Raw genomic sequence first — 47,069 nt, forward strand, 5'->3', positions numbered from 1 at the left:
GCCTCGCGCACGGCCCGGCGGTAGGCCAGGGCCAGGGAGTCGTCGATGCAGCGCACGTACTCGCCCGGGGACCGGGGGGCTGGCTGCCCGGTGGCTCGGGCGACGTCGTCGATGCGGGCCACCATGTCCCCAGGGGCGAAGAAGACTGTGTCGTTGACGTCGACCACCGTGCGCAGCGGGGCGGCCGCTGCTGCCGCCGCGTCCAGGTCCTGGTAGGAGGTCTCCAGGCCCTGTGCCCTCCACGTGCGCACCGCCTCGTTAAGGACCCACAGCCCCATAATGTTCTTGAGGTAGCGCACCGTGGCGTCCACGCCGAGCTCGTTGGTGAAGTTGGCCTGCCGGGAGGCCTCGGAGAGGACCGGGGCGTCCAGCTCCAGGCCGACCAGCGACCAGGTGCCGCAGGACACGTAGGCGAAGCTGCCTGGATCCCCCTCCCGGGCTCCTGCGCTGTCCACGGTCCTCCCGCTGCCTGGTGAGGTCGAGGCCGGTACGGCCACCACCGCGCTGGCCGTGTCGTGGGAGCCCACAGCGATGACGGGTACGGGAGAGCCTCCCGGTCCGAGCACGTCCAGGACCCCCCGGTCGATCGTGCCCACCACGGTGCCCGGCTCCACCAGGGCAGGCAGGACACCGGCCAGGTCCAGGCCCAGACTGGTGCGCAGGCGGTCTAGGAGGGGAGCAGACCAGGTGCGTGAGGAGACGTCGACCAGCCCCGTGGTGGAGGCGTTGGTGACCTCGGCGACCTTCTGGCCGGTAAGCCAGTAGGCCAGCAGGTCAGGCAGGAGCAGCAGGGTGCGGGCGTCAGGCAGTCCGCCGTCACGGGCCTGGGCCACCAGCTGGAAGACGGTGTTGAAGTCCTGGACCTGCAGGCCGTTGACCGCGTAGAGCTCATCGGCCGGGATCGTCTGGAAGAGGCGTTCCGGTGCTCCCCGCGTGCGCGGGCAGCGGTAGGAGGAGACCTGGCCGGTCAGGGCGCCGCGGTGGTCAAGGAGCCCGTAGTCCACCGCCCAGGTGTCGATCCCGACGGCGCAGAGCGGTCCCACCTCATGTGCTGCGGCCAGCAGGCCCTCGCGGACCTCGCTCCACAGGTGGAGCACGTCCCAGTAGAGCCTCTGCCCGTCGGCCGTGGGCAAGGGCACCGGGCCGTTGAGGAAGCGGCGGGTCTCGGTCAGGTGGACACGCCCGTCCTCAAGGGTGCCCACGATGACACGTCCGGAGGAGGCGCCCAGGTCAACGGCTGCGACGTGGACGGGCTGGGCGCTGGTCATGGCTGGCATGGTCGGCTCCCTCCTCAGGCGCCCCAGCCGGCGGCGGTGCCACCCACGCGCTCGGCGCGAATCTTCTCCAGGTAGCCAGAGCCCAGGAAGGCCTCCATGGGGTCGGGCGCCAGACCCTGGGACTCGCGCAGCTCGGCCAGCAGCGGGCGCACGTCGGTGCTGTAGGCGTCCATGAGCACCGCGTTGGCGCTCAGGACGTCACCGCTGGCCTGCGCGGCTGCCAGCGCCTCCCGGTCCACCAGGAGGGCCTTGGCGGTGGCCTCCTGGACGTTGAGGGCCGAGCGGATCTCCCCGGGGATCTTCTCTTCCAGGTTGTGGCACTGGTCCAGCATGAAGCCCACACCGGAGTCGGGGGCCAGTGCCCCGGCGGAGACGATCTCGTGCATGATGCGGAACAGCTGGAAGGGGTCGGCCGCGCCTACGATGAGGTCGTCGTCGGCGTAGAAGCGGGAGTTGAAGTCGAAGGCGCCCAGGCGGCCCAGTCGCAGCAGCTGGGCGACGATGAACTCGATGTTGGTGCCCGGGGCGTGGTGGCCGGTGTCCAGGACCACCTTGGCGCGCTCACCCAGCGCCAGGCAGTGCACGAGGCTCGTCCCCCAGTCCGGTACGTCGGTGTGGTAGAAGGACGGCTCGAAGAGCTTGTACTCCAGGACCAGCTGCTGGTCCTCGTCCAGGGCGGCGTAGATCTCTGACAGGGCCTCGGCCAGGCGGTCCTGGCGGGCGCGGATGGAGTCCTGACCGGGGTAGTTGGTGCCGTCGGCCAGCCAGATCTTGAGGGTGGGGGAGCCGGTGGCGCGCATGACGTCGATGCACTCCAGGTGGTGGGCCACCGCCTTGCGGCGGATCCTCTCGTCCGGGTTGGCCAGGGAGCCGAGCTTGTAGTCCTCGTCCTGGAAGACGTTGGAGTTGATGGTGCCGATGGTCACGCCCTGGTTCTCGGCATGGGCGCGCAGCGCCTCGTAGTCCTCGACCCTGTCCCAGGGGATGTGCAGGGACACGCGAGGGGTGACGCCGGTGAGGCGGTGGACCTGGGCGACGTCGTCGATCTTCTCGTAGGGGTCGCGCGGAACCCCGGCGGTAGTGAAGACCCGGAACCGGGTGCCTGAGTTGCCGAAGGCCCAGCTGGGCAGCTCGATGGTCTGGGTCTGAAGCAGGCTGAGGGCCTCTGCGCTGAGGTCGCTCAGTGAGGGGGTGGTGGACGGCATGGGTCTCTCCTGATCTCTGTGTCTTCTCTGTGTCTTCTCTGGGTCTCTGACGGTGCGGGTTGTCGGGGGTGGGGGCGGTGATGTGGAGGGCGGTTGCCCGGGAGGGCTGTGGACCTGTCGGTCTGACCGCTCCTGGGCGGGTCATCCCGGAGACAGGCCTGCTCGCGTGCCGGGGCTGGAGCTCCCGGACGACTGGGCTGGGGATGACGAGGAGGGCCTGATCGCGTGCCGGGGCTGGAGGGTCATGGTGGGTCGGGAGGGGCCTGTCAGGCGTTCTCGTTGGTGACGTGCTCCCCGTAGCGCTCCAGCTCGATGTCCTCCAGCGAGCGTCCCTGGGTCCGGGGCGCGCCGACGGTGCCTACGACCGTGGCCACCACGAGGAATCCGATGAGAATGAGGCCGTCGATCACCAGCCCGTTCTCCCGGGCCAGGATGACGGGGAAGATGAGGGAGATGAGGCCGGAGGCCAGGCGGACGACGAAGAAGACGATGCCCTGGGCGCCCGAGCGGTAGGGGGTGGCGAAGAGCTCGGGTGACCACACCGAGTAGAACGCCTGCGCCGACGGACCGGCTGACAGCCCCCAGATGATCGTGTAGCCGAAGGCGGTCCACGCGGCGTCGGAGGGGCCGAAGACCAGGACCACCCAGGACACGAGTGCCAGGGCGCCCCCGGCCAGGTAGTGCCACCGGTAGGGCACGCGGTCCACCAGCTGCATGAAGACCAGGGTGGAGACGATGACGAAGCCCCAGGACAGCATGGAGAACAGGTCGGTCTGGAGGGTCTCGTAGCCCATGGAGTCCAGGATGGTGGGCAGGAAGATGCCGTTCTGGCTGGCGGCCTGGTTCCAGCAGGTGTAGATGACGGCCAGGAAGACCAGGGCGGTGATGTTGACCCGCCGGGAGAAGAGCTTGCGGAAGGCCTGCCACATGGACGGCGGCCTGGCCTGGGCCCCGCCCTTGGCGGTCTGCCAGGTCCCGGACTCCTCCAGGCCACGGCGGATCCACCAGGTAGCCAGGGCGATGACCACCAGGTGGGCAAACACCAGGCGGGAGCCGAGCAGCCCCAAGGGGGTGAGCGCAGCAGCCAGGCCGAACCCCAGGAAGGGACCGAAGGACCAGGCCAGTTGGGTGGCGCCGATGTGCTTGCCTCGCTGGTTGGTGGGCGCGAGCTCGGCGATGTAGGTCCAGCCCGCGGGGACGGAGGCCCCCACTGCCAGGCCGATGATGACGAACCCGGTAAACAGCATGGGCAGGTTCGCCGTGAGGGCCACAATGATCCCGCCCAGGGCGTAGAGCAGCAGGTCATAGGTGTAGATGAACTTGCGCCCGTACTTGTCGCACAGCGGCCCGCCGATGAGGGCGCCGATGGCGGCGCCGAAGGCGTTGGCGCTGAAGGCGGCCAGGAGCCCGGCGACGGTGCCGTCGTCGTCGGGGAAGTAGGCCTGCCTCCAGAAGGTCAACGAGGTGGCGATGGCAATGATGGAGCCGGAGTCGATGTAGTTCGACATGGAGACGGCGGCGGTGGCCTTCCAGCCGGTCAGCGGTCTGCGCGCCATGGCCGGGGCCTCCTTGCTGGCGGCAGGTACGAGTAGCGGGGGACAAGCGTGGTGGAGCCGGTCATGGAACGTCCTTGTTCGTCGTCGGCGGGTCGCCAGCCCGCAGGCCGCTAGCCGGGCAGCGGGACGCCCGGTTGGTAGCCCGGGGGAGGCAGATAGGTGTGAATCGTTTCAACCAACGTTAGCACTCTCCTTTCGTCGTGGCAAGGTCGCTTCCGCCCACCTTGAGACGAGACACCCTGGGCGGGGAACGGGGGAGACTGCTGGGAGGAGTTGTTCAGGTGGTGGACACCTCCGGCAGGCTGCATATCTGACGGCGTCGACGGGCGGGCAGGCGCGGGCAGGCGGGGTGCCGGTCAGGGTGGGCTGACGGGGTCGGCGCCAGGCAGGCCAGGTGGGCGGGACGACATGCTCGGCGGCATCGCGGTCCTGCCGGGACGTTGTTGCCGCGCGCGACCCGGCCCGGTTGGCACTGGCTGCTTTTGTCAGGCAGACTCTGCCCGGTAGCGCCCCACAGACCGCAACTGACCCAGAGAGTGCCGATGCCTGCCTCCCGCCCCTCTGTCCGAGATGTCGCCAGGCTCGCCGACGTCTCCGTGGGGACCGTCTCCCACGTCCTCAACCACCCCGAGCGTGTGGCGACTGCAACGCGTGAGCGGGTGGAGTCCGCCATCGTGGAGCTGGGCTTCGTGCGCTCACAGACGGCACGGGGGCTACGGGCGGGATCCTCCTTCGCCGTGGGGGTTATTGTCCACGACGTCTCCAACCCCTTCTACACCGAGGCGGCCCGGGGGATCGAGGACCGCCTGCGTGAGGACGGCTGCGTTCCCATGCTGTGCTCCTCCGACGCCGACCCCGGGCGTGAACTTGACGTCATGCGCCTGCTGGCTGGGATGGACGTGCGCGGCGTCATCATCACCCCTGCGGCCTCGACCGTGGACAACCTGGGGATTCTCAGCGCGCGGCGGATACGGGTCGTCCTCCTGGACCATCCGCCGGTGGAGGGGGTCTCTACCGTCAGCGGGGACGACGTCGCTGGCGCTCGGTCGGCGGTCACCCACCTGCTTGACCGGGGTCACCGGCGTATCGGCTTCGTCAACGGCCCGTCCGTCATGAGGCAGTCGGCCGAGCGTCGCCAGGGGGTGCTGGCCGCGCTCGGTGCCGCAGGGCTGGATCAGGACGACGTGCTGGTGGAGGTGGAGCCTGTGGTGGACGGGAAGAGCTTCACCGCTGACGCCGGCGCCGTGGGCGCCGCGCGGCTCCTGGACTCCCGTCCGGCCCCGTCCGCCCTCTTTTGTGCCAACGACCAGATGGCCATTGGGGCGATGCGGGAGATCCGCCGCCGCGGGCTGGGCATCCCCGGCGACGTTGCTGTCGTGGGCTATGACGACATCCCTGTGGCCTCCCAGCTGATCACCCCTCTGACCAGCGTGAACCAGCAGATGCGCCAGATGGGCGCGGCGGCAGCGCAGATGCTGCTGTCCCAGGAGGGGGACAGGCACGAGGTCTTTGCCCCGGCCCTCGTGGTCCGTGCCTCGACCGCTGCCTGAGGGGCCTGCCGCCGCCCGCAGGGGTGGTTGCCGTTCCCAGCGGGGCGGGCAGCAGGGGGCAGATGCTACCGGACCGGCTGGTCAGCGGGGTGCGGAGAAGCGCACGGCGGTGCCCGAGGCCGTCACCATGAGCATGCCGTTGTCGCTGCCCAGCGTCTCGTAGTCGATGTCCACCCCGACGACGCCCTCGGCACCGAGCTCCTGGGCGCGCTGCACCATCTCGGCCAGCGCGGTCTCACGGGCCTGGAGGAGCTCGTTCTCGTAGGACTGAGAGCGGCCTCCCACCATGTTGCGGATTCCCGCAGCAAAGTCCTTGAACATGTTGACTCCCGCGATGGTCTCCCCGCACACCACGCGCAGGTACTGGGTGACAGGGTAGCCCTCGACCGTAGGGGTGGTAGTGACAATCATGGAGGCTCCTTCTGCCGCAGCCGGGTGGGTTCCCGGCGGGCGGCTCGTCGTGGTCTGGGAACATGGCCCGAGGGCATGACTCAAGGACATGGCCCGGGCTCGCCTCCCGGGACCCTGCCCGGGAAGCGACCCGAGTCAGTGTAGAGGCTGCGCCCGCGCACGTCAGGGCGGGGTCAGTGCCTACCTGCCGGGCTGCCCGCTGGAGCGGTGGGCTGGTGGCGGGCCTGGGCCAGGAGCCGGGCGTAGCGCTCGCCGATCTCCTCGTGTGCTACCGGCGCCCCGTCTACGGTCCAGGTCAGCAGGTGCCTCAGGCTGAAGTGGCGCGAGCACTGTGAGCACGACAGCGGTGTGCTCGGGCGCCGCATCCGGTCCACCTCGTGGCCTGCGGGACACGTCCCCACCCAGGAGCCGCGCAGCCGTGGTGCCTGTGGAGCGACGAGCCGCTTCCCGGAGGCGCCTATCCTGCGGGCCTGGGCCTGCCAGACGGCGTCGTGGCCGTGGTGGGCGCCCACGATGGCGTGGGCGATCTCGTGCAGGACGGTCTCGCGGACCTCCGCCTCCGAGTAGAGGGTCATGAGGTGGCGGCTCAGGGTGATACGACGGCGGGAGTGGTCGGTCTGACCGGCGCGACGCCTGGCGCGGTCCAGGCCTAGCTCCCAGTCGCCCACCCCGTAGGTCTCCATCAGGCGTCGTGCCAGTGTCAGGGCGTCGGGGGCGTGCACGGACCAAAGTCTAGCCGGTGGGCTGGCCCGGGGCCGACGGGGTCCCCGCCCCGGTGGCTATCGCTGCTTGTTCCAAGCGCCTGAGAGGCCAGGCCCTGGTCATGCCACCTCGACCTGCCGTCCTGTTACGTCCCGCCCTTCCCCTTGTTCTGCCCGGCTGCACCCTGTTCCTCGGCGCACTTGGTGTGACAGCATACTGCCGATGTCCCACTCCTCCACAAGCTCGCGCCCGCGGGCCCGCCGCACGGCCCGCGGCGCGGGCTCCTCACGCCAGCCGCGACGGCTGCGCGCCTCACGCCAGGGCGCGGTGCACCGCCGACGGCCCTCCCGGCGCGGCCCGTCCCGGGGGGCTCGCGGGTCCGGTGGGCTCGTGCACAGCCCGCTGGGGATCGTGGTCGGTGCCTTTCTTGTCACGGTCCTCGTGGCGCTGCTCGTGCTGCGGCTGGCGGGGCGTGAGGAGGTGGGTCTGGGCCAGGAGCCGGCGGGCGGGCCCGCTCCGGTTGTCCCGGACACAGAGGGCTTTGACGCCACTCGACTTATTGACGACGAGGTCTTCTACGACTCCGAGGCGATGTCCCTGGCCCAGGTCGAGGCCTTCGTCTCGGAGGTCAACAGCGGCTGCGTGCCGGGTCTGGACGGGACACCGTGCCTGGCGCAGGCTACCTTCGAGATCGAGCACCGGGAGCCGTCGTCCTGGTGTCCTCGCCCAGTATCGGCCTCCTCAGGCGGCAGCGCGGCCCTGGTGGTGTGGGAGGTGGCCCGGGCCTGTGACGTCAACCCGCAGGTCCTGCTGGTTCTTGTCCATAAGGAGCAGGGGCTGTTGACGGCCTCCGGTGCCTCTCTCAGCGCACGTGACTACGAGGCCGCTGCGGGCTACGGCTGTCCCGACGGCGCCGACTGCGACGGACAGTGGTCCGGCTTCTTCCTTCAGCTCTACGGGGCCGCTTCCCAGTTCCAGCGCTACCGTCTGGACCCCGGGGGATACGACGTGGTAGCGGGTGTGCCCGCCGAGGTCTCGTACTCCCCGCAGGCTGAATGCGGTTCCGCGCGGTTGACAGTCGCCAACCAGGCGACGGCCGGTCTGTACAACTACACTCCCTTCCAGCCGAACGAGGCGGTGTCTGTCGGCGGTGACGGCTGTACCTCCTGGGGAAACTGGAACTTCTACGGGTACTTTCGTACGTTCTTTGGTGACCCGACACCGTCCAGGTCCTCCTGAACCGCTGCGGGCGGCGCGTCGGCGTCCCTGAGGCGGGGCCTGGTGAGGCGGGTCTGTGACCTGTGGCTGGTCTGTCACCCGGCCCGGTAGACGCTGCGGTGGCGCGCCGGGACAGCCGGCAGTGGTGGGGTTCGGGTCTCTTGGTGCGAGCGCACATAGTGAGGGCGCTTATAAGAGCGTCATTCTTGTCGCCGATATTGATGGATATCGTTTTGTTGCAGGGCGTCACCGTTTTGATGCCCCTTTTTCAGGCTATATTCAGTGTTCCTTTAAGTATTCTTTCAGGGAATGTCGGCAGAGTTTTACTCACCGCTGGACGGGGGCTGCCGCGAGGTACTGGGGAGTACTGCTGACCGGTTGTCACCGAGTCCGGGCCACAGCCAAGGGAATGTGCCTGGGCGTCCCAGCGAAGGAGGACCCGCTGCCGAATGGGAACCGGTAAGCGACCTCGATGCGAAGGGCCCGTCCCCGGTTGGTCCATACCGGGAACGGGCCCTCGCCGTGTCCTGGACAGTGTGTCCTGGACAGTATCTGCGGTGCCTGTGCTGCCGGTTCCTGCAGGCGGGGAGCCGGGAGGGATAGCAGGGCGGTCAGGCCGTACCGGAGCACGCGTGCACGCGGCGGGAGCGTCCCGTACGCACCGGTGCTTCGTGCCTCGCCGACCTCGTGAGACTATGCGGCCATGACACTGCCGCTGCTCTCGCAGGCTACCTGGGCCGCCACGTCCTGGGTGGTCGTGGAGTACCTCATTAAGGTGGTCGCGCTGGGGGTGGTGCCAGAGAACCGGCGTCCGTCGTCCTCGACAGCGTGGCTGCTGCTGATCTTTCTGCTTCCTGTCGTGGGTTTTCCTCTGTACCTGCTTATCGGCAGCCCGTGGGTGCGCGGCAAGCGGCTGGAGCAGCAGAACGCTGTCAATGAGGTCGCCCTGAGGTATACCCGCTCCGTCCCGGACGTGCCAGCCGACGCGCTTCCCAGCAGCGCCGTGGCGGGAGTGCTGCGTATGAACCGCGAGCTGACAGGGCTGCCGTGCGTGACCGGTGAGGTAGTCGCTGTCCACACTGACGCGGTCAGCACCTACGAGCAGATGGCGCGTGCCGTCGATGCCGCCACCTCCTACGTCCACGTCGAGTTCTACATCATGAGCTGGGACGAGGTCACGGATGGCTTCTTCGCAGCGCTGGAGCGGGCAGCCTCGCGCGGGGTGACGGTGCGGCTCCTCCTGGACCACCTGGGCAGCCGCAAGTACCCGGGGTGGAGGAGCCTGGGCCAGCGTCTGAGCGACGCGGGTATCCACTGGCACCTCATGATGCCGCTGCTGCCGCTGCGGGGCAGATGGCGTCGTCCGGATCTGCGTAACCATCGCAAGATCCTGGTTGTCGACGGCGAGCGCGCCTTCGTGGGCTCGCACAACGTCATCGACCCGACCTACCGGCTGCGGCGCAACCGGTGGTCAGGGCGCACCTGGGCCGACCTGTCGGTCGAGGTCACCGGTGAGATCGTCCAGGAGGCCCAGGCTGTCTTCGCGATGGACTGGTACTTTGAGGCCGACGAGCAGCTGGCAGAGCTGGAGATGGCCTTTAGCGACCAGGCCCCGAGCTCCGCGTCACGCGGGGGGGCGGGCCCGCTGGTTGGTGCACCGGCATCTCGTCCGGGGCGGCCAGGTGCGGTCGTCAATGCCATGCAGCTGGTCCCCTCGGGGCCCGGGTACCCCACCCAGCCTAACCTGCGGATGTTCCTCGGACTCATCCACGGGGCACGGCACCGGGTGTCCATCACCAGCCCCTACTTCATACCTGACGAGGCCCTGCTGGCGGCCATGACTTCTGCGGCTTACCGGGGAGTCGAGGTGGAGCTGTTCGTGGGCAAGGAGTCTGACCAGTTCGTCGTCAACCACGCCCAGCGCTCCTACTACGGGATGCTGCTGGCCGCAGGGGTGAGGATCTACAGGTACCCGGCTCCCACGGTGCTGCACGCCAAGTACATGACGGTGGACGACGAGGTGGGGGTGATCGGTTCCTCCAACATGGACTACCGCTCCTTCGCGCTGAACTACGAGGTGATGCTCCTTGCCTTCGGCGGGGACATGGACGACCTGCTGCGGGCCAACGACGAGCGCTACCGCCGCGTCTCCTCCGAGCTGACGGCCCAGGAGTGGGCGCGTGAGCCCTGGTACCGTCGCTACGTGGACAACGTCTGCCGCTTGCTGTCGGCCGTGCTGTAGCCCCTCCCTCGTGCTGGGCTGTGCTCGGTGAAGGAGGATGGAGTCATGAGCTGTCTTGCACGTGTCGTGTCCGGTCCGGCCGATGGCCCGGTCCTCCTTCTCCTGCACGGTGTCACCGGATCGGCTGTCTCGCTGGCTGACGCGATTGAGCACTGGGCGGGGCTGGGCTACCGGGTGGTGGCTGTCGATGCCCGCGGCCATGGGCTGTCACCCCGGTGGACGCAGGGGGACCTGGCCCGGGCGGGGGAGGTCCTCGTCGAGGACGTCGTCGGCGTCCTCGACGAGCTGCGAGACTCCTGCGGACCTGGGACGCAGGCCGCTCTTGTCGGCGGGGGCGTACCCGAGGACGGGCAGGGGGCTGCTGGCTTCCGGGGCGGCGCGCCGGTGCTGGTCGGGCACTCCATGGGTGCGGCTACGGCGATGGCGGTGGCGGTGCGCTGTCCTGGGAAGGTAGCGGGGGTGGTCCTGGAGGACCCTGCCCTCTACGGCACGCGCACCCCCGAGGAGCTGGCCGTCCGGGGGGCCGCCCGGGAGCGTGCGCGTGCTGCCGAGGCTGCGGACCCGGCGGCGGGGGTGGCTCGCGGTGCCCAGGTGCTGCCCGACGCAGAGGTCCTGCCCTCGGTCTGGGCGTCCCAGCGATGTGACCCGGCGTTTCTTCTCAGCGGGGTGGTGGCCCCGGCGCTGCCGTGGCGGGAGGCGGTTGCGGCGCTGAGGGTGCCGACCCTGCTGGTGACAGGAGACCGCCCGGGAAGCGCCCGTGTGGGGCGGGAGGGGCTGGCGGTGGTGGAGGCCATAGCCAGTCCGTGGGTGGAGACCGTCCTTGTCCCCGGGGCGGGGCACCAGGTACGGCGTTCCTGCCCCAGCGCCTTCTACGACGCCGTGGACCGCTGGCTGGCGCGGCAGGCAGCGGCAGGGCGTCGAGGTGCCGGTCAGCATCCTGTCGGGGGGCCTGTCTGAGAAGCCCGGTGTCGTTCCTGCCGCAGGAGCTGCTTCCTCGCGGTGTCGCGGGGCGTCCCGGGAACCACAGGTGCGTGCGTGCGGGCAGCCTCCACAGGGCCGACGGCGGCGCAGGGACGACGTCCTTCGATGCGCTCAGCCTGGAGAAGCGGGCACGGTGCCCGCGGGGCGCCCCGACCGCGCCCCAAGCACCTAAGGAGGACTGTATGCGCAGGACGCTGGGCACGTTATGGGCGTGCCTCATTCTGACTCGGCCCGGGCTGAGCCAGTCAGCCCCTCGGGCTCTTGTCATGAGGGGGAGCAGGCATGGCGAGGAAGGCATGGCGACTGCCGAGTACGCCGTCGGCACCTTGGCGGCTGCCGCCTTCGCAGGCCTGCTCCTGGCCCTGATCCGCTCCGGTAGCCTCACCGGGGCGCTGCAGGCCCTGATCGAGTCGGCCCTGTCCGTGGGCTGATGCGATGTGTGGCTTCATCCCCAGGGAGACCGGCCCCGGGGTCCTCCGGCCCCGGGAGCAGGCAGGGAGGCAGGTCCCGAGGTGGCGGGAAGAGCGGGGCATGGTGACTGCCGAGCTGGCAGTGTCCCTGCCTGCTGTCCTTCTTGTGCTGCTCCTGACCCTGTCCGCGGTGAGCGCCGGCCTGGCCCAGATGCGGGTGGCCGACGCCGCCCGGACCGCGGCCCGCCAGGCCGCCGTGGGTGCCCAGGACGTGGAGGGCCCGGCCCAGGCCGTAGCGGACAGGGTGAGCCTGCGTGTCGAGACCGGTGAGCTGACGTGTGTCACCGCCTCCCGGCCCGTGTCCGGGCCGTTCTCGGTCCTGGGGCTGACAGTCACCTCCCGGGCCTGCGCCTACACGGAACCGGGTGTTCCGTGAGGGCAGCCGTAGGAGTCCTCGGAAGGCAGGAGCCCGGGAGGCACAGGCAGCCTCCTCCAGTGCCCCGGCCGGGACCGCAGCGGGAGTGCCGGTGGAGGTACTGGTGGAGGCGCTGGCAGGAACCTCTGCGGTCCGTGGCGTCGCGCCGGGTCTACGAGGACGACCGCGGGGCGGGGACCGTGACGGCGCTGGGGGTGGTGGGGGTGCTTCTGGTCCTGGCTCTTGGCGTCATCGGTCTCGCCCAGGCCCAGGCGGCCTCGGGCCGGGCGCGGACGGCTGCCGACCTCTCGGCGCTCGCAGGTGCCACGGTCGTCTCCTCGGTGACTGCGCCGGGAGATCCCTGCGACGCGGCCCAGCGGGTGGCGGGGGCCAACGGTGCCCGGTTGGGTGAGTGCACTGTCAAGGGGGAGGACGTGACCGTGAGTGTCACGGTACCGGTGGAGGTCCTGGGAGTTCCTCGTCACGCCCAGGCCCAGGCCCGGGCCGGCCCCCTCAACGCGCTCCCCGGCCTTTGAGCGCTCCTCTGGCTGCTGTCACTGCCACCATAGTGGCGACGGCCTGGTGGGCGCCCTCCTTCTGGTAGGCCGCCTCTGGAAGCGGGCGGCCTACCAGAAGGACGCCCGTCACTCCTGGCTCGTGTACTGGTGAGGCTGCTGCGGCTGAGCAGGCGGCTGCTGGTCCTGGTTGGCAGCAGGCTGTTGGAGAGGTGGCGGGCCAGGCTGTGCGGAGGGTGCCGTCCCCGTTGCGGGCGGCTCCGGGCTGGCTGGCGCTGCCCGATGCCTCCTTCTACGGCGTAGGAGGATGGTGGTGGTCACGGCCCCGACCACGGCCAGGAGCGCTACCCCGCCCAGAGCCACCCACGGCAGTGGCGAGAACGAGGAGTCCTCGGCCTGGGCGCGCAGCGTGCCCTCCTCCTCAAGGACGTCCGACCAGGTGACTGAGCTCCCGTCGATCTCAGCGTTCCCGGAGGCCTCAGTCACCTCTCCCGGGAAGGTAATGGTGAGGCTGACGTCCATAGGTCCGTAGAACGACTCGATGGTCTCCCGAGAGGTTGTCCCGCGGTCGAGCTCGACGACGTAGCTGCCCTCCTCGTGAGACACCGTCGTGCTGGCGTCCATCTCATCCAGGGGGACGTCAGCGCTGGTGATCTGGCAGGCGGGCTGGCCCTGGTGGTCGGTCCAGGTGAAGGCCGTCTCCTCGGCAGTGTCAGGGAGGGGGGCGGTGGCGCCCAGCATGTCGGACATTCCTTCCGCCGAGCAGTCCGTCTCCGACAGCGCGCTGTCCCACACCACGACCGAGGAGCGAACTGTGTCCTTGTCCCCGTCGATCGTCATGGTGATGTGAGCGTCGCAGGAGGTGAGAAGCAGCGCCGCAGAGGCAAGGAGTAAGGCCGCGGTGCAGCGCAGGCGCATGGGAGAACGTCTTGTCATGCCCGAATTCTTATAGGGATGAGGTGTGTCCAGGCAAGCTCGTTGTCTGCTTCCGGATACCTGGATGACAGGGCACTACAGGGATACAGAACCCTGAGACCTCATTGACGCATGCTTGTTGCAGACTCTTTTCTCCGTACGTGCCCCGGCTGTCGCGGAGCGCCTCCGGTCGGAGGGTGTCCGAAGACCAGGTGACGCTGAGCCAGGTAGCTGGTGACGTAGACAGTGCTGTCCGTAAGGACCTTGGCCAGGCCCAGAGGTATCCCGATCCCGGTCAGGGCGAGCAGCAGCAGGTAGCTGGCGGCGACAAGGCTGCAGGCCAGGACGGCGTAGCGCGCCACGGTGCTTCTCGTCGTTGCCTGCCCGGCCCCGAAGACCCGACGGTTCATGAGGTAGTTCGCGGTAGCGCTGATCAGGCGCGCCGCTACCACCGGTCCCAGGAGGCGGCCGGTCAGCGCGTGAAGCACCACGACCACTAGCCAGTCGATACAAAACCCCGCCAGGGACGTGGCCGTGAAGGCCAGAAGCGGTGCGTAGACCCTGAACGAGTCACGCAGCGGCCTGAAGTGGCTGGAGGTGTTTCCCGGCTCGTAGACGGTGGCGATCTCCACCTGCTCCACGTCCAGGCCTAGCCTGTGCGCTCGCAGTAGCAAGGCCAGCTCGTACTCGTACCTGTTGCCGCCGACCTGCTGAAGCCAGGCCAGCTGTCCTGCCGGGTAGCCGCGTAGGCCGGTCTGGGTGTCGTGCAGCCTCCACCCGGTAACGGCACGAAGCAGCAGGGAGGTCACGGTGTTGCCGACCCGGCTGCGCAGGGGGACCGGCCCACGGAACCGGCGTACCCCCAGGGTCATGTGCCTGCTGTGGCGTACACGCGAGGCCACGTCGGCAATGTCCTCTGGCTTGTGCTGGCCGTCGGCGTCGGCGCACACGACGTCCGCCTGGGGCCACAGGTCGCAGGCTCGTGCCAGTCCGCTGCGCAGGGCCTCGCCCTTGCCCCGGTTACGCGCCAGGGTGACGACGTGGGCGCCATGGGACCGGACGGTGGCAAAGACCTCGGCGTAGTCGGGGCCGGACCCGTCGTCCACGACGAGGACCGCGCAGCCGGAGCACCTGTGGAGCACCTGACGCACCAGGTCGGGGAGGCGGCGGTCCGGACGGTAGGCGGGGATCAGGACTACCAGAGTGGCTACCGGGGTCTGCTCTCCCTCCGGGCGCGGGTCCCGCTGTGGGTCCTGGAGGCGGGGGTGTTGGCCCGGCTGGGGGGAGGCCGCAGGCAGACCTGCCGCCGCCTGCTGGGGGCTGGTACGTGGGGTGGTACACGGGGACGTGGGGACCAGGGCCGGCGTGGTTGTCGTCATGGTTGTCGCAGCCATGTCATGAGCCGTTGGCGATGTAGAGGATGTCCGAGGTGGCTCTCTCCCCTCCGTTGGAGGGCCGGTTGAGGACCGAGCCGTTGAGGTACAGGGTGGACGAGCCTCCTCCGTCGAGGTTGTAGGCGGCCTGGCACCCCAGGTCCACCATGATCTGGGCGAGTTCGGTCATGGTGACTCCGCGGGAGTAGCCTCGGTCCCTGCCGTCCACCACGACGAGCACGAGGTGGTTGGTCCCTACCCACCCCACTGCCGTGCGGGGCTGCTCGCCCTGGATGGAGTGGTTGCCGACGTTGGTGTCCACCTCGACGGAGTCGATACCCGGCAGGACCGCGGCGTCCTTGACCAGGGCGGGACCGAAGGACAGCGTGTTCCACGCCCCCGCGGCCAGGAGCGTCTGGGCGTCGGTACTGGTCTCGTCATAGACCTCGGCGCGGCCGTCGGTGTAGAAGACCATGCCGTCACGCGCGCCGCTGTCACGGTAGACGGTGCCGTTGCGGATGAGGATCCCGTCGGTGCGGAAGCCGTAGTAGTCTCCGTTGACCGCCAGGACGGCGTTGTGCTGAGCAGCGATCTCGCTGGGCCTGGCGGTGATGTTGGTGCCGTAGGAGTTCTTGGCGAAGGCGCTGCGCAGGGTAGTGGCGTGGGACAGGCTGACGTCGGCGACGTAGTAGGTGACCGCCTGCGCCCCGGACCCGGTGGTGACCTGGTGGGTCTCAATGCTGGTGGCGGAGGAGGAGTAGCCGGTCTCGGTCACGCTGACGGACTCGGCGTTCACAGAGGCTCCGGAGGAGGTGACCGAGCTGTTGCGCGCCTCGTAGGCGGCGACGTCGTCCACTTCGACGTGATCGATGACAAAGCGGTTGAGAGCCCAGGTGCTGGCCCCTGTGGCGACCAGGCCCAGGGCGGCGGCACCTCCCAGCAGGAAACGGCGACGTGCGTGCCTCCGGGGTGCCCGGATGATGGTCCGAGCTGCCTGCGGCGTGTCTTCTGGCGGGGTGGCTGGAGCGCTGTCGGGCGTGTCCGGGTCGGGGCCGTGCGGGCTGTTGTGCATGGCGCAACCCTGACGCTCAGGTGTGTGCCGCCCGTAGGTTCACCGTGTGCGTCTGCTGTGAGGGGAGGAGGCCGTAGCAGATCCTGACGGAGCCGGGGAGGCCGGGGAGGTTGGGGAGGACGGGGAAGGAGGTCGCGAGCGAGGCGATGGGGAGAACCAGGTGCGGGGGTTGCGGGAGTGAGAGGCGTCATGCTCTGCGAGGCGGAATAGAACACCCGGCCCTAGAGTTGAGTCGGGCAGACTCAGAGATGATGTTGACAAGACCATGCTCAACAACAATCATGAGCGCATGAGGCTCAACCTGCTGACGCTCTGCGTCAGACATGGTGGCCCGTGCTGACAACTTCACCCGACCTCAGCGCCCCGCGCACCAGCTGCACGGTCCTGCGAAGCCACTGGGCTCCACGGGCCGTGTACCGGCCAGGGCGCGACAAGAACAGTAAGGAGAGCCCGTATGGCACGCGCCGTCGGTATCGACCTGGGAACCACAAACTCTGCGATTGCCATCCTGGAGGGTGGCGAGCCCACCATCATCCCTAACGCTGAGGGCGGCCGCACCACTCCGTCGGTCGTCGCCTTCTCCAAGTCTGGCGAGGTGCTGGTCGGTGAGGTCGCCAAGCGTCAGGCCGTCACCAACGTGGACCGGACCATCTCCTCGGTCAAGCGTCACATGGGCACGGACTGGTCCGTCACCATCGACGACAAGAAGTACACCGCCCAGGAGATCAGCGCCCGTATCCTGGCCAAGCTCAAGGCTGACGCGGAGTCCTACCTGGGGGAGTCCGTAACCAACGCCGTCATCACTGTTCCGGCCTACTTCAACGACGCCGAGCGCCAGGCCACCAAGGAGGCCGGGACCATCGCCGGGCTGACTGTGGACCGTATCGTCAACGAGCCGACTGCCGCTGCCCTGGCCTACGGGCTGGACAAGGGCAAGGAGGACGAGCTCATCCTCGTCTTCGACCTGGGTGGGGGAACCTTCGACGTCTCCCTGCTGGAGGTCGGCAAGGACGAGGACGGCTTCTCCACCATCCAGGTGCGTGCCACCAACGGCGACAACCGCCTGGGCGGTGACGACTGGGACGCCCGCATTGTCGACTGGCTGGTCAGCCAGGTGAAGTCCAAGAGCGGTGTGGACCTGTCCAAGGACAAGATCGCCATGCAGCGCCTGCGTGACGCGGCCGAGCAGGCCAAGAAGGAGCTGTCCTCGGCGACCTCCACGGACATCAACCTGCAGTACCTGTCCATGAGCGAGGCTGGTCCTGTCCACCTGGACGAGAGGCTCTCCCGCTCCCGCTTCGAGGAGATGACTGCGGACCTCATCGAGCGCACCAAGGTTCCTTTCCACAACGTCATCAAGGACGCCGGGGTCTCCCTGTCCGAGATCGACCACGTGGTCCTGGTCGGAGGCTCGACCCGTATGCCCGCGGTCACCGAGGTGGTGCGCGAGCTGACCGGCGGCAAGGAGCCCAACAAGGGCGTCAACCCTGACGAGGTCGTCGCCGTGGGCGCCTCCCTGCAGGCCGGTGTCATCCAGGGCGACCGCAAGGACGTGCTCCTGATCGACGTCACGCCGCTCAGCCTGGGCATCGAGACCAAGGGCGGGGTCATGACCAAGCTCATCGAGCGCAACACGGCCATCCCCACCAAGCGCAGCGAGGTGTTCTCCACCGCCGAGGACAACCAGCCCTCCGTCCTCATCCAGGTCTACCAGGGTGAGCGTGAGTTTGCCCGTGACAACAAGCCGCTGGGCACCTTCGAGCTGACCGGCATCGCCCCGGCGCCCCGGGGCATCCCCCAGATCGAGGTCTCCTTCGACATCGACGCCAACGGTATTGTCCACGTCTCCGCCAAGGACCGTGGTACCGGCAAGGAGCAGTCGATGACCATCTCCGGAGGCTCGGCCCTGCCCAAGGAGGACATCGACCGTATGGTCAAGGAGGCTGAGGCCCACGCCGAGGAGGACAAGAAGCGGCGCGAGGACGCCGAGACCCGCAACGCCGCTGAGCAGCAGGCCTACTCCATCGACAAGCTCCTCAAGGACAACAAGGACAAGCTGCCCGACGACGTCAGCTCCGAGGTCTCCGGTGCTGTCGAGGACCTGAAGAAGGCCCTGGAGGGTGAGGACATCGAGCCCGTCAAGGCGGCTCAGGAGAAGCTGAACACTGTCGCCCAGAAGGTCGGGGAGGCGCTCTACGCGGCTGACGCCGCTGCCCAGGCCGCCGGCAGCGAGGGCGAGGCCGCCTCTGCGGGAGCCTCCGCAGGCACCTCCGGAGACGACGAGGACATCGTGGACGCGGAGATCGTGGACGACGAGGACTCCAAGTGAGTGCCGCCGGTCCTGTGCCTGAGGGCGAGGGGGTCGACCCCGAGCTGGAGGCGGCGGTGGAGTCCGCTTTCGAGGAGGTCCCCGAGGAGGTCCGTGACCGTCTCCAGGACGGGGCTGCTCCCGGGGAGGCGCCTGCGGCGCCAGGTGCCGGGGAGGGGGACGTGCCGCAGGGGGAGGAGAACCCCGACCCCCTGAGCCAGGCTCGGGCCGAGGCTGCTCAGGCGGCCGAGGACCTGGCCCGGGCGCGTGCGGACCTCTACAACCTCCAGCAGGAGTACCAGGGCTTTGTGCGGCGCTCCCGCGAGGCCGCGGCCGGGCACCGCCAGGCGGGTGCGGCCGGGGTCGTGGAGGCGCTGATCCCGGTCCTGGACGAGGTCGAGTTGGCTCGCCAGCACGGAGACCTGACTGGGACCTTCGAGACCACGGCCACCAAGCTGGAGGCGGTCCTGAGGGACAAGTTCTCCCTGGAGCGGTTCGGGGCCGAGGGCGAGCCCTTTGACCCCACCATCCACGAGGCGCTCATGGCCACGGAGTCCGAGGAGGTCACCGAGCCCACGATCGTCCTGGTGCTCCAGCCCGGCTACCGCCTTGGGGAGCGCGTGGTACGGGCGGCACGTGTGCAGGTCGCCAACCCGGCCTGACCTGGGTGCCACCCCGGTGGTTGCACGTCACCGGCCTGGGGGCTGCCGCCTCAGCGCGCGCAGCCCCCAGGCCGAGCGGGGCGGGCCTGCCCCCAGACACTTATACCAGCTACTCACCTGGACGAGGAGGCGGTGAGACGATGGCCAGCCAGGACTGGATGACCAAGGACTTCTACGCGGTCCTCGGCGTGAGCAAGGACGCCGACTCCGCCCAGATCAAGAAGGCATACCGGACCCTTGCCAAGAAGTACCACCCGGACCGCAACCCGGATGACGCCGTCGCTGCAGAGAAGTTCAAGGAGGTCGGAGAGGCCTACGCGGTGCTGTCCGATCCCAAGGAGCGCCAGCAGTACGACGCGATCCGCTCGATGGCGGGAGGTGGCGCTCGCTTCACCTCCGGCGCGGGCGGGGCCAGCGCGGGGGGCTTTGAGGACATCCTATCCTCCATGTTCGGTGCCCAGGGCGGCAACGTCCGGTTTGAGACCGGTGGTGCGGGCCAGCCTGACCTGGACGACCTGCTGCGCATGTTCGGCGGTGCTCCCAGCCCCACGCGCTCGGGCGGGCGCCCCGGCTCCTTTGGCTTTGGGGGCTTCGGCTCCCGGCCATCGCCGACCAAGGGGCCTGACGTCCTGACCTCTGCCACCTTGAGCCTGCGTGACGCGGTGGCGGGTACCACCGTGGAGCTAACCGCTGACGGACGCACCATGACCGTCCGTATCCCTGCCGGAGTCCGGACAGGCAAGAAGATCCGGCTGCGGGGCAAGGGGCGTCCCGGTCCGGGCGGCGGGGAGAATGGCGACATGGTGGTGACCATCACGGTGGAGCGCCACCCTGTCTATTCCATCGACCCGACTGACAGCGCCAACCTCCGGATGGACTTGCCAGTGACCCTGTCGGAGGCGGCGCTGGGGGCCACCGTGGAGGTCCCGCTCCTGGAGGGGGGAACCTCCAAGGTCCGGATCAAGCCGGGTACCTCCTCGGGCACCGTGCTGCGCCTGAGAGGTAAGGGAGTGGTCACGGAGCGCAGGACCGGGGACCTGCTGGTGACTGTCCAGGTGGCGGTCCCCAAGAAGCTGTCACGGGCGGCACGCAAGGCGCTGGAGGCCTTTGACGAGGCAATGGGAGACACGGACCCACGGGCCACGCTCATGGAGGAGGCCTCTCGGTGACGGCCCGGCGCCGTGCTGGTCAGGGGCTCGGCTTCCTCGCCCGCGACGCGCAGGAGCGGGCCGTCTACGTGGTCTCGGTGGCTGCGGACCTGGCGGGGATGCACCCCCAGACGCTGCGCCAGTACGACCGCCTCGGACTGGTCAGCCCGGCGCGTACCCGGGGCAGGGGACGACGCTACTCCCACCGTGACGTCGAGCGGCTGCGACGTATCCAGGCGCTCAGCCAGGAGGGGGTCAACCTGGAGGGGATCCGGCGCATCCTGGAGCTGGAGGCCCGTGTCGAGGCGCTGGAAGCGGACAACGCCCAGTACCGGGCGCGGGAGGCCGCCGTGCAGCGGATCTTTGCCGCCGCGGCTGACGGAGAGGTCCAGGTCGTGCCTCGTGGCCCCCGGGACCGCAGAGGCTCGACTCCCCGAGGCGGCGGCGCCGAGGGCCGTCAACCCCTGTGAGCAGTATTGAGCTAAGGCTCTGAGCGGAATGCTTCATGACCACAGTGACGTGTAAGGTGGAGGTCCCTGTCGTTAAGGACATTTCGAAGAACCCCGCCAAGAACGTCACTAGGAACATCGCCAGGAACAAGGAGACCTCTGGTCATGACTCAGCCGACGAACCCGGACCAGCCCCACGACAACCAGCCTGACAGCAACCCGTCTCACGACCAGCAACCGGACGTCGGTGCCCAGGGCGTGCCGGGTGCGAGCAGCGCCCCGCAGGCCCCCGGCTCTCAGCCCCCGCAGCAGCCGGAGCCTGGTGTCCAGGGGGCGGGCACCTACGGTGCCCCGCAGGCTTCTGGCCCTTCCGCCCCTTACGCCACGCCTGCCGCTGCTCCCGGGCAGCAGCCAGGTCAGTCCGGCCAGGCCTACCCCGGCTACGGTGCCCCGGTTGCGCGGTCGGGAGGCTTCTTCGCCTCACTGTTTGACATGAGCTTCACCAGGTACGTCACCCTTACCTGGGCCAGGGTGGTCTACATCCTGTGGATCGTCATGGTGGTCGCCACGTGGCTCATCTGCGCGGTCGCCATCGGCTCCTCTGGCGGAGGCTCTCACGGCGGCTACCACGGCTACGGCTCCTACGCGGCCTCGCACGCGGCCTTCAACCCGGGGGCCTTCCTCCTGGCGCTGGTCCTGGGGCTCATCCCCGCCTTCCTGCACATCCTCGGCGCGCGCATGGTCCTGGAGTTCATCGTCGCCGTGATCCGTACGGAAAACAACACTCGCTGGCTGCGCGGGCCTCAGTCCTAGGGAGGACCACGCCGGGCACCTCATCCTTCTGCAGGAGGACCTGTGTCCGGTGAGGTCGCACTAGGGTGATGAGCATGAGAGTAACGACATCCTTCACGCCTGGTGTGCGCTATCCGGCGCCCGACGTGGCTCGCGGGGTTATGCTGCTGCTTATCGCGGTCGCCAATGTCCCCATCTGGGCGGAGGCTGTCTTTGGTCAGCCGGACCCCAGTACCCAGGGCCTCCAGGGCGGGCAGATGTCCTCGGCGGACTCCGTGTGGGTCCTTGTCCGGGCACTGGTGGTCGACCACCGCTCCTACCCGCTGTTTGCCATGCTCTTCGGGTTTGGCCTGGTCACCATGGTCAACCGTCGGGTCACCTCCGGTACTCGTACCTATCTGGACTCCGTCACTGGGGGCCAGCCTGACCTGGCCACGCCTGCACAGGCTGTGTGGGCCCAGGAGCAGGCAAGGGTTGACGCGCGTCGTCTTGTGCGCCGCCGCGGGTGGTGGATGATCCTGTTCGGTGCCGTCCACGGGATCTTCTTCTTTGGTGACATCATTGCCACCTACGGGCTCATCGCCGTCATCTTCGCCGACTGGCTGGCCCGCAAGCGCTGGAGGGGCGCGCTCGTGGTTGGTCTGGTTGTCACGGTTCTGTGCTCGTTGATTATGCTCTACTCGGGCTGGATCATGACGGGTGGGCTCGAGCAGCTGGGCGTGGACATGGACAGCGCCGAGGCCCAGGCCGGCACCGACGTCCTGGCGAGCATCCCCTGGTTTATCACCAATATCCTGGTGTGGGCTGGCAGCACCGTGTCTGCCGTCTTCTTCTCCATGGCGGTCCCGGCGGCCTTTATCGGTGCCCGTCTGGCTGACACCGACCTGCTCTCCCACCCGGAGCGCCACCGCAGCAGGCTCGCGGCCGTGGCCGCTGGCGGTATGGGGATCGGCATCCTGGGCGCACTGCACTCAGGGCTGGTTGCTGCGGGGTGGGCGCAGCCCTTCCTCCTGGACGAGGCCGCGACCTACGTGAGCGGCCTGGCCGGTGCCGCGGGCTGGCTGGCCCTCTTGGCGCTCTACGCGGGCGGTCCCACTCCTGACGGGAGCCTGCACGGTTTGCGGCGCATGGCCTCGGCCGTGGGGCGACGCTCTATGACGGCCTACCTGAGCCAGACGATCCTCTTCCTTCTCGTCTTCGTGGTGGTGCCCGCGGTGCTGGGCACCAGCCTTGAGGTGGGCGCCGCTGCCGCAGGTCTGATCGCTGTCGCCGTGTGGCTGGTCACCGTGGTGATCTGCATGCTGCTGGAGCGCGCGGGACGTCCTGGCCCCTTCGAGGTCGCCCTGCGCACCGCCGTGGCTCGCAGCGAGCGGCCCCGGGCCGCTGTCCCGGCACCCGGGCAGGAGGAGTGGCCTCCTCGGGCTGTGGGGGCGTGAGTGCTGCCCCGCACTGCCGGGCGGCGGTGCGGGGCAGCAGCCGTCAGACAGACCCCGGGGCAGCCAGACAGACCCCGGGGCAGCGGGGGTGCAGACAGCGGGTACAGCAGTTGGGGGTGGGGCACGGTGCACCGTGCCCCACCCCCAACTGCGTGTCTCAAACTCAGCTGGTGCTGCATGCCTCCCCGGTGGCCGCCGACGTCGAGATGGTGCCGAGCCGGGGCGTCAGCTGAGAGCCAGGGCAGGCGTCAGCCGATGCTGCCAGCGATGTCCTGGACCAGCTCCTCGGTGCGCTCAGCGCTTGAGGTAGTGACGGTGATGACGGCGTAGCCGCCGTCGCTGGTCGGGGCGATAAGGACCTCGCCCTGGGCGGGGTTGTCCGGGATCGAGTAGGCGCCGGTGGCGGCCTCCCCGTTAGGTGTCTCCACGGTCCCGTACTGGGCCAGCTCGGCGCCCTGCTGTGCGAGGAAGCTGGTGACCTCCTCCTCGGTGGGGGTCTCAGTGTTGGAGTACACCCCTGACTCGACGTTGACGTTCTCCACGAAGCCGTTCTCGTCCGGCTCAGCGGCCCGGTAGGCAAGATCCAACTCGGCGAGCATCTGCTGGTAGGTGTCGAGGTCGCTGCCCTGGGCCTCTGCGATGGCCTGAAGCTGCTCGTCAGAGTAGGCCTTGGCGTCCTCCCAGCCCTCTGGCACGGCCAGGGAGATTCCCGCCGTGGGCGCCTCCACCTCCTGGTAGCCCTCGGGGATGACTGCCTCGGGGCTCTCGGCGTCCTCTGTGGAGTCCGCGCTCGCCGCAGAGTCCTCGGAGCCCTCAGCGGTCTCCTCGGTGCCCGTGCTCTCCTCGGTCTGCGCCGCAGTCGTCTCCTCGTCGGCTGCGGTGGTCTCCTCGTCGGAGCTGTTGCCGGCGCAGCCTGCCAGGGCCAGGGCGGTGCTGACGGCGCCGACCGCCAATGCCGTACGGATACGTGCTCGCATGGGAATTCCTCCTGTGTGTCGGGTTTCGTTAACACTACGTGATCTTGCGAGGGACCGCTTCGCGGCTGAGGCGGACGCGTCCCACATCGAAATCAAGGGTTGAGCGGAATAGACTCAACTCTGATTGGGTTGGGGTGGTCAGAGCTCTCCCGGTCGCGAGGCCGGGACCAACACATCCTCACCACACGTCCTCAAGGAGGTCCCCATGGACACCAGCTACACCACCAAGTCCCAGGAGGCGATCGCGGGCGCCATGCAGGCTGCCGCGGCGGCGGGTAACCCCCAGATCGAGCCCGCCCACCTGCTCATCGAGCTCCTCACCCAGGAGGGCGGCGTCGCGGCGGCGCTCCTGGAGGCTGTCGTCACGGACCCGGCCGTGCGACAGGGCGTGGGTGCCACCACCCGGCGCATCCTCAGCCAGCTGCCCGCCTCCTCCGGCAGCTCGGTGGCCCAGCCCCATCCCTCCCGCGCCCTGCTGGCAGCCCTTGACGCCGCCAGCACCGAGGCGCGCGACCTCGGGGACGACTACGTCTCTACCGAGCACCTTCTTATCGGCATCGCCGCAGGCACGGTGACACCCGGCACCTCGGGGACCACCGCCAAGGTGCTTCGTGACGCCGGGGCCACCCCGCAGGCGCTGCGCGAGGCACTGCCCCAGGTGCGCGGGGACTCACGAGTCACCTCAGCCAACCCGGAGGGCACCTACAAGACCCTGGAGAAGTACGGGACTGACCTGACTGAGGCGGCCCGGGAAGGCCGCCTGGACCCCGTCATCGGCCGTGACACCGAGATCCGCCGCGTGGTCCAGGTCCTGAGCCGACGCACCAAGAACAACCCCGTCCTCATCGGCGAGCCCGGCGTGGGTAAGACCGCCGTCGTCGAGGGGCTGGCCCAGCGCATCGTCGCCGGGGACGTGCCCGAGTCGCTTACCGGTAAGCGACTCATCGCCCTGGACCTGTCCGGGATGGTGGCCGGGGCCAGGTACCGCGGCGAGTTCGAGGAGCGCCTCAAGGCGGTGCTCAAGGAGATCAAGGACTCTGACGGCGAGGTCATCACCTTCATCGACGAGCTGCACACCGTGGTGGGCGCGGGGGCAGGCTCCGAGAGTGCCATGGACGCGGGCAACATGCTTAAGCCCATGCTGGCCCGCGGCGAGCTGCGGATGGTGGGTGCCACCACCCTGGACGAGTACCGTGAGCGCATCGAGAAGGACCCCGCCCTGGAGCGTCGCTTCCAGCAGGTCTTTGTCGGTGAGCCCAGCGTGGAGGACACCGTCGCCATCCTGCGCGGTATCGCCCCCAAGTACGAGGCCCATCACCAGGTAACCGTCTCCGACGGGGCGCTCGTGGCCGCAGCCACCTTGTCCGACCGCTACATCACCGGTCGCCAGCTGCCCGACAAGGCCATTGACCTGGTAGACGAGGCCGCCTCGCGCCTGCGCATGGAGCTGGACTCCAGCCCCGTCGAGCTTGACGAGCTGCGCCGCCGGGTAGACCGGATGCGGATGGAGGAGTCCTACCTGGACGAGTCCGTGGGCCAGGACGACGCGGACCCGGCTGCTGTGGAGCGCCTGGAGCGCCTGCGCGCCGAGCTGGCCGACGCCACCGAGCAGCTCACTGCCCTCAACGCACGCTGGGAGGCAGAGAAGGCCGGGCACAACAAGGTCGGTGAGCTCCGTGCTGCCCTGGACGAGATGCGCACCAGGGCGGACCTGGCCGAGCGCGAGGGCCGCTTTGAAGAGGCGGGTCGTCTGCGCTACGGCGAGATGCCAGGGCTGGAGCGCCAGATCCGGGAGGCCGAGGCCGACGACGCCCAGCAGCAGGCGGGCTCCAGCGAGCCGATGATCGCCGAGAAGGTGGGGGCCGGCGAGATCGCCGAGGTCGTGGCCTCCTGGACCGGCATCCCCGTGGGGCGTCTCCTTCAAGGGGAGACGGAGAAGCTCCTCACCATGGAGGAGGTCATCGGGCGGCGCCTCATCGGTCAGCACGCCGCCGTGTCCGCGGTGGCCGACGCCGTGCGGCGTTCGAGGGCAGGCGTGTCCGACCCCGACCGCCCCACCGGCTCCTTCCTCTTCCTGGGGCCCACGGGTGTGGGCAAGACCGAGCTGGCCAAGGCCTTGGCGGAGTTCCTCTTCGACGACGAGCGCGCCGTCGTGCGTATCGACATGTCGGAGTACTCTGAGAAGCACTCCGTGGCACGTCTGGTGGGTGCTCCCCCCGGGTACGTGGGCTATGAGGAGGGCGGCCAGCTCACCGAGGCCGTGCGCCGTCGCCCCTACTCGGTGGTCCTGCTTGACGAGGTGGAGAAGGCCCACTCGGAGGTCTTCGACATTCTCCTGCAGGTCCTTGACGACGGGCGGCTGACGGATGGCCAGGGGCGCACGGTGGACTTCCGCAACGTCATCCTGGTGCTCACCTCGAACCTGGGGTCGCAGTTCCTCATCGACCCGATCCTGTCTCCCCAGGAGAAGCGCAACGAGGTCATGAGCGTGGTGCAGGCCTCTTTCAAGCCGGAGTTCCTCAACCGGCTGGACGACACGATCGTCTTTGACTCTCTGACCCGGGAGGAGCTGGCGGGCATCGTCGACATCCAGCTGGAGCGCATGAGCGAGCGCCTGGCTAGCCGACGCCTGTCGCTGCGGGTGACCGAGGCCGCCCGGGCGTGGCTGGCGGATGAAGGCTACGACCCGGCCTACGGGGCGCGGCCGCTACGCCGTCTGGTCCAGCGTGAGATCGGGGACCGCCTGGCCCGTATGATCCTCGCCGGTGAGGTCCTTGACGGCCAGGACGTGGTGGTGGACCGGCTCCCGGGGGAGACGGGACTGAGCCTGCGGGCTGAGGGGGAGGCCGCGCGCTCGGCCCCCTCAGCGCCTTCCGCCGGCTCGGCGCTGTGAGCCGGGGGCGACGTGGGTGGATGCCGGTGGCGGGATGGCGCAGGCCCGTGCGGCGCTGGCGACGTCCTCCAGCCGCACGGACGCCTTTGGCCGGGCGGCGCCGCCCAGCCCCGTGGTCCCCGTGTCCAGGAGCTGCTTGACGGCGGCTGACGAGTCGTCACCTGAGGCCACGTCGTCACAGGCCGCCAGCAGCTGCGGCAGTGAGATGAGGTGTGGGACGCGTGAGGGCCTGCCGAGAAAGTCCTTGTGGCCGGGATAGCGAAAGCAGAGCGCGCCGTGGCGCGTGTCGTCACTGACCCCCAGGAGAAAGTCGAGGTCGTCGAGTCTCCTGGGGGTCCTTCCCTACCTCGCGGGCGTGAGTACGCTCTGCCTTCTCAATGAGGTTGCGGCCCCACCGGTCCGGGGCGCTGTCAGCGAAGGCTGGTACGAGCCCGTTGTGGTACTGGGAGCCCGCTACCAGCGGAAGCGACGGGTCGATAGCGTGCCGCCGTCGGCGAGGTAGGTGGGGTGGTAGAGAAACGTCGTGGAGACCCGGCCACGGGTGCGGGTCACGTGTGCCTGGCCAACTAGCCGGGTACGTCCGGCCTCCTCGGCGAGCACCTCGATGGTGGTCACCGTGCCCGCCTCTTTGTCAGGCTCCCCGCCCTCAGGCGGCCAATGTCGCTGCTGAGCGGGTCGAGCGCATCGACGGCCTGGTCAAGCACCCCCAGGGCGCGCAGCACCTGCGCGACCTTGCCAAAGCTGACCGAGGGGTCCCCGGTCTCGATCTTGCGCAAGGTGTCCCGCGTGGTGCCGGCGCGCTCCGACACCTGCTGAGCGGTGAGCCCCAGGACCATGCGCCAGCCCCGCACGTGCTCACCGAGTTCGCTCAGCTGTCGATCGATCCGGTAGCCGACCATGGTCTTCTCCTTGTGCGCTATCGCTTCTCCAATGACGAGCATAGCAGTCTGACCGTGGCGTTGTGGCGGGGATTCTCGCCATAGGAGGGCGGTGCCTCGGCTGGGGCTGTCTGCTGGTGCGGAGACGAGGTTGCACATCTTCGGGTGCCGGGGGTCGTACCCGGTGGCGAGGACGACGGTGACCCCGCTGGGGGTCCACGTGGTGCCCTGGGGAGGTCGGTCAGTGCTGGCGCGGCAACGGTCCTCGCGCGGAGCCGCGAAGCGGCAACCTTATAGTCGAAATGATAATAAGACAAAACAATGATGCATATTTTCAAAGGGGGAAATTATCGCGATGCCCATGAGATTTCCTAACTCACCCACGCAGCATTAAATGGGTCTACTTCTAAATAGGGTCGGACGCCACCCGTTTTGACCCCGGCGGCTCAGGCTGGGCTGGGGTGGGCGGCGGGAGCGTCAGCGCCCGGTCCTGTCCCCGCCTGCGGCGGGACCCCATCCTGGGCCGGAGCGCACCCGGTCCGTCTAGCCTGCCCCCGTGGTGAGACCCCGTGCTGGACGGCTCAGGCGACGGGTGCGACTGGTGCCAGCTGACGGGCGTCTGTCACGCCGTTGGCTGCGGCGTTGTTGTTGTGGTTGTTGGCGACGTCCGTGGCGCCCGCCGCCAGGGCGTCCTCAAAGGCCATGAGCTTGGGCCTGAACTCTTCCCAGGCAGCCCGGAAGGCCTCCGCGTTGGGGCTCTCCCACACTGCGGAGGCCAGGGAGGAGTCTGTGGTGGTCTGGATGTCGTGGCACAGCTGGACGTTGTTGCTCAGGGTGTCGTAGAGCGCTGCCAGCGTGTCGAGATCTGCCTGCAAAGACATGTCAAGAAGCTCCTCATCGGTGATTGCTGCTCGGTCTGTGGCTAGGCGCCCCTGCGCTGGTACTGGCTGGCCGGTGGTGGCGAACGTCGTTGCCAGTGTCGCCAACGATGCCGTCACCCTTGCCCGACCTCGCCGCCAGGCGCCACCGGGGCGCGAGGTGTAACGGGCCTCGGCTCGCCCAAGGCGAGCTGCGGTCGTGTTACCACGGGCACCATGTCACAGAGCGACAACGCCTGACAAGTCTATGGGCTGAGACAAAAGTATATTCATCGTCACATCTGTGTCTGTTCCACGAAAATCACGTCTGAGTTACGGTGCTGTCAGTTCTTATGCGGCGACCGAGAGGTTCTTCCCCATGGCACATCCCCAGGACGGACGAGGACGGCGTCGATTCGCGCGCGACTGGCGGGGTGCGGGGGCCGTGCATGCTGGCCAGGGCGCCGGGGCGGCGCGCCTGCCCACCGCCCCGCGCGAGCGGCGCCCGGCGCTGGCGGCGCTGGCCGTGCTGCTCATCCTTGGAGGTGCGCTGCTGGCCGGGCTCCTGGCCCTGCGTATGGGCCAGCGCACGGAGGTGCTGGCTGCCGCAGGCACCATTGAGGCCGGCCAGGTCATCACCAAGGACGATCTGGCTACCACCCTGGTCGCCTCCGACCTGAGCAACCTTGTTCCCGTTGACCAGGCGGAGCAGGTCATCGGCCAGACGGCGCGGGTGGAGGTCAGCCAGGGGCAGCTGCTGGACACCTCCCAGGTGGCTGACGGTCCCCTCCCTGGGGAGGGCAAGCAGGTTGTCGGTGTCTCCCTGGAAGCGGGTCGCTTCCCGGCCACTGGCCTGAGCCCCGGCGACGTCGCCGACGTCGTTGACGTCAACGGTCGTGACGTGGCCGTCTCCGGCGTGCAGGTGCTGGATGCGGTGCCGTCCTCGGGGGCGGATGGGGAGTGGACCTCCGGGGCCGTCGTGTCCCTCATCGTGGACGCCGACGACGCGGTTGAGCTGTCCGCCTCCGCTGCCGCCGGGGACATCGCTGTCGTCGTTACCGCGCCGGGCCGTCCTGTCGGGGAGGACTGATGCTGGTCGCGATGGGCTCAGCCAAGGGGTCACCAGGGGTGTCCACCAGTGCGCACGCGCTGGCCGCCGTGTGGCCGCGTCAGGTGCTGCTGGCCGAGCTGGACCCTGTGGGCTCCGACCTCGCCTACCGGGCTAGGACCCGTGAGGGGCTGCCTCCTGACGGGGACCGCGGGGTCGTCTCCCTGGCCGCCGCCCTCCGGCACGACCCGGACGTGCCGGTCCACGAGCACCTGACGGTCCTGGACGGGGGTCTGGAGGTCCTGGTCGGGCTGACGCGGCCGGACCAGGCTGCCGCTATCGGCACCGGGTGGTCGGCCCTGGCCGCCTGCCTCCACAGCAGCGAGAGCGCCGGGGCGGTCAGCACCGGGCAGGGCAGCCAGAGTGGGGCAGGCCCCGGAGGTGGTCGGGACGTGATCGCTGACGTCGGCAGGATCGGCCCGGGCGTGCCCAGCCTGGGGGTGGCCCTGTCAGCCGACCTGACAGTCCTGGTGGCCCGGCCCGGGGTGGAGCACTACGGCCACCTGCGTGAGCGCCTGTCCTGGCTCCGGGAGGAGGCTGACCGCCGCTCCGGGCCGACCACCCTGGGCGTGGTGCTGATCGCGCCGTGGAGGTCTCGCCACGAGGGCGCGGACCTGGCCCGCCTGCTTCAGGCCAGCGGCCTGGACGTCCCCGTGCTGGGCGTCCTGGCCGAGGACTCCTCTGCTGCGGACGTCCTGGCGGGGCGCCGCCAGCGCCCCCTGGGTCGGACCCTGCTGGTGCGCTCGGCGCGGGCGCTGGCCGACTCCGTGTCCTCCCTGGCCTCCGCGTCCTCCGTGTCCGCCCCGACATCCGTGTTCACCCCGACATCTCCGGCCTTCCCCACGTCCCCAGCCTCCACAGCGGGAGCGACGACGACCGGAGCCCGCGCATGAGCCCCCGAGGCGTCAGGGACACGGCTGTGGGAGGTGTCGGCACCTTCGACAAGGCTGGTGCCGCGGGCGTGGCGCCGGCAGGCGTCGCGGGGACCGTGACGGACCAGGCCCTGGTGCGTGACATGCGCGAGGAGGTCGCTGACCTGCTGGCCCAGCAGCGCCGTGACGACGCCGCCTCCGGCGTCGCCCCCATGACTGCGGAGGACGAGAGGCAGTTCGCCCGGGCGCTGATCGGGCGGGTTCTAGAGGAGCACGCCCGCACTGAGATCGCCGCCGGGCGCACCCCGATGACTGCCCAGGAGGAGGAGCAGGTCTCCCAGGGCATCCACGCCGCGCTGTTCGGCGTGGGCCGCCTCCAGCCCCTGCTGGAGGACCCGCAGGTGGAGAACATCGACATCAACGGCTGCGACAACGTCTTCATCCAGTACGCGGACGGCCGGGAGCAGCGGGGTGAGCCGGTGGCTGACTCCGACGAGGAACTCGTCGAGCTGATCCAGGTGCTCGGCTCATACTCCGGCCTGGCTTCGCGACCCTTCGACTCCGCCAACCCCCAGCTGGACCTGCGCCTGCCCGACGGCTCCCGGCTGTCGGCGGTGATGGAGGTCTGCTCCCGGCCCGCAGTCTCGGTGCGGCGCTCCCGCCTGGACCGGGTGGGCCTGGACGAGCTGGTGGGGCTGGGGACGCTGACCCCGCGCCTGGCTGCCTTCTGCTCGGCCGCGGTGCGTGCCCGCAAGAACATCATGATCGCAGGGGCCACCAACGCGGGCAAGACCACCTTCCTGCGGGCCCTGGCCAACGAGATCCCGCCCGGTGAGCGTCTGGTCACCGTGGAGCGGGCGCTGGAGCTGGGCCTGGGAGAGTTCGCCGACCTCCACCCCAACGTGGTCGCCTTTGAGGAGCGGCTGCCCAACTCCGAGGGCTCCGGCGCCATCTCGATGGCGGACCTGGTACGCCGCTCCCTGCGCATGAACCCCTCCCGGGTCATCGTCGGCGAGGTGCTGGGCGACGAGATTGTCACCATGCTCAACGCCATGAGCCAGGGTAACGACGGCTCCCTGTCCACCATCCACGCCAACTCCTCCTCGGAGGTCTTCAACCGGATCGCCACCTACGCCATCCAGTCCGCCGAGCACCTGCCGCAGGAGGCCACCAACCTGCTCATCGCCGGGGCGGTGGACTTCGTCATCTTCCTCACCCGCGAGAACCGGTTCTCCCAGGGCGGGGGCCTACGCCGCTACGTGGCCTCCGTGCGGGAGGTCAACGGTGTGGACGGGCGGGTGCTGTCCAGCGAGGTCTTCGCCGACGACGGCACCGGGACCGCCCAGCCAGCCGCACCTGTCGCCTGTGCGGGCGACCTGATGGCGGCCGGGTACGACCCGGCCGCTCCCTACGCGCAGGAGACGGTATGAGCAGTGAGACGGTGGTGGGTGTCGCGGTCCTGTGCGGGGCGCTGATCGGGGGAGGCCTGTTCCTCCTGATGGGCTACCTGCTGGGCGCTGACCTGCTCCCTGCCCGAGCGGGCAGCGTCACGGCGTCGTCGGCAGGACTGGCCGGGCTGTCCCGCCGTGTCCTCCTGGCCGCCGGGGTCGGGGTGGGCGTCCTGGCCCTGACACGCTGGATCGTGCTGGCGGCTGCAGCCGCCTGCCTCGTGGCCGTGTGGCCGCTGCTGTTCGGTGGGGCCAGGCAGGAGAGGCTGGCAGCCGCCCGGATCGAGGCCCTGGCCACGTGGGCTGAGTCGCTGCGGGACACTATCGCCGGGGCGGTGGGCCTGGAGCAGGCCATCCCTGCCACGGTCCACGCCGCCGCCCCGGTCATCCGCCAGGACCTGGCGCTGCTGGCCGACCGCATGCGGGTGCGCGTCCCCCTGCCCACGGCGCTGCGCCAACTCGCAGACGACCTCGACGACCCCACCGCTGACCTTATTGTCTCCGCCCTCATCATGAACGCCCGCCTGCGCGGGCCGGGGCTGCGCCAACTACTGGGCGCCCTGGCGGACACCGCCCGCGCCGAGCTGGACATGCGTCAGCGCGTGTCGGCCTCACGCTCTGGGACCCGGCGCTCCGCGCAGATCGTCATCATCTTCTCCGTGGTGGTGATGCTGGGGCTGGCCCTGTTCAACCGGAGCTTTGTGGCCCCGTATGAGAGCGCCCAGGGTCAGTTGGTGCTCCTGGTGGTGGTGGGCCTGTTCGCCGTCGGGATGCTGTGGATGCGCCGCCTGTCAGGGGTCCGGCTGCCCCGGAGGTTCCTGACCGTGACTGCTGGCCAGGGCGGGGGTGAGCGGGCGTGATCACCTGGATACTCCTGGGCGGGGCACTCAGCGGGGCGGGCGTGCTGCTCCTGCTCCTGATCCTGCTGCCCCCTGCCGTCCAGCCGGCCGCTGGGCTGGCCGAGCTGGACACACGGCGTGACCAGGAGCGGCTGCGCCGCGACGTGCGTCGCCTCGACCCCGGAGAGGACGCCCTGCCCGAGTGGGCGGACGTGCTGGGTATCCGTGCCGCTGCCGTAGCCCGGCGGCTGGGCACCGACCTGTTCTCCCTCAACGCGGACCTGGCCGTGGTGGGGCGGTCCTTGGAGCGCCACCTGGCGACCTCCGTGCTGGTGGGCCTGGGAGGCTTTGTCGCCCCGATCCTGGTCGTCGGCCTCATGCAGCTGATGGGGGTGCCGCTAGGCTGGTCTGTCCCCGTGATTGTCAGCCTGGCGCTCGGCCTGGCGGGCCTGGCGCTGCCCACGTTGCGCCTGCGTGGCCAGGCTACGGAGGCACGCAGGGACTTCCGCCATGTGGTGGGCTCCTACCTGGACCTGGTCTCCATGTCCCTGTCGGCGGGGCGCGGCGTGCCTGAGGCCCTGGACGCCGCCTCAGCCCTGTGCGATGACCCGGCGATGGTGCGTATCCGCGACGCCCTGGCGGTGGCCCGGCTGCGTGGGGACACCCCCTGGGCAGCCCTGGGGCAGCTGGGCACCCAGCTGCGTATCGATGAGCTGCGCGACCTCTCTGCCGCCCTGGCCCTGGTGGCGGAGGACGGGGCCAAGGTTCGCGAGTCGCTGGCGGCCAGGGCCTCCAGCATGCGTCGCAGGGACCTGGCCGACGCTGAGAGCAGGGCGGGGGAGGGCTCGGAGTCCATGCTTGTGGCCCAGCTCGTCATCGCGATGGGCTTCATCGTGTTCCTCGTCTACCCGGCGCTGAGGGGAATTATGGGCAGCAGCCTGTGACACCGCCAGTGCCTGGAGCACTCCGGAAAGAGGCAGTCCAGAAGGACAGCACAGAAGAAGACAGACCAGAAAAACAACACAGAAAGAGAGGGCAACCATGCTCCAGCTGCTGTGCACGCTCCAGGTGGTCGCGCAAGGCCTGCGCGACCGTCTCAGCCAGGCCGCCCGGCGCCTGTCCGACGACAGGGGCGTGTCCACCGTCGAGTGGGTCATCATCACCGGGTTCCTCATCGTGCTGGCCGCCGTGGTAGGGCGAGCGGTCTACGCCATGGTCGACAACGCCTCCAGCGACCTGCAGGTCCCCTCTATCCCCTGACTGCGGGCACGTGACGGGACGAGCCGGGACAGGTGCAGGAGAGCCTGGAGGCGTGACGATGTGGGGAGGCGGTGAGATGGCGGACGTGGCGTCACGGCGCCGTGCGCGTGGGCTGGTGAGACGGCTCAGGGAGCAGGAGGGGGCCTCCAGCGTCGAGCTGCTGGTCTTCTTCCCGCTGCTCATGCTCATCATCCTGCTGACTGTCCAGGTGGCGCTGAGCTGGTACGGCAACGAGGTGGCGATGATGACGGCTCGCGAGGTTGCCCGCGAGGTGCGCAACGGTGGCGAGACCTCCTCCGCGCGCGAGGACGGCCGCCGCTACGCCCAGCAGGTCGGCGGCAGGGCGCTCACTGACGTGGACGTGCACGTGAGCGTAACCGGCCAGGAGGTCGTGGTCCACGTCGAGGGTGAGGCCATGACGATCCTGGCCGGCCTCGTCCCGCGCGTCCAGGCCTCGGTCACCGCGCAGCGCGAGACCTTCCGGGAGGACCTGTGAGGAGATCACGGCTACCTGCCGGGAGTGCTCGCCTTCACGGGCAGCGCGGGACGCTGTCGGTGGAGATGGTCGTCCTGGTCCCGGTCCTCATGGTGATGGTGCTGCTGGTCGTGGCCGGGGGCAGGATGGTCTCGGCCGAGGGCATGGTCCAGGCGGCCTCCCGGGACGCCGCCCGAGCCGCCTCCATGGAGCGCTCTGTCGGGCAGGCCCGCGCTGCGGCCGCCAGGAGCCTGGCCGCCGCAGACACCGCTCGCGCACACTGCTCGTCCTGGGTCATCGACGCGGACTTCGGGCGTGGGGGCACGGTCACGGTCGGGGTGGGCTGCCGGGTACGCCTGTCCGACCTGGGGCTGGTGATGCTGCCCGGGACCACCACTGTCACGGCGGAGTCCACGGCACCGGTGGACACGTGGAGGGGGACCCGGTGAGCGCGGCCAGCCCGGTGGCAAGGACGAGAGGGCGACAGCAGTGACAGTGGTGACAGTAGTGGCAGTAGTGACAAGGACAGCGCGGGCGGGCGCACGCGGCCTCCTGCACCGCCAGCGCGGCTCCCTGTCCGTCTTCGTCGTCGTCATCGCTGCCGTGCTGCTCCTCCTGGCCGGACTGTGCATCGAGGGCGGTCGCGTGCTCAACGCGCGCGCCACGCTGACTGACCAGGCGGAGCAGGCCGCCAGGTCTGGTGCCCAGCAGCTGGCCGACGGCGGTGTGCGCCAGGGGGATGCGGTCGTCCTGGACACTCAGGCGGCTGGCCTGGCAGCCCGCTCCTACCTGGCTGGCGTCGGGCTGTCGGGAGGCTCGGAGGTCACGGTGGGCGCCAGCACGGTGTCGGTGACGGTGGAGCGTGACGTGCCCACCACCATGCTGCGCCTGGTGGGGCTGCGCTCGGTCCACATCACCTCCACCGGTGAGGCACGTACCGCGACAGGAATCTATGAGGAGGACGACCTGTGAGCACCTGGGGCACCCGCCAGCACACCCGTGACCGGTCCTGGCACCTCCAGGGGCCGCAGCGCTTCCGGGTGCCCGAGGCGCGCTACCGCTCCCCGGTGTGGCGCTCCCTGCTGTCTGCTGTCGTCCTGGTGGCAGTGGTGGTGGGGGCCCCCGTCCTCCTGCTGATCGCCACCGGCCTGCCCCCGCTGCCCCAGGGACTCGACACCTCTGTGCTGACCCGGGTGGTCTCCGCGCAGACGCTGCTGGACCTGGTGGTGTGGGTGCTGTGGCTGGCATGGCTGCAGTTCAGCGTGTGCACGGTGGTCGAGGCGGTCTCCGCCCTGCGGGGCCGGGGGGTGCCGGCACACGTGCCGCTGTCCGGTGCGACGCAGGCGGTGGTGCGCCGCCTGGTGGTCTCTACCCTGCTGCTGAGTTCCCTGAGCTCGGTGGTCGGCCCTGCGGTGGCGGCTGCCCCGCAGCCCTCCCTCCCCGCCGTGGCGGGGACCCAGGCCGCTCCGGCCGCCCCCGTGGGCCCGGGGGAGCAGGCCGGTGCCGGTGGAGGCGGCCAGGCTGGGGCCGAGGCAGTCGGGGAGGGAGCCGGGGGGCCGGCGCCTGGTGCGCAGGAGGCCCCGCCCGGGGCTGGCGCGCCAGGTCGGGGCGGTGAGGCGGACCAGCCCCAGGAGGGTGTGCGCTACATGCTGGGCGACATCGAGCTGGACCCGGCTACCGGTGCTCAGCTTGTGGGCCAGCGGGTCTACGTGGTCCAGCCGCCGCAAGGGCGCTACCACGACAACCTCTGGGACATTGCCGAGCGCACCCTAGGGGAGGGGCGTGCCTACAACCAGGTCTACGACCTCAACGCCGGGCGGCAGCAGCCTGACGGCCGTTACCTGGAGCTGGCCCGGCTGATCCAGCCCGGGTGGCTGCTGGTCATGCCGGAGTCCGCCCAGACGGTGGACCGTGTGGTGGCGGTGCCCGTGGAGGAGCCTGCGCAGGAGCCGAGCCAGTCGGCCTCGCCTGGGCAGAACGACCCCGCCCAGGACCAGGGGGCTGGCGCACGGCAGGGCCTGGGCGACATCACCGCTGCCCGGGTGCCTGCTGTGGGTGGCCTGCTGGCGGCCGCCCTGGTGGGCCTGCTGGCGCGCAGGCGGCGGCTGGGGCTGGCCGGGGAGGTCGGTCAGGACGCGGCCGAGCTGGAGAGGCTCCTGCGGGTGGGGGCGGACGCGGGCCGGGCCCGCCGCCTGGACGCGGTGCTGCGGGGCCTGGGTGGGCTGTCCCCCGTGCCGCGCCCCTACGCCGTGGTCCTCAGCGACGAGGCCTGTCTCCTGCGCCTGCCCCGGCCCCTGCCGCAGGCGCCCGCCCCCTGGCAGGTCCACGACCAGGGCCTGACCTGGGTGCTGCCTGCGGGCCAGGAGCCCGACCCGGGCGCGGCCCCGCCCCTGGTGCCCGGGCTGGTCACTATCGGGCGGGACGCGCAGGGGGCCGACGTCCTCATCGACCTGGCCTCCGCTGACGGCGACGTCTGCGTGACCGGAGACCCCACCATGGCTGCCGAGGTGGTGGGTGCCCTGGCTCTTGAGCTGTGCACCAACCCTTGGTCCGCCCGGGTGGTGGTGGCCGGGGTGGGGCTCGCGCCCGCCCTGCACGGCATGCTGGCGGGCAGGTTGCGTTCCCCGGAGGAGCTGGTGCGCGGCGCTCGGGCTCCTGGTGGTGACACTGTGCTCAGCGGGCCGAGGCCAGGGGCCGTCAACGCGGTCATGCTGGTGGGTGGCGGGGAGGAGTTGCCGCCCCTGCCCCCCGGGGGCCGAACCGCGCTGGTGCGCACCGGCACCGGATCAGGGTCGCGCTGGCGGATCGAGGTCGATGCCTCTGGCAGCGCCCGGATCGAGCCGCTGGGCCTGGTGGTGACGGTGACGCGAGCCACGACGGAGGAGGTGTCCGGGCTGGCTGAGCTTGTGGCGCCCGCCCCTGTGGACGGCACGCGCCCACCCGTCCCCGACCCGCCCCGGCCCCCGGTGGACGCGGCCGCCCTGCGAGCCGCCCCTGTGCGCGTCCACGTGCTGGGCCGCACCCTGGTGGAGGCAGCGGGTCCGGTGGAGCGGCGGCGGCGCAGCCTGCTGACAGAGGCGGCAGTGTGCGTGGCCCTGCACCCGCAGGGGGTTCGTCCTGACGTACTGGGGGCGATGCTGTGGCCGCTGGGGGTGACCGGTGACGTCGTCGAGGCGACCGTGGGGCGGCTGAGGCAGTGGCTGGGCCATGACGCCCAGGGGGTGCCGCACCTGCGCCAGGACGCGCAGGGACGCCTTGTCATGGGGCCGGGCGTCGTGACCGACTGGGACGTGCTGCGCTCCCTGCTGAACTCCTCACGCTCCAGTCCTCCCGGGCGCGAGGCCTCCCTGCTGGGGGAGGCGCTGCGGCTGGTGCACGGACCGGTGGGGCAGGACGTGCCTGGGGGACGCTACAGCTGGCTGGCCCGGGTGCGGGTGGCCCGGCAGGTAGAGACCCTGGTGGTGGACGCCGCCCACCGCCTGGTCGAGCTGGTCGGGGACACCGACCCTGACGCCGCCGCCGCTGCCGTGGACTGCGGGCTGCAGGTGGTGGACCTCAGCCAGGTCCTGTGGCGTGACCGGCTGCGCCTGGCTGCCCGGAGGGGGACGGAGGAGCTGGAGCGCCAGGTGGGCGCGCTCCTGGACGTCTCGGGCGCTGACGACCTGGCGCTGGTGGACCCGGCCACGGCCGCGCTCGTAGAGGACCTGGCCCCGGGCCGGGGCGTGCGCCGGGTGCCTGCGTGAGAGGAGGCAGGACGTGCAGCTGCTTGTCAGTGTGGTGCGCCCGCAGGCGCGTGAGCCGGTGATCCGGGACCTGGTGGTGACCGCCCAGGGCGACTCCACCGTGGCGGACCTGGCTGCGGCGCTGGACACAAGCGTGCCCGATGACGCCGTAGCGGCTGCTAGCGGGGCGGCGCTGCGGTTGGTGGTCTCAGCCGGGCAGGCCCGCAGTCAGGAGGGTTCCGCCGTGGGGCTGTGGGCGGGTACGGCCCGCCTGGACCCCGGCGACCTGCTGGCTGGCGGGCCGGTCCACGACGGGATGGTCCTGGGGCTGGGGGATGCGGTGCAGGAGGACGCCGAGCTGGGTGAGCCTGCGGGCGTGGTCGAGCTGCGGGTGGTGTCGGGGTACGGGGCCGGTGCCGTCCACCGGCTGGGGCTGGGCACCTACACCCTGGGCGGGGACGGCTGCGACATCGCCCTGGAGCTCCCGGGGCCGGGGAGCCCGGAGGGGGAGGACTGCCCGGGGCCGGTCGAGGGACTGGAGCCGGGGGCGAGGGTGGCCACCGTGTCGGTGCGGGCCGGTGGTGAGGTGGTGCTGGCAGTGGACCCGGAGGTGGCCGAGCGCATGGCCCCGGTGCCTGCCCTGCGGCAGCGTCGCCTGCCCGGCCCTCTGGTGCTGGAGTCCCGCGATGAGGTGAACCAGGGTAAGGACGGCGGCAGTATCAGGCGCCGGGGCCGCAGGCGCAGGAGGCAGAAGGAGGGGGACCCCGTGCTCTGGGGGCGTGAGGAGGTGGATCCCGACGCCCCGCGCCACCTTGTCGAGCTGGACCGCCGCCCGGTCACCCGGGAGGTCTCCTGGAGGGAGGGGGCGGTGCTGCGGGTGGGGCGGACCCTGCTGACCGTGGGAGCGATTCCGGAGGCGGACGCGGTGACCAGCCCGACGCCGGAGGCCACCACGCTTGACTTCAACCGGCCGCCTCGGCTGGCCCGGCCCGGGCGCAGGATGGAGTTCGCCCTGCCGCGTCCGCCTCAGCGGCCGCGCAGGCAGTCTTTCCCTTTCGCGATGATGGTCTCGCCCATGGTCATGGGGGCGGGCATGTACCTGGTCACGGGGCGGGTTTACTCGCTGCTGTTCATGGTGCTCTCCCCGGTGATGATGATCGCCAACCGCATCCAGGGCAGGTCGAGCTCCAGGCGGACCTACCGGGAGAACCTGCGCCGCTACGAGCAGCAGCGCGGCGAGGTGGAGGAGGCCGCCTTCAGGGCGCTGAGCGAGGAGCGCCGCCTGCGCCGCTGCGACTCCCCCGACCCCGCTGAGGTCCTGCTGCGTGCCACGGGGCCGCGCTCCACCCTGTGGGAGAGGCGGCCCACCGACCCGGACTGGCTGGAGCTGCGCGTGGGCACGGCAGACCTGCCCAGTGACGTGGTGCTCCAGGACCCCGACCGTGCCCGGCACGAGGAGGAGCTGCGGTGGACGGCCCCGGACGTGCCGGTGACGGTGCCGGTGGCCCGCACGGGCGTGGTGGGGGTGTGCGGGGCGCACCGCCACCGGCTGGCTGCTTGGCTGACCGCCCAGGCGGCGGCCCTGCACTCTCCTGCCGAGCTGGAGATGGTGCTCCTCATGGACCTGGAGGAGGGGGAGGTGGCCCGGTCCCGGTGGGAGTGGGCACGGTGGCTGCCCCACCTGCGCGGTGCCGAGGGCGTGGGCGCGCGGGTACGGGTGGGCGTGGACGAGGAGTCGGTGGCCCGGCGGGTGGGCGAGCTGGTTGACCTGGTGGACGCGCGCCGTGAGCAGGGGGAGGCTGCCGGGACAGGGGTCGTGCCGACAGAGCAGGTGCTGGTGGTGCTGGACGGGGCGCACGCGCTGCGCCAGCGTCCCGGCATGGTCCACGTGCTGCGCGCTGGCCCGTCGGTAGGTGTGCACGTGGTGTGCGTGGACACCGACCGCACCTGGCTGCCCGAGGAGTGCCGGGCAGTGGTGGAGGCGGGCGTGACGGGCGCCTCCGTGTCCCTCACGGGCCGCGACCAGGTGGAGCAGGTCCTGGCCGACCTGGTCCCGTCCGGCTGGTGCGAGCGGCTGGCCCGCTGCCTGGCCCCGGTCAACGACGTCTCCGCCCAGGGAGCCGAGGGTGCAGTGCCCTCCTCCTCGCGTCTGCTGGACGTGCTGGACCTGCCGGAGCCTGACGCCCAGGCGGTGCTGGAGAGATGGCGCCAGGTGGGGCGCACCACCCGGGCCGTCATCGGTGAGGACGCTGAGGGACTGTTCAGCGTGGACGTGAGCGCCCACGGCCCTCACGCCCTGGTGGCCGGGACCACCGGCTCGGGCAAGTCCGAGCTGCTGCAGACCCTCATCGCCTCCCTGTGCGTGGGTAACACGCCTGAGGCGATGACCTTTGTGCTGGTGGACTACAAGGGTGGGGCGGCGTTCAAGGACTGCGCCCGCCTGCCGCACACCGTGGGCATGGTCACCGACCTGGACGGGCACCTCACCTCGCGGGCGCTGGAGTCCCTGGGGGCCGAGCTGCGGCGGCGAGAGCACCAGCTGGCGGGGGCCGGCGCCAAGGACATCGAGGACTACGTGGCCGCTGCGGGGCCGGGCGACGAGCCCATGCCGCGCCTGATGATCATCATCGACGAGTTCGCGGCCCTGGTGGCCGAGCTGCCGGAGTTTGTGGAGGGGCTGGTGGACGTCGCCCGGCGGGGGCGATCCCTGGGGGTGCACCTGGTGCTGGCCACCCAGCGGCCTGCCGGGGTGGTCTCCGCTGAGATCAAGTCGAACACGAACCTGCGTATCGCGCTGCGGGTCACTGACGAGAACGACTCCCAGGACGTGGTGGAGACCTCTGTCGCCGCCCGTGTCCCGCCCAGCATCCCGGGGCGGGCCTGGGCGCGCCTGGGGCACGCCAGCCTGCGGGCGTTCCAGTCCTCCCGGGTGGGGGGCCGCCCGGCCGGGGCGGGGCCGCGTGCGGGCCTGCGCGCCCTGCCCCTGACGCTGGCCGAGCTGTCCCACCCCGAGGTGGCACCGGTGGTGGAGGAGGACGCCAGCGTGCCCACCGACCTGGCCACCCTGGTGACCGCGGTGGGAGAGGCCTATGAGTCCCTGGGCAGGCCCGCGCCCCACAGCCCCTGGCTGCCACCCCTGCCGGAGGTGCTGACCCTGGAGGAGGCGGCTGGACCCTGCGATCAGCAGGCCCGGGGCGCCCGAAGGCGGGCGGGGCGAGGCGCCCAGGAGGCGCAGCCCCCGCAGGGGCGGGCAGGCCAGGACAGTGCCCAGGAGGCGGCCCCGGACCCGCGCGGGGAGGGGTTCCTGCCGCCGGTGGTGCTGGGGCGGGAGGACGTGCCCGGGGAGCAGGACCAGCGGCCCATGACCTGGGACTACACGCGTGGGGGCCACCTGGGTGTGGCGGGTGCCCCCAGGTCTGGGCGCTCGGCGCTGCTGCGCCTGGTGGCCGTGGGGATCGCGCGCAGTGCGTCGGCGGCCGAGGTGCACCTCTACGGTATCGACGCCGGTGCGGGGGCACTGCTGCCGTGCCTGTCCCTGCCCCACTGCGGGGCGGTGGTGACCCGGGGGGAGTCCGACCGTATCCGGCGCCTGCTGGCGCTGCTGTCCGGTGAGGTGGCGCGTCGTCAGCAGTACCTGGCGAGCCGGGGGCTGGCCTCCCTGGCGGAGCAACGGGTGGTGGCGCCCGAGGGTGAGCGCCTGCCCTACCTGGTGCTGCTCATCGACCGGTGGGACTCCTTCACCGCCGTCTACGAGACCACCGACGGGGGAGCGTTCCTGGACCAGGTGGAGGCGCTGATGCGTGAGGGTGCTGCTGTGGGGCTGCGGGTGGTGGTCACCGGTGACCGGCGGGTGCTGCGAGGCCGGTTCGGGATGGCCCTGGAGGACCGTCTCCTGCTGCGCATGCCCGGGCCGGAGGACTTTGAGGCGGTGGGGATGAGGGCTCGTGACGTTCCCCGGGTCATGCCGCCGGGGCGAGGGTTCCGCGCCGGGGAGCAGGCGCCCCGGGAGGTCCAGGTGGCCCTGCTGGAGGCGGACGGCTCGGGGGCGGCCCAGGCTGCTGCCGTGCACGCCGCCGCCAGGTGGGCGGTGGAGCACTGGGGCGAGGTACCGCGTGAGAGCCGCCCCGGTGGGGTGGACGACCTGCCGGTGACGATCAGTGCTGTCGAGGCGCGTCGGCTGGGGCCGAGCCTGCGCCCCGGGGAGATTGCCCTGGCTGTGGGAGGAGACTCCCTGGGCCTGGTGCCGATCGACCTGGAGGACGCTGGCAACAGCGTCCTGGTGACGGGGCCGCGTCGCTCGGGGCGGTCCACCGCCCTGCTGTTTGCCGCGTGTACCGCCCTGGAGGGTGGGCTGGGCGTGGTGCTGGTGCTGCCCCGGCGCTCGCCGCTGGCTGACCTGGAGGGGTACCCGGGAGTAGTGGGTGTCCTTGGCCTGGAGTCCAGGCCTGAGGAGCTGGTCGGGCTGGTTGGTGAGCGTCCCGGTCGCACGCTGGTGGTGGTGGATGACGCGGAGTACATGGGCAGTGAGCACCCGTTGAACATGGCGCTGGATGCCCGGCTGGTCGCTGCTCGTGACACTCCTGGTGGTGTGGTGCTGGCCTGTGGTGTTGACGAGATCCCCTCCATGTACCGGGGGGTGGTGGCACGGGCCAAGAAGAACCGTACTGCTCTGCTCCTGGCGCCGCGCTCGGCCACGGACGCCTCTGCCATCGACGCCAGGCTGCCCGCGTCTACCGGGGGGCCTGTCCCCAGGGGGCGGGGTGTCCTGTTCACCGCGACGGGGTGGTCCTGGGTGCAGGTGCCGTGCACGGGTCCGGAGGACCTGGAGGGGGTGCCGCGTGACGGCTCGCAGCCGTGAGTGGTGGCGCGGGCCGGGTGCCGCCCGTGTTTCCTGCGGGTGTTCTTCCGGGGTGACCGCCTGTGATGGTAGCGTAATCCACGTGACTGTCCGAGCGTTACTTAGCCTGAGGTTGTGGCCGTCCTCCGGGGAGGCGTCCTGTGGTCGGCCACCCTGGTCTACCCTAGTAGGGTCGGAGTGGAGGGGGGCTGGTGGTCTTGGCTGAGGAGGACGAGGCTGCCCAGGGCGGCGAGGGCTCCGGGGAGTCTGAGGGCTCTGAGAGTCCTGAGATGGTGGAGAACAGGAGGAAGTTGGCGATGGAGCGGCTGAAGGTCCGGGTGGTGCTGGCGGCGTCGGGTGTTGGTGGCGATGTCGGTCTTACCGCTTCGGTGGCTGCGACGGCGGTGACGGCGCCTGCTGGTGTCAGTGACGTGGCTGGTGGTCTGGCCGGGGCGTGGGACTCGCCCAGGGCTGTTGAGTTTGCTGGGTCTATTGACACTGGTGTCCAGGCTGTGCGTGACAGGGTGGAGGAGGTCCAGACTGACGTGCAGTCCGCGATCAACCAGGAGGAGGACCAGGTGCCTGAGGGTAGCGACGAGGCTGACACGAAGTGGGACGAGTAGAAGAAGTGGGACGAGTAGCTGTGGTGGGTAGCTGTCGGGCTAGGTCGGGGGTGCGGTCGTGGTTTTTGTGAGTCTGGATCCTGAGCGGCTGCTGTCCTATGTGGTGGGGCTGGAGTCGTGGGCGGCGATGGCTGACACGGAGCGGTTGCAGGTGGCGGCGCGTAACGTGAACCGGGTGGGTGAGCCTGTGGTGGGGTCGGTGGAGTGGAAGACGCTGCCTGGTGGGGGCGGGGCGTGGGTCGGCGCGGTTGTTGGTGGCGCGGGTGCCGGTGGGCCTGTTCCTGTGGGTGCGGGTGCTGGGTGGGGTGCGGCGGTGGTCCACCTGCAGGGTGTGGCTGAGGAGCTGCGTACTCGTCGGCAGGAGGCTGTGGACATGAACTCCCAGGGGGTCACGATGGCTGGTCCTGGGGGGTGGGTGTGCTACTACCTGCCTGAGGGGGTGGAGGACACGGTGGCTAACGTGGTGGCCTACAACTCGTTGTCGGTGGTGGGTGGGCGCGGTGACGCCACCGCCTTGAACCAGGCGCTGTCCAGTCGTGAGGGGGTGGCTGAGGACGGGCGCAGCGTGGAGCAGGTCCTGGCGGAGATGGCCAAGCACCAGGACGTGCCCACCTACGGGGTGTCCTTCGTGAACACCTTCGGGGTGGAGGGGTTCCTGGGGCTGCCTGGCCGTGTGGAGTCCTACCACACCGTCTACGAGGGGGCTGGTGGCGGGACGCAGAACATGGCCAACGCCGTGGTGGACCGTGAGGCGGCCGCCCAGGGCGTGGGGGTGCTGGGGCACGTGCTGGCTGCCTCGACCCAGCCGGGTGTGGAGGTCCGTGAGCAGGGGGAGGTGGTTGACATGGCTGCGGCCGTATACTCCGGGGTGCACCAGGAGGGTCACCAGGGGCGTATGTCGGGGCTCAACGCGCTGCTGGCGGCTGAGGGGGCGGTCTACGGGGCGGACTTCCTGGTGGACCTGGCGGGTCGGCTGGAGGGTGACGACTACGACGGGGCGGTGCCTGCTGAGGTGAGTCGGCACAAGGGGTATGAGGGGCTGTACACGGGGGGCTCGCTGGACCCGTTGTACGGGGTGCTGTCAGCGATGGGGTCCAACCCGCGGGCGGCGCTGGGGTACCTGGTGCCTGACGGGGAGCCTGACGGTCGTGGGGGGTGGGTGCCTGGGCAGGAGGCGCAGGAGCGGTGGGAGCTGCTGGGCTCGCGTGAGTGGGACCCGCAGGTTGGCCTGGATGGTCTGACCGCGGCGCAGGCGGGGGTCTCCTCGCTGCGGGGTGACACCGAGGCCGGTACTGCTGCCTCGGCGACGTGGGTCACGGCGCGGTCCATGGAGATGGCGGTCAACGAGGTGTCCCTGGAGGACTACACCGAGACGATGAAGGAGAACCTCTCCGTGCTGGTGGCCAACAGCGCCCAGGAGGCCGTCCAGGTCGCCAACGGGAAGGACCCCAAGGGGCTGGGGCTTGATGATCCTGAGGACAAGGGATCTATGGAGGGTCGGAATCTCGTGGCGTCCCTCATGTACCGGGTGGTTGACAACGAGGACGCGGCCGCGACCATGGCGGCGGCCATGGCCAACCAGGCCCTGGGTGCTGAGGTCTCCTCCCCGGAGGGGCTGTACAACAAGTACGAGGCTGCTGCTGCGGCGCAGGCCTTCCTGGAGGCGGTGGGCTCGGTGCGTGCCAGCGACCTGGAGGCCCGGGCTGCCTCTGAGGCGGCTGGGGCGCGGGAGGCGGCGGGTACGGCGGTGTCGGTGTTTACCACGGTGGCTGGTGCGGGGGTGGGTGCGGTGACCTCGGGGCCTGCCGCACCCCTGGTGTGGAGCTTGGGGACCACCCTGGCCAGGCCGGTGGTGGTGGACGCCCTGGCCCCGGAGACGGTGGAGGCGCTGGACAACCCTGCTGCCGGTGGTACCGACCTGCTGGAGGCCTACGCCTGTGCGGAGGCGGCCAACAGCGGGCTGGTGCCGCAGGAGGCCCTGGCCCCGGAGCGCTTCGTGGACCCGGCGACGGGTGAGCCGTACTCGTGGTACCACGAGCCGGGGTCGGGGGACGGGCCGGTGGTTGACCTGCCTGCTGCTCCTGGTCCAGGGACTGTCTCTGACGTGCGTGAGTGGGCCATGTCTATTGAGGTGGCCAGGGCCGACCACGACGACGTCCTGGGGACCGTGAGAGGCAGGGTGGGCAACGGTGCCGACAGGGCGGCTGCTCGGGTGTTGGCCGAGGACGGTGCGGGTGGTGACTCTGGTGTCACGATCAACAAGGACTAGGGCCAGGGCTGTGAGGAGGGCTGTTCTCGTGGTGCGTCGTCGTGGTGGTGTGCGGGGTCGTCTCGTGCGTGCTGGTGGTGTGGTGCGTGGTGGTGGGCTGGTTGTGGTGGTGCTGGTGGTGGTGCTGGCTGGTGGTGTGGGTGCGGGTGGGTGGTGGTGGGTGCGGGTGCATGATCCTTTGTCTGGTGTGCTGGAGGGGCTGGTGGGTGACCCGGTGGCGGCGCTGGACTACCTGGCTCCGGAGGGGCCTGCCCAGGAGGCGGGGGCGGGTGCTTCGGCTGGGGCTGAGGAGGCCACGTCGGCTGCGTCGGCTGCGACGGGGGGTGCTTCGGCTGGTGCTGACGGGGAGGCTGGTGCGGGCGGTGGTGTGTGGGTTGCGTCGGGTGCTGCTGTGGAGCGGTGGGAGGTTCTGGGGTCGCGGGGGTGGGGGTCTGAGGGTCTGGAGGCTCTGGCTGGGGTGGGGGCTGTGGTGTCGTCGTTGCGTGGTGACGCGGACCCGGTGGTGCGGGCTCGTGCCTTGTGGGTGTCTGGTCGGGTGCTGGGGCTGTTTGGTGAGGTGCCTGTGGGTCGGTTCTCGGGGGAGGTCAGGCGGCAGGTGGCTGTGGTGGTGGCTAACTGTGCGCCGGAGGTGGTGGGTGTGGCCCTGGGGCGGGGTGCTGGTGAGGTGCTGGGGCTGGACGGTGGTGTGGGTGAGCAGCAGGGTGTGGTGGCGTCTGTGGTGTACCGGGTGGTGGAGGACCGTGACGCGGTGGTGACGGTGGCGTCTGGTCTGGCCAGTGTGGCGGCGCGTGGTGGTAGCGCGGAGGGTCTGGAGGGGGTGTACTACCGGGTGGGTGCGGTCCAGGAGTTCCTGGGTGCGGTGGGGTCGGTGCGTGGGGCGGACCTGGAGGCTGGTGGTGCGGGTGAGGAGGAGATGGAGGAGTTCTGGGGGGTGCAGTACCTGGGGCGGGCGGTGTTTACCACGGTGGTGGGTGGCCGCGACGGTGCTGCCGGGGTGAGCGCGGAGGCGGTGGAGGCGGCCGCGCCCCTGGTGGTGCGGGAGGGGGCCGCGTTGGGTGGGCCGGTGGTGGTGGACGCCCTGGCCCCGGAGACGGTGGAGGCGCTGGACAACCCTGCTGCCGGTGGTACCGACCTGCTGGAGGCCTACGCCTGTGCGGAGGCGGCCAACAGCGGGCTGGTGCCGCAGGAGGCCCTGGCCCCGGAGCGCTTCGTGGACCCGGCGACGGGTGAGCCGTACTCGTGGTACCACGAGCCGGGGTCGGGGGACGGGCCGGTGGTTGACCTGCCTGCTGCTCCTGGTCCAGGGACTGTCTCTGACGTGCGTGAGTGGGCCATGTCTATTGAGGTGGCCAGGGCCGACCACGACGACGTCCT

Annotated in this window: 40 protein-coding genes (1 of these 40 only partly in view); 28 read left to right on the forward strand and 12 right to left on the reverse strand. The window is 70.3% G+C overall.

The features are described 5' to 3' along the window. The 3 genes from D4740_RS03615 to D4740_RS03625 all read right to left on the reverse strand — a co-directional run. Positions 1–1,268 carry the 5' portion of a rhamnulokinase family protein gene (locus D4740_RS03615; RefSeq protein ID WP_119835634.1) on the reverse strand. It extends 313 nt beyond the left edge of the window, so 1,268 of the gene's 1,581 nt are visible here — the first part of the coding sequence; it begins with the start codon at positions 1,266–1,268; its stop codon lies beyond the left edge, outside the window. 23 nt (positions 1,269–1,291) lie between these two features. After that, entirely contained in the window at positions 1,292–2,482 is a 1,191-nt protein-coding gene (gene rhaI, locus D4740_RS03620; protein ID WP_119835544.1) for an L-rhamnose isomerase, read from the reverse strand. Between the two features lie 266 nt (positions 2,483–2,748). After that, positions 2,749–4,038: an MFS transporter gene (locus D4740_RS03625; protein ID WP_119835545.1), complete on the reverse strand. Its 1,290-nt coding sequence runs from the start codon at positions 4,036–4,038 to the stop codon at positions 2,749–2,751. 542 nt (positions 4,039–4,580) lie between these two features. On the opposite strand from D4740_RS03625, the gene D4740_RS03630 reads away from it, so the two are divergent. After that, positions 4,581–5,588: a LacI family DNA-binding transcriptional regulator gene (locus D4740_RS03630; RefSeq protein ID WP_119835546.1), complete on the forward strand. Its 1,008-nt coding sequence runs from the start codon at positions 4,581–4,583 to the stop codon at positions 5,586–5,588. An 81-nt stretch (positions 5,589–5,669) separates the two neighbouring features. On the opposite strand, the gene D4740_RS03635 is transcribed toward D4740_RS03630, so the two are convergent. Both D4740_RS03635 and D4740_RS03640 read right to left on the reverse strand, forming a co-directional pair. After that, positions 5,670–5,999, reverse strand: a complete 330-nt coding sequence (locus D4740_RS03635) for a putative heavy metal-binding protein (RefSeq protein WP_119835547.1) — start codon at positions 5,997–5,999, stop codon at positions 5,670–5,672. A gap of 173 nt (positions 6,000–6,172) precedes the next feature. Next, a complete protein-coding gene (locus D4740_RS03640; protein ID WP_119835548.1) occupies positions 6,173–6,721 on the reverse strand; it encodes a SprT-like domain-containing protein in 549 nt (182 codons plus the stop codon). Positions 6,722–6,923: 202 nt separating this feature from the next. Here D4740_RS03640 and D4740_RS03645 point away from each other — a divergent pair, with 202 nt between their 5' ends. From D4740_RS03645 to D4740_RS03670, 6 genes are all read left to right on the forward strand, one after another. Further along, complete coding sequence (locus tag D4740_RS03645; RefSeq protein WP_310732065.1) at positions 6,924–7,940, forward strand: hemagglutinin; 1,017 nt, start codon at positions 6,924–6,926, stop codon at positions 7,938–7,940. 682 nt (positions 7,941–8,622) lie between these two features. Beyond that, positions 8,623–10,161: a cardiolipin synthase gene (gene cls, locus D4740_RS03650; protein WP_119835549.1), complete on the forward strand. Its 1,539-nt coding sequence runs from the start codon at positions 8,623–8,625 to the stop codon at positions 10,159–10,161. 45 nt (positions 10,162–10,206) lie between these two features. Continuing rightward, a complete protein-coding gene (locus D4740_RS03655; RefSeq protein WP_119835550.1) occupies positions 10,207–11,118 on the forward strand; it encodes an alpha/beta fold hydrolase in 912 nt (303 codons plus the stop codon). 206 nt (positions 11,119–11,324) lie between these two features. Continuing rightward, complete coding sequence (locus D4740_RS03660) at positions 11,325–11,573, forward strand: DUF4244 domain-containing protein (RefSeq protein ID WP_119835551.1); 249 nt, start codon at positions 11,325–11,327, stop codon at positions 11,571–11,573. 100 nt (positions 11,574–11,673) lie between these two features. Next, positions 11,674–11,988, forward strand: a complete 315-nt coding sequence (locus tag D4740_RS03665; RefSeq protein WP_119835552.1) for a TadE family type IV pilus minor pilin — start codon at positions 11,674–11,676, stop codon at positions 11,986–11,988. 134 nt (positions 11,989–12,122) lie between these two features. Continuing rightward, complete coding sequence (locus D4740_RS03670) at positions 12,123–12,503, forward strand: Rv3654c family TadE-like protein (protein WP_182911330.1); 381 nt, start codon at positions 12,123–12,125, stop codon at positions 12,501–12,503. A 108-nt stretch (positions 12,504–12,611) separates the two neighbouring features. On the opposite strand, the gene D4740_RS03675 is transcribed toward D4740_RS03670, so the two are convergent. The 3 genes from D4740_RS03675 to D4740_RS03685 all read right to left on the reverse strand — a co-directional run bounded on the left by D4740_RS03675 (position 12,612) and on the right by D4740_RS03685 (position 15,842). Next, a complete protein-coding gene (locus D4740_RS03675; protein ID WP_147392838.1) occupies positions 12,612–13,418 on the reverse strand; it encodes an LppM family (lipo)protein in 807 nt (268 codons plus the stop codon). Positions 13,419–13,519: 101 nt separating this feature from the next. Beyond that, a complete protein-coding gene (locus D4740_RS03680; RefSeq protein ID WP_259390641.1) occupies positions 13,520–14,791 on the reverse strand; it encodes a bifunctional glycosyltransferase family 2/GtrA family protein in 1,272 nt (423 codons plus the stop codon). Position 14,792: 1 nt separating this feature from the next. Further along, the gene (locus tag D4740_RS03685; RefSeq protein WP_119835554.1) at positions 14,793–15,842 is read right to left on the reverse strand and encodes a phosphodiester glycosidase family protein; all 1,050 of its coding nucleotides are present in this window, start codon (positions 15,840–15,842) and stop codon (positions 14,793–14,795) included. A 454-nt stretch (positions 15,843–16,296) separates the two neighbouring features. Here D4740_RS03685 and dnaK point away from each other — a divergent pair, with 454 nt between their 5' ends. From dnaK to D4740_RS03715, 6 genes are all read left to right on the forward strand, one after another. Then, complete coding sequence (dnaK, locus tag D4740_RS03690; protein WP_119835555.1) at positions 16,297–18,171, forward strand: molecular chaperone DnaK; 1,875 nt, start codon at positions 16,297–16,299, stop codon at positions 18,169–18,171. Further along, positions 18,168–18,812 carry a nucleotide exchange factor GrpE gene (grpE, locus tag D4740_RS03695; RefSeq protein ID WP_119835556.1) on the forward strand — a complete coding sequence of 215 codons (645 nt, stop codon included), beginning with the start codon at positions 18,168–18,170 and terminating at the stop codon, positions 18,810–18,812. Before dnaK ends, grpE begins: the two co-directional genes overlap by 4 nt. A 140-nt stretch (positions 18,813–18,952) precedes the next feature. Continuing rightward, the gene (locus tag D4740_RS03700) at positions 18,953–19,981 is read left to right on the forward strand and encodes a J domain-containing protein (RefSeq protein WP_119835557.1); all 1,029 of its coding nucleotides are present in this window, start codon (positions 18,953–18,955) and stop codon (positions 19,979–19,981) included. Continuing rightward, the gene (locus tag D4740_RS03705) at positions 19,978–20,430 is read left to right on the forward strand and encodes a heat shock protein transcriptional repressor HspR (protein WP_119835558.1); all 453 of its coding nucleotides are present in this window, start codon (positions 19,978–19,980) and stop codon (positions 20,428–20,430) included. The genes D4740_RS03700 and D4740_RS03705 overlap by 4 nt, the downstream gene beginning before the upstream one ends. Before the next feature lie 144 nt (positions 20,431–20,574). Then, positions 20,575–21,222, forward strand: coding sequence for a DUF4282 domain-containing protein (locus D4740_RS03710; protein WP_119835559.1), 648 nt, complete (start codon positions 20,575–20,577; stop codon positions 21,220–21,222). Positions 21,223–21,296: 74 nt separating this feature from the next. Next, positions 21,297–22,637, forward strand: a complete 1,341-nt coding sequence (locus D4740_RS03715; protein WP_119835638.1) for a DUF418 domain-containing protein — start codon at positions 21,297–21,299, stop codon at positions 22,635–22,637. A gap of 248 nt (positions 22,638–22,885) precedes the next feature. On the opposite strand, the gene D4740_RS03720 is transcribed toward D4740_RS03715, so the two are convergent. Further along, positions 22,886–23,614: a hypothetical protein gene (locus D4740_RS03720; RefSeq protein WP_119835560.1), complete on the reverse strand. Its 729-nt coding sequence runs from the start codon at positions 23,612–23,614 to the stop codon at positions 22,886–22,888. Positions 23,615–23,819: 205 nt separating this feature from the next. On the opposite strand from D4740_RS03720, the gene clpB reads away from it, so the two are divergent. Next, entirely contained in the window at positions 23,820–26,507 is a 2,688-nt protein-coding gene (clpB, locus tag D4740_RS03725) for an ATP-dependent chaperone ClpB (RefSeq protein WP_119835561.1), read from the forward strand. Positions 26,508–26,960: 453 nt separating this feature from the next. Here the strand turns inward: clpB and D4740_RS13170 are convergent, their stop codons facing one another. The 3 genes from D4740_RS13170 to D4740_RS03740 form a co-directional block, all read right to left on the reverse strand. Beyond that, positions 26,961–27,122, reverse strand: coding sequence for a hypothetical protein (locus tag D4740_RS13170; protein ID WP_243106776.1), 162 nt, complete (start codon positions 27,120–27,122; stop codon positions 26,961–26,963). Beyond that, positions 27,119–27,448 carry a helix-turn-helix domain-containing protein gene (locus tag D4740_RS03735; RefSeq protein WP_259390642.1) on the reverse strand — a complete coding sequence of 110 codons (330 nt, stop codon included), beginning with the start codon at positions 27,446–27,448 and terminating at the stop codon, positions 27,119–27,121. The genes D4740_RS13170 and D4740_RS03735 overlap by 4 nt, the downstream gene beginning before the upstream one ends. A 518-nt stretch (positions 27,449–27,966) precedes the next feature. Beyond that, complete coding sequence (locus D4740_RS03740) at positions 27,967–28,266, reverse strand: hypothetical protein (RefSeq protein ID WP_119835563.1); 300 nt, start codon at positions 28,264–28,266, stop codon at positions 27,967–27,969. A gap of 355 nt (positions 28,267–28,621) precedes the next feature. On the opposite strand from D4740_RS03740, the gene D4740_RS03745 reads away from it, so the two are divergent. The 14 genes from D4740_RS03745 to D4740_RS12840 form a co-directional block, all read left to right on the forward strand. Then, complete coding sequence (locus tag D4740_RS03745; protein WP_119835564.1) at positions 28,622–29,332, forward strand: SAF domain-containing protein; 711 nt, start codon at positions 28,622–28,624, stop codon at positions 29,330–29,332. Then, positions 29,332–30,243 carry a hypothetical protein gene (locus D4740_RS12680; RefSeq protein ID WP_147392839.1) on the forward strand — a complete coding sequence of 304 codons (912 nt, stop codon included), beginning with the start codon at positions 29,332–29,334 and terminating at the stop codon, positions 30,241–30,243. Before D4740_RS03745 ends, D4740_RS12680 begins: the two co-directional genes overlap by 1 nt. Continuing rightward, positions 30,240–31,652 carry a CpaF family protein gene (locus D4740_RS03760; RefSeq protein WP_259390643.1) on the forward strand — a complete coding sequence of 471 codons (1,413 nt, stop codon included), beginning with the start codon at positions 30,240–30,242 and terminating at the stop codon, positions 31,650–31,652. Before D4740_RS12680 ends, D4740_RS03760 begins: the two co-directional genes overlap by 4 nt. Further along, complete coding sequence (locus D4740_RS03765; RefSeq protein WP_119835567.1) at positions 31,649–32,530, forward strand: type II secretion system F family protein; 882 nt, start codon at positions 31,649–31,651, stop codon at positions 32,528–32,530. The genes D4740_RS03760 and D4740_RS03765 overlap by 4 nt, the downstream gene beginning before the upstream one ends. After that, complete coding sequence (locus D4740_RS03770; protein WP_119835568.1) at positions 32,527–33,453, forward strand: type II secretion system F family protein; 927 nt, start codon at positions 32,527–32,529, stop codon at positions 33,451–33,453. The genes D4740_RS03765 and D4740_RS03770 overlap by 4 nt, the downstream gene beginning before the upstream one ends. 97 nt (positions 33,454–33,550) lie before the next feature. Then, the gene (locus tag D4740_RS03775; protein ID WP_119835569.1) at positions 33,551–33,769 is read left to right on the forward strand and encodes a hypothetical protein; all 219 of its coding nucleotides are present in this window, start codon (positions 33,551–33,553) and stop codon (positions 33,767–33,769) included. Positions 33,770–33,827: 58 nt separating this feature from the next. Next, the gene (locus tag D4740_RS03780; RefSeq protein WP_259390647.1) at positions 33,828–34,265 is read left to right on the forward strand and encodes a TadE family protein; all 438 of its coding nucleotides are present in this window, start codon (positions 33,828–33,830) and stop codon (positions 34,263–34,265) included. Further along, on the forward strand, positions 34,262–34,693 hold the full coding sequence (locus D4740_RS03785; RefSeq protein WP_243106768.1) for a TadE/TadG family type IV pilus assembly protein: 432 nt from the start codon (positions 34,262–34,264) through the stop codon (positions 34,691–34,693). Before D4740_RS03780 ends, D4740_RS03785 begins: the two co-directional genes overlap by 4 nt. Positions 34,694–34,733: 40 nt before the next feature. Next, entirely contained in the window at positions 34,734–35,216 is a 483-nt protein-coding gene (locus D4740_RS03790; protein ID WP_243106767.1) for a pilus assembly protein TadG-related protein, read from the forward strand. Then, entirely contained in the window at positions 35,213–37,987 is a 2,775-nt protein-coding gene (locus tag D4740_RS03795; RefSeq protein ID WP_119835570.1) for a hypothetical protein, read from the forward strand. The genes D4740_RS03790 and D4740_RS03795 overlap by 4 nt, the downstream gene beginning before the upstream one ends. Positions 37,988–38,000: 13 nt before the next feature. Next, positions 38,001–42,824 (forward strand): FtsK/SpoIIIE domain-containing protein, encoded by a 4,824-nt coding sequence (locus D4740_RS03800; RefSeq protein ID WP_119835571.1) that lies wholly within the window; start codon positions 38,001–38,003, stop codon positions 42,822–42,824. Positions 42,825–43,015: 191 nt separating this feature from the next. Beyond that, on the forward strand, positions 43,016–43,426 hold the full coding sequence (locus tag D4740_RS03805; protein ID WP_119835572.1) for a hypothetical protein: 411 nt from the start codon (positions 43,016–43,018) through the stop codon (positions 43,424–43,426). 58 nt (positions 43,427–43,484) lie between these two features. Continuing rightward, positions 43,485–45,695, forward strand: coding sequence for a DUF6571 family protein (locus D4740_RS03810; RefSeq protein WP_119835573.1), 2,211 nt, complete (start codon positions 43,485–43,487; stop codon positions 45,693–45,695). A gap of 10 nt (positions 45,696–45,705) precedes the next feature. Then, a partial coding sequence (locus tag D4740_RS12840; RefSeq protein ID WP_182911331.1) for a DUF6571 family protein occupies positions 45,706–47,069 on the forward strand: 1,364 nt, incomplete at its 3' end.

This window comes from Actinomyces sp. 2119, from assembly GCF_003591215.1.
Classification (GTDB): Bacteria; Actinomycetota; Actinomycetes; order Actinomycetales; family Actinomycetaceae; genus Actinomyces; species Actinomyces lilanjuaniae.

Excerpts from the sequence above, each read along its gene's own strand:
- rhaI (WP_119835544.1), bottom strand. The coding sequence starts at position 2,482 with ATGCCGTCCACCACCCCCTCACTGAGCGACCTCAGCGCAGAGGCCCTC.
- D4740_RS03625 (WP_119835545.1), bottom strand. The coding sequence starts at position 4,038 with ATGGCGCGCAGACCGCTGACCGGCTGGAAGGCCACCGCCGCCGTCTCC.
- D4740_RS03630 (WP_119835546.1), top strand. The coding sequence starts at position 4,581 with ATGCCTGCCTCCCGCCCCTCTGTCCGAGATGTCGCCAGGCTCGCCGAC.
- D4740_RS03635 (WP_119835547.1), bottom strand. The coding sequence starts at position 5,999 with ATGATTGTCACTACCACCCCTACGGTCGAGGGCTACCCTGTCACCCAG.
- D4740_RS03645 (WP_310732065.1), top strand. The coding sequence starts at position 6,924 with ATGTCCCACTCCTCCACAAGCTCGCGCCCGCGGGCCCGCCGCACGGCC.
- cls (WP_119835549.1), top strand. The coding sequence starts at position 8,623 with ATGACACTGCCGCTGCTCTCGCAGGCTACCTGGGCCGCCACGTCCTGG.
- D4740_RS03655 (WP_119835550.1), top strand. The coding sequence starts at position 10,207 with ATGAGCTGTCTTGCACGTGTCGTGTCCGGTCCGGCCGATGGCCCGGTC.
- D4740_RS03660 (WP_119835551.1), top strand. The coding sequence starts at position 11,325 with ATGCGCAGGACGCTGGGCACGTTATGGGCGTGCCTCATTCTGACTCGG.
- D4740_RS03665 (WP_119835552.1), top strand. The coding sequence starts at position 11,674 with ATGGTGACTGCCGAGCTGGCAGTGTCCCTGCCTGCTGTCCTTCTTGTG.
- D4740_RS03675 (WP_147392838.1), bottom strand. The coding sequence starts at position 13,418 with ATGACAAGACGTTCTCCCATGCGCCTGCGCTGCACCGCGGCCTTACTC.
- D4740_RS03680 (WP_259390641.1), bottom strand. The coding sequence starts at position 14,791 with ATGGCTGCGACAACCATGACGACAACCACGCCGGCCCTGGTCCCCACG.
- D4740_RS03685 (WP_119835554.1), bottom strand. The coding sequence starts at position 15,842 with ATGCACAACAGCCCGCACGGCCCCGACCCGGACACGCCCGACAGCGCT.
- dnaK (WP_119835555.1), top strand. The coding sequence starts at position 16,297 with ATGGCACGCGCCGTCGGTATCGACCTGGGAACCACAAACTCTGCGATT.
- D4740_RS03700 (WP_119835557.1), top strand. The coding sequence starts at position 18,953 with ATGGCCAGCCAGGACTGGATGACCAAGGACTTCTACGCGGTCCTCGGC.
- D4740_RS03710 (WP_119835559.1), top strand. The coding sequence starts at position 20,575 with ATGACTCAGCCGACGAACCCGGACCAGCCCCACGACAACCAGCCTGAC.
- D4740_RS03715 (WP_119835638.1), top strand. The coding sequence starts at position 21,297 with ATGAGAGTAACGACATCCTTCACGCCTGGTGTGCGCTATCCGGCGCCC.
- D4740_RS03720 (WP_119835560.1), bottom strand. The coding sequence starts at position 23,614 with ATGCGAGCACGTATCCGTACGGCATTGGCGGTCGGCGCCGTCAGCACC.
- clpB (WP_119835561.1), top strand. The coding sequence starts at position 23,820 with ATGGACACCAGCTACACCACCAAGTCCCAGGAGGCGATCGCGGGCGCC.
- D4740_RS03735 (WP_259390642.1), bottom strand. The coding sequence starts at position 27,448 with ATGCTCGTCATTGGAGAAGCGATAGCGCACAAGGAGAAGACCATGGTC.
- D4740_RS03740 (WP_119835563.1), bottom strand. The coding sequence starts at position 28,266 with ATGTCTTTGCAGGCAGATCTCGACACGCTGGCAGCGCTCTACGACACC.
- D4740_RS03745 (WP_119835564.1), top strand. The coding sequence starts at position 28,622 with ATGGCACATCCCCAGGACGGACGAGGACGGCGTCGATTCGCGCGCGAC.
- D4740_RS12680 (WP_147392839.1), top strand. The coding sequence starts at position 29,332 with ATGCTGGTCGCGATGGGCTCAGCCAAGGGGTCACCAGGGGTGTCCACC.
- D4740_RS03760 (WP_259390643.1), top strand. The coding sequence starts at position 30,240 with ATGAGCCCCCGAGGCGTCAGGGACACGGCTGTGGGAGGTGTCGGCACC.
- D4740_RS03765 (WP_119835567.1), top strand. The coding sequence starts at position 31,649 with ATGAGCAGTGAGACGGTGGTGGGTGTCGCGGTCCTGTGCGGGGCGCTG.
- D4740_RS03775 (WP_119835569.1), top strand. The coding sequence starts at position 33,551 with ATGCTCCAGCTGCTGTGCACGCTCCAGGTGGTCGCGCAAGGCCTGCGC.
- D4740_RS03780 (WP_259390647.1), top strand. The coding sequence starts at position 33,828 with ATGTGGGGAGGCGGTGAGATGGCGGACGTGGCGTCACGGCGCCGTGCG.